This window comes from Algoriphagus sp. AGSA1, assembly GCF_021390545.1.
Taxonomy (GTDB): domain Bacteria; phylum Bacteroidota; class Bacteroidia; order Cytophagales; family Cyclobacteriaceae; genus Algoriphagus.
In genome coordinates, this window is the sequence record NZ_JAJUWR010000037.1 from 1 (window position 1) to 48287 (window position 48287).

38 protein-coding genes, 1 pseudogene and 1 riboswitch are annotated in these 48287 nt (G+C 43.5%); of the genes and pseudogenes, 16 read left to right on the top strand and 23 right to left on the bottom strand.

Annotated elements, in window-relative coordinates:
- Positions 1-864 precede the first annotated feature (864 nt).
- The 6 genes from LZF95_RS22310 to LZF95_RS22335 all read left to right on the top strand — a co-directional run bounded on the left by LZF95_RS22310 (position 865) and on the right by LZF95_RS22335 (position 7250).
- Entirely contained in the window at positions 865-2187 is a 1323-nt protein-coding gene (locus LZF95_RS22310) for a TolC family protein (protein WP_233757509.1), read from the top strand.
- A 24-nt stretch (positions 2188-2211) separates the two neighbouring features.
- On the top strand, positions 2212-3330 hold the full coding sequence (locus tag LZF95_RS22315) for an efflux RND transporter periplasmic adaptor subunit (RefSeq protein ID WP_233757510.1): 1119 nt from the start codon (positions 2212-2214) through the stop codon (positions 3328-3330).
- Positions 3327-4568 (top strand): ABC transporter permease, encoded by a 1242-nt coding sequence (locus tag LZF95_RS22320; protein WP_368670797.1) that lies wholly within the window; start codon positions 3327-3329, stop codon positions 4566-4568. The genes LZF95_RS22315 and LZF95_RS22320 overlap by 4 nt, the downstream gene beginning before the upstream one ends.
- A gap of 25 nt (positions 4569-4593) precedes the next feature.
- Positions 4594-5271 carry an ABC transporter ATP-binding protein gene (locus tag LZF95_RS22325; protein WP_233757511.1) on the top strand — a complete coding sequence of 226 codons (678 nt, stop codon included), beginning with the start codon at positions 4594-4596 and terminating at the stop codon, positions 5269-5271.
- Between the two features lie 137 nt (positions 5272-5408).
- On the top strand, positions 5409-6464 hold the full coding sequence (locus LZF95_RS22330) for a sensor histidine kinase (protein WP_233757512.1): 1056 nt from the start codon (positions 5409-5411) through the stop codon (positions 6462-6464).
- Positions 6465-6473: 9 nt separating this feature from the next.
- The gene (locus LZF95_RS22335; RefSeq protein WP_233757513.1) at positions 6474-7250 is read left to right on the top strand and encodes a LytTR family DNA-binding domain-containing protein; all 777 of its coding nucleotides are present in this window, start codon (positions 6474-6476) and stop codon (positions 7248-7250) included.
- Positions 7251-7351: 101 nt separating this feature from the next.
- Here the strand turns inward: LZF95_RS22335 and LZF95_RS22340 are convergent, their stop codons facing one another.
- The 10 genes from LZF95_RS22340 to LZF95_RS22385 form a co-directional block, all read right to left on the bottom strand.
- Positions 7352-7825 carry a PAS domain-containing protein gene (locus tag LZF95_RS22340; RefSeq protein WP_233757514.1) on the bottom strand — a complete coding sequence of 158 codons (474 nt, stop codon included), beginning with the start codon at positions 7823-7825 and terminating at the stop codon, positions 7352-7354.
- Positions 7826-7915: 90 nt separating this feature from the next.
- The gene (locus LZF95_RS22345) at positions 7916-8884 is read right to left on the bottom strand and encodes a transporter (protein WP_233757515.1); all 969 of its coding nucleotides are present in this window, start codon (positions 8882-8884) and stop codon (positions 7916-7918) included.
- On the bottom strand, positions 8881-9975 hold the full coding sequence (locus LZF95_RS22350; RefSeq protein WP_233757516.1) for a cytochrome-c peroxidase: 1095 nt from the start codon (positions 9973-9975) through the stop codon (positions 8881-8883). The genes LZF95_RS22345 and LZF95_RS22350 overlap by 4 nt, the downstream gene beginning before the upstream one ends.
- On the bottom strand, positions 9976-10857 hold the full coding sequence (locus LZF95_RS22355; RefSeq protein ID WP_233757517.1) for an MbnP family protein: 882 nt from the start codon (positions 10855-10857) through the stop codon (positions 9976-9978).
- Between the two features lie 10 nt (positions 10858-10867).
- Positions 10868-11959: a cytochrome-c peroxidase gene (locus LZF95_RS22360; protein WP_233757519.1), complete on the bottom strand. Its 1092-nt coding sequence runs from the start codon at positions 11957-11959 to the stop codon at positions 10868-10870.
- A 31-nt stretch (positions 11960-11990) separates the two neighbouring features.
- Positions 11991-12827 (bottom strand): MbnP family protein, encoded by an 837-nt coding sequence (locus LZF95_RS22365; protein WP_233757521.1) that lies wholly within the window; start codon positions 12825-12827, stop codon positions 11991-11993.
- Positions 12828-13067: 240 nt separating this feature from the next.
- On the bottom strand, positions 13068-13442 hold the full coding sequence (locus LZF95_RS22370) for a hypothetical protein (RefSeq protein ID WP_233757523.1): 375 nt from the start codon (positions 13440-13442) through the stop codon (positions 13068-13070).
- Between the two features lie 318 nt (positions 13443-13760).
- A complete protein-coding gene (locus tag LZF95_RS22375; protein WP_233757525.1) occupies positions 13761-14918 on the bottom strand; it encodes an aminotransferase class V-fold PLP-dependent enzyme in 1158 nt (385 codons plus the stop codon).
- 53 nt (positions 14919-14971) lie between these two features.
- Positions 14972-15688 carry an EcsC family protein gene (locus LZF95_RS22380; RefSeq protein WP_233757527.1) on the bottom strand — a complete coding sequence of 239 codons (717 nt, stop codon included), beginning with the start codon at positions 15686-15688 and terminating at the stop codon, positions 14972-14974.
- Positions 15689-15912: 224 nt separating this feature from the next.
- Positions 15913-18609 (bottom strand): M14 metallopeptidase family protein, encoded by a 2697-nt coding sequence (locus LZF95_RS22385; RefSeq protein WP_233757529.1) that lies wholly within the window; start codon positions 18607-18609, stop codon positions 15913-15915.
- A gap of 357 nt (positions 18610-18966) precedes the next feature.
- Between LZF95_RS22385 and LZF95_RS22390 the strand changes: the two genes are divergently transcribed.
- The 4 genes from LZF95_RS22390 (at position 18967) to LZF95_RS22405 (ending at position 22573) form a co-directional block, all read left to right on the top strand.
- Positions 18967-19893 (top strand): ribose-phosphate pyrophosphokinase, encoded by a 927-nt coding sequence (locus tag LZF95_RS22390; protein ID WP_233757531.1) that lies wholly within the window; start codon positions 18967-18969, stop codon positions 19891-19893.
- Between the two features lie 25 nt (positions 19894-19918).
- Positions 19919-20500, top strand: a complete 582-nt coding sequence (locus tag LZF95_RS22395; protein ID WP_233757532.1) for a 50S ribosomal protein L25/general stress protein Ctc — start codon at positions 19919-19921, stop codon at positions 20498-20500.
- 74 nt (positions 20501-20574) lie between these two features.
- Positions 20575-21135 carry an aminoacyl-tRNA hydrolase gene (gene pth / locus LZF95_RS22400; protein WP_233757533.1) on the top strand — a complete coding sequence of 187 codons (561 nt, stop codon included), beginning with the start codon at positions 20575-20577 and terminating at the stop codon, positions 21133-21135.
- 59 nt (positions 21136-21194) lie between these two features.
- Positions 21195-21297, top strand: a riboswitch (SAM riboswitch).
- Positions 21298-21400: 103 nt separating this feature from the next.
- Positions 21401-22573, top strand: a complete 1173-nt coding sequence (locus tag LZF95_RS22405; RefSeq protein WP_233757535.1) for a PLP-dependent aspartate aminotransferase family protein — start codon at positions 21401-21403, stop codon at positions 22571-22573.
- A gap of 110 nt (positions 22574-22683) precedes the next feature.
- Here the strand turns inward: LZF95_RS22405 and LZF95_RS22410 are convergent, their stop codons facing one another.
- From LZF95_RS22410 to LZF95_RS22425, 4 genes are all read right to left on the bottom strand, one after another.
- A complete protein-coding gene (locus tag LZF95_RS22410) occupies positions 22684-23145 on the bottom strand; it encodes a CBS domain-containing protein (protein ID WP_233757537.1) in 462 nt (153 codons plus the stop codon).
- 119 nt (positions 23146-23264) lie between these two features.
- Entirely contained in the window at positions 23265-24809 is a 1545-nt protein-coding gene (locus LZF95_RS22415) for a VCBS repeat-containing protein (RefSeq protein WP_233757539.1), read from the bottom strand.
- Positions 24809-25546, bottom strand: coding sequence for a copper homeostasis protein CutC (locus LZF95_RS22420; protein ID WP_233757541.1), 738 nt, complete (start codon positions 25544-25546; stop codon positions 24809-24811). Before LZF95_RS22420 ends, LZF95_RS22415 begins: the two co-directional genes overlap by 1 nt.
- Positions 25543-26529: an isoaspartyl peptidase/L-asparaginase family protein gene (locus LZF95_RS22425; RefSeq protein ID WP_233757542.1), complete on the bottom strand. Its 987-nt coding sequence runs from the start codon at positions 26527-26529 to the stop codon at positions 25543-25545. Before LZF95_RS22425 ends, LZF95_RS22420 begins: the two co-directional genes overlap by 4 nt.
- A 165-nt stretch (positions 26530-26694) precedes the next feature.
- On the opposite strand from LZF95_RS22425, the gene LZF95_RS22430 reads away from it, so the two are divergent.
- A complete protein-coding gene (locus LZF95_RS22430; protein WP_233757543.1) occupies positions 26695-27456 on the top strand; it encodes a creatininase family protein in 762 nt (253 codons plus the stop codon).
- Between the two features lie 111 nt (positions 27457-27567).
- On the opposite strand, the gene LZF95_RS22435 is transcribed toward LZF95_RS22430, so the two are convergent.
- The 5 genes from LZF95_RS22435 to LZF95_RS22455 form a co-directional block, all read right to left on the bottom strand.
- Positions 27568-30009 (bottom strand): ABC transporter permease, encoded by a 2442-nt coding sequence (locus LZF95_RS22435; protein ID WP_233757544.1) that lies wholly within the window; start codon positions 30007-30009, stop codon positions 27568-27570.
- Between the two features lie 433 nt (positions 30010-30442).
- A complete protein-coding gene (locus tag LZF95_RS22440; protein WP_233757545.1) occupies positions 30443-33967 on the bottom strand; it encodes a VCBS repeat-containing protein in 3525 nt (1174 codons plus the stop codon).
- Positions 33968-34106: 139 nt separating this feature from the next.
- On the bottom strand, positions 34107-35837 hold the full coding sequence (locus LZF95_RS22445) for a RagB/SusD family nutrient uptake outer membrane protein (RefSeq protein WP_233757546.1): 1731 nt from the start codon (positions 35835-35837) through the stop codon (positions 34107-34109).
- 53 nt (positions 35838-35890) lie between these two features.
- Complete coding sequence (locus LZF95_RS22450; protein ID WP_233757547.1) at positions 35891-39145, bottom strand: TonB-dependent receptor; 3255 nt, start codon at positions 39143-39145, stop codon at positions 35891-35893.
- A gap of 478 nt (positions 39146-39623) precedes the next feature.
- Entirely contained in the window at positions 39624-41348 is a 1725-nt protein-coding gene (locus LZF95_RS22455; protein ID WP_233757548.1) for a tetratricopeptide repeat protein, read from the bottom strand.
- 139 nt (positions 41349-41487) lie between these two features.
- Here LZF95_RS22455 and LZF95_RS22460 point away from each other — a divergent pair, with 139 nt between their 5' ends.
- A complete protein-coding gene (locus LZF95_RS22460) occupies positions 41488-41706 on the top strand; it encodes a PspC family transcriptional regulator (protein ID WP_233757550.1) in 219 nt (72 codons plus the stop codon).
- On the opposite strand, the gene LZF95_RS22465 is transcribed toward LZF95_RS22460, so the two are convergent.
- Genes LZF95_RS22465 through hisS form a run of 3 tightly spaced genes read right to left on the bottom strand, consistent with a single transcriptional unit; the run spans position 41703 to position 44444 of the window.
- Complete coding sequence (locus LZF95_RS22465) at positions 41703-42710, bottom strand: glycosyltransferase family 2 protein (protein WP_262912306.1); 1008 nt, start codon at positions 42708-42710, stop codon at positions 41703-41705. The two genes, LZF95_RS22460 and LZF95_RS22465, sit on opposite strands and share 4 nt — an antisense overlap.
- Positions 42707-43042 (bottom strand): YbaB/EbfC family nucleoid-associated protein, encoded by a 336-nt coding sequence (locus LZF95_RS22470; RefSeq protein WP_233757553.1) that lies wholly within the window; start codon positions 43040-43042, stop codon positions 42707-42709. The genes LZF95_RS22465 and LZF95_RS22470 overlap by 4 nt, the downstream gene beginning before the upstream one ends.
- Positions 43043-43082: 40 nt before the next feature.
- Entirely contained in the window at positions 43083-44444 is a 1362-nt protein-coding gene (hisS, locus tag LZF95_RS22475; RefSeq protein WP_233757555.1) for a histidine--tRNA ligase, read from the bottom strand.
- A gap of 165 nt (positions 44445-44609) precedes the next feature.
- Here hisS and LZF95_RS22480 point away from each other — a divergent pair, with 165 nt between their 5' ends.
- Positions 44610-44753 carry a hypothetical protein gene (locus tag LZF95_RS22480; protein WP_233757556.1) on the top strand — a complete coding sequence of 48 codons (144 nt, stop codon included), beginning with the start codon at positions 44610-44612 and terminating at the stop codon, positions 44751-44753.
- Positions 44754-45001: 248 nt separating this feature from the next.
- On the opposite strand, the gene LZF95_RS22485 is transcribed toward LZF95_RS22480, so the two are convergent.
- Positions 45002-45511, bottom strand: coding sequence for a metallophosphoesterase (locus LZF95_RS22485; protein WP_233757557.1), 510 nt, complete (start codon positions 45509-45511; stop codon positions 45002-45004).
- A gap of 69 nt (positions 45512-45580) precedes the next feature.
- Here LZF95_RS22485 and LZF95_RS22490 point away from each other — a divergent pair, with 69 nt between their 5' ends.
- From LZF95_RS22490 to LZF95_RS22500, 3 genes and pseudogenes are all read left to right on the top strand, one after another.
- On the top strand, positions 45581-45979 hold the full coding sequence (locus tag LZF95_RS22490; protein ID WP_233757558.1) for a rhodanese-like domain-containing protein: 399 nt from the start codon (positions 45581-45583) through the stop codon (positions 45977-45979).
- Positions 45980-46099: 120 nt separating this feature from the next.
- A pseudogene (locus tag LZF95_RS22495) lies at positions 46100-46222 on the top strand (aldehyde dehydrogenase family protein); the annotation flags it as partial.
- Positions 46223-46326: 104 nt separating this feature from the next.
- The gene (locus LZF95_RS22500; RefSeq protein ID WP_233757559.1) at positions 46327-47307 is read left to right on the top strand and encodes a pyruvate dehydrogenase complex E1 component subunit beta; all 981 of its coding nucleotides are present in this window, start codon (positions 46327-46329) and stop codon (positions 47305-47307) included.
- The last annotated feature ends 980 nt before the right edge of the window (positions 47308-48287 follow it).

Genomic DNA, 48287 nt, shown 5'->3' on the forward strand with positions numbered 1-48287 from the left:
TACTGGGCTGATCACAAATCCCTTTACATTACTGATCGTGCCGTTGGCACTCTGAAAACATATCTGCTTCATTAACCCAGAATTGCATTCTGGGCATTTACAGGCCTTGCCTTTGGCAAGGAAAATCGGATCAGCCGGAAAGTTGATTTAAGCGTATGTGCCAAAGGCACAACAGGTAACCGCCCTGAATGCAGCAAAGCGAAATTCAGGGATGGGAAATCCGAATGAATTCGCCAAGAGTGCCAACGGCACGATCAGTAAATCCTAGGTCACTTCTACTGGTGGGGATCCCTATAGCTCTGGTAAAAACTATGGTGGCTTGGTGGCTACGGGGTCCAACACAGGTTAATTACATTATCAAGCATCATGATCCCACCCCAGATATTCAGACTGATCCTTTAAAGGACACACCTAATAGTTGGGGCAGACTATAGAATCATATAAATAGTTAGATGATGATATAGATAGAAAATATAGAAAAAGGTGTCTTGAAAATCTATTCTATTTCACTGATTTAAAAGAATTTAACGATCCTTAATCATGAACTCTTTTACAAAAAAGAAAATGAATTGCTTACTGATCATAGATCTTACAGAAATCAGTGTGAACTTTTACATAGGATTCTCTATGGGAGGTAAGGTAGGATAAACCGCAACCAATCATATCTATAATCTGACTATAGTATTCATTGATTACAAAGTCGGGAATAGAGCGAAGTCTGGGATATGTCAACACAACTTCCCCAATCATACGGCTCCAGATCCAATTCCTGCATTTCCGTACGCTTTTTTAACGCTTCGCAGAGATATATTTTCCACTGATCCATTGGCGTTCCATATTCACCATGTCAATTCTGGGAATGTCATGTCGATTTGGATCCGCCGTTATACGCTAGTCACTCTTTTTACATTAAGTTCTCTCCTCCATACATCAGGGCAGAATCTGTCTTTCAGCTCTTGGACAGAGGCTTTTGAATATGCCAAAGAACACCAGCCGGATTTCCTGATCTGGGAAAAGACAGCTGATCAGCAGACCTATGAAGTACGTAACGCAAAGGGAGGATTAATGCCCCAGCTTAAAGCTTATGGGAATTATGACAATTTTCTTCAGCTTCCTGTTCAATTGGTGCCTTCTGAGGCATTTGGCGGAGAGCCGGGCACCTTTACTGAAATACAGTTTGGTACCCAGTACCAATTGGATGTAGGGTTGCAAGCAAGTCTCCCCTTAGTCGATACCAAAGCATGGAATAGGGTAAAATCAGCCAAACTGGAAAAACAACTCAACAACTCTGAATTACAGGCAACCCGTCAAAATCACAAAGAACAACTGGCCCGTACGTATTATCTGACCTTACTTAGCCAAGAAGCTTTGGAGCTTAGTGAAGACAACTACAAAGCTGCTGATAGTATCCATCAAGCCGCCAAGCACCAATTTGATCAGGGAGTTCTGGAACCTCTTCCTTACCAGCGTCTCAAGGCAGCTGCTTTCCGGGCCAAGTCCCAATACCATCAGCAAGTCTCCTCAACTTCTTCTAACTCAAACAAACTGAAGTATCTAATAGGGTTGGATCAGGGAGATTCTATCCACCTGACGGAGACTGTTACCTATCAGGCCATGCCGGAGGGTATCCCTAGCTACCTTTTGGAAACACAGCCTGACTACCAGGGAGCTACAGTATCATTGAAATTGGCAGAGCGGAACCTAAAAGCTTCCCGACAAAGACATCTCCCTACACTGAATGCTGTTGGAAGGTATTCACAACAGGCCTGGTCTGATGATATGAGAATGTCCAATTACACATGGTTCAGTACGGCGATGATTGGGTTGAGATTGGAATGGAATATTTTCGGAGGTAATCTCACCCGGAATCAAATCAATTCAACCAAACTGCAACGTGAAATTGCGGAAGCCAGGCTGCGTCAAACTGAGCAACACTTGATCCAAGAGCAGCATGATTTATTCACTGATCTCGCCCAAAACCTTAAAATTCTGGAAAGTTACAGGGAAACCTATACTGTGTACCAGGATAATTATCGTCTCGCCCAGATCCAGCTCCGAGAAGGAGTGATCAGTGCAGACGAACTGCTCCAGGTACAACAGGAACTTTGGGACAATCAACGACAGTACCTAAACAGTATGGCGGATTATCTGATCGCAAAAGCCTTGATCGAAATTAAATCAGAGTAAACAATCAAAAAGCACATTTAACCCATGCCCATAATGCAGCATCTGTCCAATAAAATCACCTTTTGGGGATACCTGATTTTCCCTGTTTTGGTGTCATGTGGAAACGGGGAAACATTGAGTCCAGAGATCAAATCCCTGACTGAGGCAGTGTATGCTTCAGGCTATATCCAATCTCGGGGAGAATTTGAACTTACTGCCCAATCAGAAGGGATTCTAAAGAAGCGGTTTGTGGAAGAGGGGGATTATGTGGATGCAGGCCAGGAATTGTTTGAAATCGCCAGCACGGCCCAAGAGGCAAGGTTGGCCAACGCCCAAAACCTATATGAACTGGCCAGCAAGAACTCAGGCGACAATAGCCCCTTGTTGGCAGAAGCCCAGAATGCAGTACAGCTTACATGGGAAAAATATCAAGCGGACTCGATCAACTATGTACGCTACACTAACCTGTGGAATGAAAAGGCAACTTCCCAAGCGAAATATGAGGCGGCCGTCACTGCCTTCAATTCTTCCAAACTGTCTTGGATCCAAAGCAAAAACAACCTGGAAAACCGATGGGATCAATTAAAAATCGAGCGGGATCAAGCCTATCAACAATTATTGTCGGCCAGGGAGGAATCCGGCTTTTATACCGTCAGGGCCGAACAGCCCGGGACTTTTTTTCAGAGTGGAAAAGAGCCCGGAGAACTCGTGCGCAAAGGAGACTTACTGGCTGTGCTGGGAATGGAAGGCGGATTTATAGCTAATCTGAAAGTGGATGAACAGGATATATCCCGACTAAAAACAGGTCAAAAAGTGATGCTAAAGATTGATGCTTATCCCGATAGCATGTATGAAGCCAAACTGGAAAAAATCTACACTAAAGTGGATCCGCGTGACCAGATGCTGAGGGTGGACGCAGCTGTTCAGGATCAGCTGCCCGGCAAATATACCGGATTGGCATTGGAGGCAAATATTGTGACCAGGGAAAAAGATTCCGTACTGGTGATCCAACGGAATTTACTGATGGAGGGAGACAGTATCATGATAGAAAAAGACGGCAAAGAAAAGAAAGTAAAAGTAGAGATAGGGCTAAGGACTCTTAGTGAGGTGGAAGTTTTATCAGGAATCGACCGAAACACGAAACTTATTAAACCATCAGGGTGATTCTCTCCATAGCGAAGACCCATCTGCTGGCGAAACCCAAGCAATCTCTGGTGGCTATGCTCGGGGTCACTTTTGGCATAGGAATGTTCGTGGCCATGGTCAGTCTGATGAGTGGGCTCAATAATTTTACAGAAGAGCTCACAATGACCTCCTCACCGGACATCCATATTTACAAGGATATCACTGAGTCCCGGGTTTCCATTATGGACCAGCTGAATCCCGAAGGGATTAATTTTGTGCATCACCCCAAACCCAAAAATGAATCTCAAAAAATCCGGAATGCCTTCCAGATAGCAGAATTGATTCGTCGGGATCCTGATGTTCTGGGCGCCGCCCCACAGCTATCCAGTCAGGTGTTTTACAACTTCGGTCCCGTGCAGCTCAACGGGAACATTGCAGGGGTGGACATATTGGAAGAGGACAAGTTATTTGACCTTTCTTCCAAAATGAAAGCAGGAGAAATCGCCGGACTGCTCACCACCACCAACGGTCTGATCATGGGAAGTGGACTTGCCAAAACACTCTCGCTTTCGGTTGGTGACAACGTAACCGTCACGACACCAGAGGGAGTTACCATATCGCTCAAAGTGGTTGGAATATTTCAGATGGGACTTGGAGAAATTGATAATTCCCGGAGTTATGCGAATATATCCACGGTCCAGAAAATTCTTGGCAAAGACCAGAGCTACATCACTGACATCAATGTGAAGCTGATAGATCTCTATCAAGCAAAAGCCAAAGCCGTACAGATACAATCTATTTTCGGATACAAAGCTGAAGACTGGGAGACAGCAAATGCGACATTTTTGGCAGGGGCGGTGATACGGAATATTATGACCTATTCTGTATCCATTACCCTGTTGATTGTGGCCGGGTTTGGGATCTACAATATTCTGAATATGACCATTTTCAGTAAGATGAAAGATATTGCTATCCTCAAGGCGACAGGATTTGCCGCAAAGGATGTCACCGGCATCTTTATGACGCAATCGCTGGTTATCGGTTTAATGGGAAGTGTATTGGGGCTAATTCTTGGATTTATTCTGTCCTATTTACTTTCGTTGGCTCCCTTTGACGGTGGGGATGTGATTGCCATTGATGCATTGCCGGTGAGTTTTGATCCGCTGTACTATGTAATAGGGATTGTATTTGGAGTAGCCACTACCGCAGTGGCGGGTTATATGCCCTCCCGCAAAGCCGGCCATGTAGATCCAATTGAAATTATCCGTGGTATCTAGCCATGCAACTGCTAATCGATTTAGAATGAAGGAGATTATATTAGAAACAAAGGGAATCAACAAATATTTCCATGAACCGCAGACCTTTCAGGTGCTCAATGACATCAACTTAAGAGTATTTAAAGGGGAATTCCTCAGTCTGGTAGGCAAATCCGGATGCGGGAAATCTACCTTGATGTATCTGCTGAGTACCATGGACACCGATTATAAAGGGGTGCTGGAAATCAGCGGGGAAAATCTCACAGGAAAGCGTGCCGACTACCTGGCCGGATTTCGGAACCGCAACATCGGATTTGTGTTTCAGTTTCATTTTCTCCTTCCTGAATTTACAGCCCTACAGAACGTGATGATTCCTGCTCTGAAGCTTGGGGAATATCCAGAGACCAAGATCAGGAATCGGGCAATGGAGAAGCTGGAAATGCTCGGTATTGCTGATCAGGCAGGTAAAATGTCCTCCAAGCTTTCGGGTGGGCAACAGCAACGTGTGGCTATCGCACGAGCATTGATCAATGATCCGGCATTGATCATGGGAGATGAGCCCACGGGTAATCTGGACAGCACCAATTCAGATATTGTATTTGATATATTTAGAAAGCTGACACGTGATTTTGGGCAGACAATCATCGCTGTCACCCACGATGATGATTTTGCAGCCAATTCAGACCGCATAATAGAGATGAGGGATGGGAAAATCGTCGGCTAAACATCCTTCTACACAAAAAAAAGAGGATCAGCTTACTCAGATCCGAAGGGAACTATATTTTCTTAAATTTGAAGCCTGTGTAAAGCAATTAGACCAGATGGAAAAAGAGCTGCCCTTATTTTATCCCGAAATTTCCCATGTTTAAGCGTAAGTATTTTTGGCTGGAATACGGGATTATTTTGACCTTCGCCACCGTAGGGAGCATCGTAAGATACTTTGTATGGGACTTTTTGGAATTGAAAGGAGGATTGACACTGGAGGCGGTATTGATTTCATATATTTCTATTGTCATCGCGTGGGAAGTCTTCCGGGGAGTCAACAGCTACCTGAACAAGACATTGCCCTTTGAAAAGGGAATTGCCAGGCGGATTGGAGTACAGCTGACCATCGGAGTACTCTTTATGAGCCTGTTCGGCACTATTATATTGTCATACGCAGCGCAGTTTTTTGACGAGCCAATGGGCAGGATGTTCAATACCACTGCCTATGCCACTTACATTATTTTATCCTTTTTAATCAACAGTGTTTTTTTTGCAAAATTTTTCTTTGACCAGTGGAAGAACGGAATTCTAAAGACGGAACAGCTTGAAAAAGAGAAAACCCAAGTACAGTTTGACAACCTCAAAAATCAGCTCAATCCACACTTCCTGTTCAATTCCATGAGCTCGCTGAACAGTCTGATCTATGATAATCAGGAATTGGCTTCGGATTTTCTTCAAAACCTAAGTAAGGTTTACCGCTATGTGCTTCAGAATGAAGAACGCACATTGGTTCCTATCTCCAGTGAGCTGGATTTTATTCGGCATTTTATCTTTCTGTTGGAAACGCGCTTTCAAAATACCATCCATATCAGGGTAGAAGTAGATCCCCAAGTGTGTGATTTGGGCATAGTTCCGGTTACACTACAGGTACTTCTCGAAAATGCGGTGAAGCATAACCAAATGGACGAGGACCATCCACTCCAAATCAGGATTTACTCCCAACTGGATAAACTGATGGTGGTCAATTCACTTCTTCCAAAGAAGTCTGTTGAAAGCAGCAACAAGAAAGGCTTGAATAACCTCAAATCACTTTATGCCTTTCTTACAGAGACACCTATAGCGATCCGGAGTACGGAGGATCATTTCAGTGTGGAAATTCCTCTGCTCAGAATACAAGATCGTGTCCTACTTGATTACAAAAATGTCAGTTAACCCGTGAAAATGGAATTTTTCTTTAATACAACGCCAAAAATACTGATTATAGAAGATGAATCACTAGTGGCCAATGGGCTGATCAAAAACATCAGAGAACTTATCCCCGAGGCCAGGATTTATCCCATCCTGACCAGCGTAAAAAAGGCACTCCATTGGTTTGATAAAAATGAAGTGCCCGATCTTATTTTTTCAGATGTCCAGCTTTCAGACGGGATAAGCTTTGATATTTTCGAACAGTATGAACCTGCCTGTCCCGTCATATTTACCACTGCGTATGACCAATACGCCCTTAAGGCCTTTGAGGTAAACAGTGTAGATTTTCTTCTCAAACCTATCGGAAAGGATGATCTGAGAAAATCGCTGGAAAAACTAAAAAAAAGATGGGAGTCCTATCGCCTGCCCAACTTAAATGCAAGCCTGAGACAGAGCGTTCAGGGACAATTATATTTAGAGCGTTTTCTTGTGCAGCACAATCAGGGATTTATGCCTGTGATCCAGGATGAAGTCGGCTGTTTTCAGAAAGATGAATTGATTTTTACGTGGAAAAGGGATGGGAAGAGATACCTGACGGATTTTAATTCCATTGATGAACTGGAGTCAAAACTCAATCCTGCGTTGTTTTTTCGCGCCAACCGTCAGTTCATCATTCGGGTTGACAATATAATGCACATCAAATCAACCCATAAAGGAATTAAAGTACAGCTACACGTACCTCAACAGTTTATTCTCGATGTAAGTCGCGAAAAAGCACAGATCTTTAAAAAATGGCTGTTGGGGAGTTAATGCTATATATTATAAGGTATAGTTCACACTAATCTATAAGAGTACTTTTTTTTGCAATCGGTACATTTGTACTCTGCCATCAATCCCCCTCTTGCCAATTATTATATTTCTCTCTCCAGAGCCATAAAATGAGTGATCTCATTTACCCAATTCGACAGCGGAACTACAGTGATCTGACAGCGGTATTCCTCCCTATTCTGCCTATAGTTAATCAGCGTTTCTGTAAACCGCCTTCCCGAACCCAAATTCTCCCTAATTCTTTGTTTTACCTCGGTAGATGTATTTTCCCCTTGAAGAAAGCTGGGGGTTTTACCTATAGCAAATTCAGGCTGGTAGCCGGTCATGGATTGGAAACCCTGGCTTACCCAATGGATATTTTGCTGTATATCCGTCACTACAATGGCATGATAATACACCTCCAGTTCTGATTTAATATCCACCTGCCATCCGTTCTTCCCTGCAAGCTGGGTCAGCTGAGCTAGCTCTATTGCCCTGTTATTTTTCAAAGCGGAGAGCGGATTGCTTAGATCCCAACTTAACAGAGGGACATGTTTCAGCGTGATTTTTTCCTTCATATAAGATTAAATCACCAAAAGCCTCCTTTTGTTTTAGCTAGCTGATTTATTTTCAGTCTTGCATTTCTGTACAGAATAAAACACTGCTCATCATAACTCAAAAACATGCTCCTCCTTATTCTTCTTCCCTTTCAGATTTAAGGAAATGTGCGTCATCAGCCTATTTCCTGCCAATGCGCGGTCATTTGCCAGATGTTGGCTCAAAGGAATCTGATAGTTTGCTCCAATAGAAACACGTCCCATATTCATCTCCACTCCCACTACACTGCTCAGAAGGCTTCCTCCTGACTGATAGACCTTATATTTATTGTATAGTATGTCCTGAGGCTGGGTTTCGTAGAGCAGACCGACATTGGGCGCGATACGGACTTTATCTTTAACATTGAATTTATAATAGCCCAGTATATTTCCTGTGAACTTATTGCCATACCTGTACTCATAGCTATTCTCCGTATTCAGCTTATAGCTAGTATTGAGGTTGATGCCAAGATCCATCAGACGTATGTCATAAGCCGCATTGAACATAAAATCCGTGCTTCCCGAGCCTAACTGGAAGTTGTTGGGAGAATTAGGCATGATTTGTTCACCGTCTTCATAATTCCCAGTAGGCGCCTTCACTCCGCCGCCCACCCAGAGCGAATGTGCAAGAAACTTATCATTTCCGGTAGTGACACGGGATTCGAACAGCTTGTAATTCAGAATAGCCACTACATCTCCCAGACCATGCTTTTCACCTGCTACAGTACCTCGCTCAATCTTCCGTGTATTAAAATTGTAAGGCAAAATTGCCATAATTCTCCAACGGTTGCCGAAATTCCAAGCCCCCCAAACCTCCATACTCTGATACGTTTCATCTGAGGTCAAAGGCGTACGGTTCCCGTTCGGGCCAAGATGGGTTGTCAGCAATTTTGACTGGTAACGCACACCGATAAACTTATCGCTAAAATCAGGCAATATTCCCAGATAATAGCTTCCCACACCACAACCGCAGATATCACAAGCCAATGATGTAAGCGGAGAAGCGAGTAAAAGAAGAATTATTATTAGTTTAATTTTCATTTGTTGAAGGAGCTATTGATAACCGGTTCTGCCAAGAGTGGATCCGTAACAAAATCCCGGTCATTCAGTATGTTGAGAAACTCTATTAAATTGTCTTTTTCCACATCGCTTATAGCGATGCCGATTGACCCGTCCGCATTTCTAAAAACAGGATCAAGTGTCTCTGAATCCACCATTCCCGTACGGTAATGTTCAATTACCCTGTTCAGTGTCAAAAAACGCCCATCGTGCATGTAAGGACCAGTATATTGCCAATTGCGGAGGCTTGGCACTTTAAATTTATAGCGGTCAGCATCGTTGAGCGTCACCTCAAACCTTCCCTGATCATTAATATGATTGGGAGCCAAACCATTGTTGCGATAGCTTTGGTCAGTGAGCAGCGGCTCAGCATGGCAGGAGGCGCAGTTTTTGGCAAACACCCGATAGCCTGCCAATTGCTGTGGAGAAAAAGCTGCTCCAGCTTCATTTCTTCTCACCTTGTCATAGTCTGAGTTATCACTCACGGCCAATAGCATGTATTGGGACAAGGCTTTGAAAAACCTTGCATCAGTAATCTCAGCTGTACCAAAAGCTTTTTTGAACAAGTCAGGATATTCCGGATGCTCCCGAAGTTTTTTTAACACATTAGGTACATTTTCATCCATTTCCACAGGGCTGGTAATCGCATTGACAGCTGCCAGGTCCAGATCAAATACGCCTCCATCCCAGAAGAACTCTTCACCCCATGCCAGGTTCATAATAGGCATGGGATTACGGATCCCCAGCAGATCGTCTATACCATGACTCACATCATGTCCATGATGGGTGAAGGCCGCAGACTGTATATGACAGCTTCCACAGGCTATGGTGTTATTGCGGGATAGTCTAGGTTCGAAGAAGAGTCTTTTCCCCAGTTCAAAACCTTCTTTGGTAACTTCATTTCTGGAAAAATCATAGCTTGCTTCCGGAAATCCCTGCGGCTGCACAAAGCCGGAAAACCGTTCAGGCAGTTCCTCTCCGGGACTGCATGAGAAAATCAAAACCGCCAAAAACACCGCAACCCCACCCCAATCAAGCCTGGGGCTAAACCGGGTATTCTCTTTTGCATCCATTTACAGTTCGTCTTCTCCTCTTGTAAAATTCTCCGTGTGGTCATGGGTGAACATCCCCGGGAAATTGTTGGCGATGTTCACGCTATAGTCACTGAACATCACATTGGGGTGCTCTGGAATACTGAATGCATGCTGTCCGTCGAAAACATTCATTACATCCACGAATAAATGCACATTACTCCTCAAGCCTTCCCTGACCTGCGCAATCCCTCCCTGATTCAGATCCATGGAGATTTCTTTAATATTATTTAGTGTAGGGGCACTGTACCCGCCAAATCCTCCAATATGGTATTTGAACTGCTTGTTGCCGGTAGGGTCTCCCTGCTGATCATCAGTGATCAGATCACAGGTACCTTCAAACTTGAAAAAAATATAGCCACTATTCCATCCCCAGTACATGCCTCCACCTTCATGTCCCTGGCTCGGATCAAAAGACAGCACGCCCGGACGCTCTTCTACAGGCTTGGTATTTCTCAAACTGTCCACGCCCAAGACAAAGGAGATCTTGGTATAATCCCCTTCCGGCACCGTCACCTTGGTAAACCGGGTATTTCTGTCCTGTGCCTGTACCAAAAAATAACTTTCCTCCTGAGGCACGACATATTCTTCTCCCGACTCAGTGTAAAGCTTAATATTACTGATGAAGTATTGTAAAGTCCGGATGGAAAACACCTCTCCTTTGGCATTGGTGTACTGTCGTGGTTCAAGACCAAAAGTCTCCTCTCCCACGATGTTATCAAATTCAATGGAGAATTCACCTGTTTTGGTCAGATCTGGCGAGGAGTCTTCGGTCGAATTACAAGAAACACTGACAAGCAAACATATCCCTGCCATTAATATGCTGGATACAAAGACCTTTATTCTCTGATTTATATAGTTCATGTGTATTTAGTTAATTTGAGTCTGTCCAGTAATCTTTGCCTATGAAATCCTGGTCAGTCAGGGTATGTAGAAAATCTTTAATTGCAGATATGTCTTCTTGGGAAAGGGGAATCCCCGCTTTTTCGCCATTTTGAAAAACCAATCTGCTTGTGTAAGCAGTGTTAGCCACTTGATTGGCATAATGATCCAGAACTTCATCCATCGTCCCAAATCGACCATCATGCATATAGGGAGCCGTGACCATACTGTTCCTGAGAGAAGGGGTTTTAAAGGCTCCCATATCCGCTTCAGCGTGAGATATCCTATACCTACCCAAACGGATCATCTCATGGGAAGTATCAGAGAAATCCTCATCTATCCCATTATTATGAAATTTGTTATCGGTAAAGAGCTCTCCTGAATGGCATGAAGCGCAGTGCTTTTTAACCAATGCAAATCCCTTAAGTTCTGAATCAGTAAACCGCACCCCTGAAGCCTCACCCATCCATCGGTCATACTTACTATCTGCCGACACTAGCGTACGTTGAAATTGTGCAAGTGCCTTTGCAACATTGACAGCCGTAGTACCATCTTCAAAAGCAGCGTCAAACATTTCCGTGTAGCTTGGATTGAGAGAAAGTACATATTCCAGTTCAGCGAGATCCATCCCCATTTCATCAGCGTGTGTGAGAGGGCCTAATGCCTGTGATTCGAGATTTTTAGACCCACCGTCCCAGAACAGCCCATTCCCCATCCACGCCAGATTAAACAAAGCGGGGGAATGCCTCTCCAAAGCTTTACCACTAACCCCTTGAGCCCCTAAAGCCAATCCATCTGAAAAGGCCAGCGCAGGATTATGACAACTAGCACAGGAGACTCTTCCATCAGCGGAAATCGACTTATCGAAAAAAAGAGTTTTGCCCAGTAAAACACCCTGTTCTGTAAGTGGATTATCTTCCATATACACCGGAGAAGGAAATCCATCAGGGACTTCTAACTCCAATTTAGTTGGGGTAGCGTTAACATCAGGCATCGGCTCTTCTTCTATTGCAGCACAACTGCCCATGCCAAGGGCAGCTAAACAGACCATTGAAGAAATACCGATGCCGTAGTTAAAGCCCATAAAAAGAAGCCCGTGTGTGGGTAGTCAATTTTTATTTTGAAGCGAAAGATGCTGAGCTAAAGGAAATCGCATTTACATAATTATCCCTCAACTTCTCCATCTTGCCCACATCAGTTGCTCCTATGACAGCACTATCCCATGCATTTTCAAGAGAAACTACCTGCTGCACGTCCAGATTCAACTCTATCACAGATGAGGTAGCCGAACTGATGCGTATAGGCTGATCAAATTCTATAGATTTTTGGACGTACATTTCGTTGGAACCCGTTTCCAGGAAAAAGTTCTGCGATTGTTCTGAATCAGAAGCAAGGGTCATCCTGCCTGCCGCGGAGGTGAAGATGTAGCTGGTGAACCACATCCAACTATCTTTGGCCATTCCGTTCATAGGAGTCAATTCACCGATCTGCAGGGTAAGGTTATCGTTGTATTTTGGTTCTACACCAATACTGAATTTCACACCTTTATATTCTCCTGCAGGTATCCCCGAAAGTGCAATCTCTTCCCGCTTATTTGCAGAATAGACTTTTCCGTAGGTTCCTTCTTGCACAGGTATTTCACCCGTTTCCTCCATCAGGTAATAGGAATCAGGAACACTAAATTCTTCCCCATTTTCATTCACCAGTATTACATTCCCCACCCAATACCGTAATCTAGAGAATTCGTAATTTAAAGCCTGATCACCGGATGTTGTTTGAAACGGTCTGTTCAGCTCAAAATCATCCTCACCAAAACGGGCATCAATCACCAAACGGGTATCCCCTCCCGCTTCCAGCATTATAGGATCCGCATCATCAGTGCAGGATACCACTAAAACAAATGAGCAGAGGAGAACAAAAGACTTGCTTAGTAGATCTTTATATAAACACATAAATTATATTAATTGATATTTTGAAAATTAGACATAGTTATATCACCACAACACAAAACATGTATTGCATAATAATACAACGCGATAAATAAGATTATCCTTAATAAATAAACTTCCGAATCAGGCTATATTTTTCAAATCCATATATGAAAAAACAGCATCACAAACAGATGCCACACCAAGTTGGCACCAATAACACGCATTAACCGGAAAGAAGAAATAACAGGAAGATCTAAAAAATCAAATCTTGGGTGGCTTGACCACTTCTCTGATCAATAAAACGGTATAAGGCTCAACATAGGGAGCCAAAAAACTGCCTACCAAAGTAAAATCACGCTTAAAACCTTGACTAACTGCTGAAGCTGGAATATAAACCCCAAAGTCCATAGCGAATTTATGGGTAGAATTTGCATCCTGCTTTTCTTTTTGAGCCTTCATCTGCTCCGCAAGGTAGCATTTGCCATCGCAGTTCATCATAGGCTTATCCTTATTGATACAGAAATTCTCTATGATGTAAGCTTTATTCAACTCATAGCTTCCCTGGATTACGGAATACACCATACTGTTCAGCAGGAGTATGGAGCAAAGAGAAATATGTATGAGTATTTTCAGCACAGCACAAAAATACAATCAGATAAAACAATGACAAAGTAATTCAACAAATAAATCTAGCCCGACAACTCTTTTGTAAATATATAATTACATATTGTGATTATCCGAAATGATGCCAGTATAGATATTTTCTTTGCTCAGTTGGCTTGAAGACCGAAGACGGAAGACGGAAGACGGTAGAGGCCTCAATTCTATTGTTGTCCATAAGCTAAAATGCTTTACTGGCAGAAAAGCGGATATACATATTATATATTAAAGTCAACGAAACTGAATGAAGTCAAAAACATTCTCATTTGCCCGCTAATTAATCCAACGTGATTTTTATTTGAAGAGTCTGCTTGATTCCAAACCTTCGATAAGCACATCTATATCCTCAACCTTATTAAACACATTCACAGACACCCGTAATTTCCCTGCCCTATTAGATACTGAAATCTTCCTTTCCTCTAGGTTCTTTTTCAAAAGTTCAGGATCTATATCTTCCGGGAGTTTCAAACCGAATAGATGTGCTGAGCTATATGACTCATCTTCGAGCTCCACGTTCAAGCTTTTCAGGTATTCATAAAGTGGTGCCGTGAGCTTTCGGCAATACCTCTCTATTCTCTCCACAGTCCATTCATTTATCTGCTTCAGACCTTCATTGAGCATAGGCAAGAGAATGAAGTTACTCATCTCGCCCACATTGTACCGCCCGGAATCCTCCGCATATTCATGGTCGTAGTGGGTCAGGTTACCAAAGTCCTGTGAATTGGTTCTGTTCAGCCAAGACTCTTCTAAAGGCTCTCCTCCTTCGAAAGCATGTCCATAGAATGCAAACCCCATCCCATAGGAGCCAAAGAGCCATTTGTAGCTGGCGCAGATCAACGCATCGATTTTAAAACGCTTCACATCCACTTCGGCCGCTCCAGTGGACTGGGTGCCATCTACTATGAAAATTGCCCCTACGGATTTGCATTTTTGCCCTATACTCTCCAGATCAAATTTCAACCCATTCGTCCAGTGAACAGAAGACATCAGCACAACTGCCGTTTCCGAGGTGATACTCTCCAGGATATTTTTATTCCAACTTTCTCCCTGAGTTGTTGTTTCCTTGTCAGGCCCCACAACTTTCAGCTCCGCATGATGTCTATCACACCAGGTTTTTAATGAAAAGTACCCACTAGGGAACTCATCCTCCAACACGATGGCATGCTGCTCAGGCTTACAGGCAATATTCCCCAATGCGGTGGCAAATCCATAAGAAGTGGAAGGAATCAAGGCGACCTGCAAGGGATCACAATTTATAAGCTCTGCAAATCTTCCCTTAACTTCTTTGGGTAAAGTGAAAAAATCTTCAGGTGTAATTTGAGAAGGATTTCTAGCCTGAATAAGTGCTGCTATAGCAGCAGCCTCAGCCGACTTCAACAGTGGGGATCTGGCCCCACAATTGAGATAATGAATATCCGGGTCAAGGTTAAATAGGTGTTTCTGAGAATCCATTATATAGGAGTTTGGTTTACAAAAAAGAGGTAGATATCCAGAGGCAAGCTACCTTATTCTAACACGCGTAATCTGTAAGCGTTCATCGCATACTTGCCGAGATGCTCGGTCAGGCGGTAATTTGCTATTGCCCCAACCCCGGCTCCCACTACCGGGATGAGTTGCGCCAGTTTGGCCAGATCTATGTAATCCCTATAGTCAAGCTGAAAGGTCTTCCAATCAAATTCCTTAAAATCTTTTGGCAAAGTCTCCCGATATTCCTCCCAATTCTCCAACAACCCTATCAGGTCATTCCTCCTTTGCTGGGATGAAAATGCAAGTTGAAATACATACAGCAAAAACAGTCGCTCATGAAAATTCTTAGTATCAAAGCCATAAAGTGCCGCGATATCAAAAAGCAATTTCATCTTGATCGTGAGGAATGCGGGAAAATCCGCAAATCCCATGAGAATGCCTCCTGCCCCGGTAACCGCACCCTCTACTGAGGCGGTGTTTCTATACCATTTGATCCTACTTCGTACCTTGAACTCCCGCTGTTGCAACGTGAGACTTGCGTGGGGCTTAGGCACAATCCAGCTCGACCCGGTAATCACCGCTTTTACCATATTTTCTATAGCCATGGTAATAGCCTTGTGTACTTTTTCCGGTATCCAGCTATTGATTCTGCTCTGCACTCCGTGAGTCAGTCGTCCGCCGAGACTTGGCTTTTTTTTCATCCTAAACTGCCAGAGCGAGAGTTCGGCATGGGCATAATGTAAATAGGAGTCCATACTTTCAATTTAATTCACCTTAGTATCAAACGGATATTAGCACAATAGTTTCAATAATGGATTCAAAGATGAATCATTCGTCAAATCCCGGACGGAAGCTCTAACGTACCTCGGGATTTAATTTTGCTCACTGATATATAACCCCGCATTCCCGGCAGGTAAACAGTTACATAGAAAAAACCGCCCTTCTGAAGGCGGTTTTAACTTAATAAAGATCTAACCATTTACTTATAAAGCCCATTAAACAACATCTTGAATGTCCCATGCGACTGTGCCCTAAAGGTGATCTCTGGCCCAAAAGCATAGAACTTTCCTTTTCCCATCTGAGCTTCGAATGCAGTCACACCGTTCTTCAGATAAGACTGCCCCCATGCCCAGCCACTTCTCAAGGGCGCTTCATCGCCAAACCAGGCAATTGGCCTGATTCCCTTATTCACAGCTGAGGGCGACAGCCGGAATACCGGGCTTCGGTTGAACATGATGTATGCATTTTCGCCCATCCCATAATTGATCGGAACTGAATTATCCACCTGCATCTCCAACACAGAGCCAGGAACATAGTACTTCTCGCCGCTGAGCGATTTGGCTTTTCCCTCTGAATCAATCTCCGTCAAGGCATCTTCTACCGGAAGGTCAAAATGATAAGCGAGTTCAGTAGCCGATCCTACGGTGATGATCCGCCCCCCGTTTTCGACGAATTGTTTCAACTGAGGCACAGACTTATCCGCTGAGAAATCTCCTAGCATATGGTGATACTTTTCATCAATTTCCTCTGGCTTTGGCTGTGCCCTGGAGTATCCTCTGGAGCCCATGCCTGGGATACCGGAGCTTATGAACAGCAATGCATCAAATTTATCATTCAGACCTCCTGCATTAATTTCTTCAGGAAAGACCAGCTGGTATTCAAAGTGGAATTGCTCCATCATCCAGCGAACCCAACCAGAGGGCATAGATCCTCCATAATAATCATACAGGCCAATTCTGGCAGGCTGAATCTGGACAGCTTCTTTTGGCATGGATGCCGGTACAGGATAGACCCCGTATTCCTTTGCTGCTTTTTCCAGCTCCTTTTTACCTCCAGAGACATAAAAGGAACCAGCTGGCAATCCATCCACAGCTGAAGAAGTTCTATAAACTTTCACCTTCGCTTTCAGCAGATCATTTACCGTCATAAAACTGTTATTGTTTCTGGCATCCAACAGATATCCTGAGCCATTTGCCAAGGTTTTGGTCGGAGGAGATTGCAGTTCTCCATAAGGAATACGCTCAAATGGCCCATCAAACCCTTCGTACATCTTATCCACTTCTACTCCCATCTGCATGGCCAACGTCCAGCCTGCCGCATCATAAGGTCTGATAGGAGGCCCTCCTGGATACAAGAAATCATTTGGGTGATCCTGAGGCTCGAACATGTCCATCACATGTGGACGGAAAGCCTGCACTGTTTTCACAATGAAGGAATTCTTAGGATAGGTTTTTCCATTTATGGTAAACGCTTCTACGGCTTTTTCCACCAAGATGCCAGATTTGATCAAGGCATTCATAAATTTCACCGCTGAAGGAAAGTCGGGCTGATCAGCAGAAAGTATATAGCCACGGGGATCTCTATTTGCAGGATCAGTATAAACAGAATCGTAAAACTGCTCAGGAATTCTCGATCGGGAGGCGCTTTCTTCTGCTTTGCTTTTCTGCGACTCCGCAAACTCATCCTGAACCGCCTGTGCAAATCTTGGGTACATAGTCCAGTTGTCCCTGCTACCCTTTTCTATGGACTTTCGCCCCATCAAGTAAATATTCAAAAGCAACTCATCCCCGTGCCGCACGGCATGGTTTAGAATCGCATAATTCAAAGAGACCGAATAGTCGATGGACCGTCTGAAATGCCAATCCTGTGGCGTTACCGGGTACGGTGTACCATTATTCGGTATAAGGCGCTCGGGCACCAACGGCACCTTGGATGGGGTGGGATTACCGATGATCTCTGTGAGAATACCGATGATATTATGATAGTAAGGAGTAGTCCTAAGACCACCGTTCCACCAAGTGGAAAATACCGAACCATCCAGTCTCGTATATCCAGGGCGGTCCTCCTGATGCATTCTGTTGATCATGGCGGCTCCCACTGCATCCAGACTAGTGATGATAAGAGGATCAAAAACATGGTTGAACGGATCCCGGTAAGGTGGGCCAGCCACTACCGCACCTGCGGGGGCAGACTGATGGTGGTTATAGATAATCTGCGGAATCCACTCCACGTATTGCTGGAGGGACATATTTGCGGCCTCGCTCATATTATTCATGTAGAAATCACGGTTATTGTCATGCCCTACATATTTCTGATAAAGGATTGGGATATTCTGATCCCTATCTTCCGGATTCTCCTTCCGCATATACCAATCGGACATGATTTCCATTCCGTCAGGATTTGCATGAACTAAGAGAATTATTACATTTTCAAGGATCCTCAATGTTTCCTCATCATCCCTTGATGCCAACTGGTAAAGGGTTTCCGTCAGCTGCTGCGTGGCGACCACTTCGTTGGCATGTAATCCACCATCGATCCAAACGACCGGCTTTCCCTCTATAGAAAGTTTCTCCGCCTCTTCTCTGGAGATCTCCGCACGGGCCATCAGTTGTGATATTTCCTTGTACCGACCCAGCTTTGCAAAATTGTCAGGCGCAGTCACAATCATCATGGGCTGGGACCTACCGTACTCAGTTTTCCCTATTTCCACCAGCCGCACACGGTCACTGGCATCAGCCACTTTCTTGAAATAAGCTTCTGTCTGGGAGAAATTGGCGAGCATATAGTCTTCGCCTATATCAAAGCCAAAGTGCGATCTTGGAGTAGGCACATGCTGTGCGAATACTCCAACCGTAAAAGTTATCAGCAGTACAATCAGTGTAAATCTTAATCTCATAAGCTTTGGGGTTCATTTTTTAAAAGCCTAAAATAGTATGAAAACAGAGCCCATCCCTGAAAGAATATCTCTTTTCTCTATATTTTACAGGACTGGAGAAATACGTAAATAAGTTATTCCTTACCGATAAAAGGACTTGTCTATTTATTAGGGGATTAGCAGGCAAAATAAAGTACTGGACATGCCTAACATTAAAACAATGGGATCTTTTTCAATTGTATTTGAAAATTGTTTTGATAACGGCAAGAACCCAAAATAATCTACTGAATCAACCAACGGCAGTTAGCCTTCCAATCAAAAATCATTACTTTTGCTCATAAATCCATTCCCCATCTTTCCCGAAAAAAACAACTAACCATGTCCGAGGTTAAAATCTTTTCAGGCACCAACAGCCAATCTCTCGCAGAAAAAATAGCAAAAAACTACGGTAAAAAACTAGGCGATCTCACCCTGTCAAAATTCAGTGACGGTGAGTTATCCCCGAGTTTCAATGAATCTATACGGGGATGCACAGTCTTTTTAGTGCAAAGCACCACCCCTCCGAGTGACAACCTTCTGGAACTTTGCCTGATGATAGATGCCGCCAAGAGAGCCAGTGCTTATAAAGTTTGTGCCGTTATACCTTACTTCGGATATGCCAGACAGGACAGGAAAGACAGACCCAGAGTATCCATTGCCGCAAAGGCTATCGCAAATATGATCACCTCGGCAGGTGCTGACCGCATCATGACCTGTGACCTACACGCCGGACAAATCCAAGGTTTTTTCGACATACCTTTGGATCATTTGAATGGATCAGCTATTTTTGTGCCCTATTTGAATTCGCTGAGACTTCCTGATATGATTTTCGCATCACCGGATGTGGGGGGAGTAGCAAGAGCCAGGGCTTATGCCAAGCATTTTGAAGTAGAAATGGTGGTCTGTGACAAGCACAGAAAAAGAGCCAATGAGATTGCTTCTATGCAAGTGATCGGGGATGTGGAAGGAAAAGACGTGATTCTTGTTGACGACTTGGTTGATACAGCAGGTACGCTTTGCAAAGCTGCCGAGATGGTCATGGAGAAAGGAGCCAGTTCCGTAAGAGCGATCGCTACACATGGTGTACTCTCTGGAAAAGCCTACGAAAACATAGAAAATTCCGCTTTGGAAGAACTGGTGATCACAGACACCATCACCCCGAAACAGCAATCCTCAAAAATCAAGGTATTGACGGTCGCTGACCTGTTTGCAAAGGCTATCCATGCCGTAACAGGAAACACTTCTATCAGTTCTTTGTTTATCTAAGAACCAATTTTAATACAAATACACTATGAAAAATCTAGAGATTATAGGGTTTAAAAGAGCAAATCTCGACAGTGCCAGCCTTTCTGAATTGAGAGAATCAGGTAATGTTCCCTGCGTGGTTTACGGACCTGGTATCAAAGAGCAGATTCACTTCTACTCTCCGATCATCCTTTTCAGAGAGCTGATTTACACTCCTGAAGTTCACATGGTTAAGTTGAACATCGAAGGAACTATCATCAATGCAGTATTGAAAGACGCACAGTTTCATCCAGTAAGTGAAACACTTCTACACGCTGACTTTGTAGCTTACGCAGAAGATAAGCCTATCAAATTTGAGATTCCTGTAAAGGTATCAGGCAGTTCACCTGGACTTGCTAAAGGTGGTAAATTGGAATTGAAAACCAGAGTATTGAAGGTGAAAGGTCTTGCCAAAGACTTTCCGGACGTAATCCCTGTTGATATTTCTGGCCTAGACCTAGGCAAATCTTTCAAAGTAGAAGACTTAAACGTTGAAGGTTTTGAAATCCTTACTAGCCCAAATGTTTCTATCGTGACTATTGGTGTACCAAGAGCACTTAGAGGCAAAAAAGGCGGGGACGAAGAATAGTATCGTTCTCTATTCCATTTAAATCCTGCCCGCTTTGGGCAGGATTTTTTATTTTTATGCCTTTATAGCATAATATGAAATATTTAATCATTGGTCTGGGAAATATTGGCCCAGAATACGAACTGACCAGACATAACATAGGTTTTTTGACCTTGGACAGACTTGCAGACTCCCAAGGATGTATCTGGAAAAGTGACCGACTGGCCTTTAAAACTGAATTTAAATACAAAGGCAGGACTATCCATATGATCAAACCCACCACATACATGAATTTAAGTGGTAAGGCCATGAACTACTGGATGAAGGAGCTTCAGATAAACAAGGAAAACACACTGGTGGTCGTAGATGATGTCGCTATCCCTTTTGGCAAAGTCCGCATGAAACCCAAGGGCAGTGCCGCGGGGCATAATGGGCTGAAAAATATAGAAGAACTTACCGGAGGACAAAACTATCCACGCCTGAGAATGGGGATCGGTGATGACTTCCCAAAAGGCAGACAAGTTGATTTTGTCTTGGGTAACTATACCCAGTCCGAATTTTCCGATTTACCGATTCAAATGGACAAAGCCATCGACATGATCCTGTCATTTTGTACCATAGGAATAGAGCGTACCATGAATCAATTCAACGATTGATACGATAACATTTGGAATTCCCAATATCCCGTTATTTATTTGCATCACTTCAGGCGACTGATTTATAAAGAAGAGGCGAGAGATTAGGCTCAATGACCCTCTGGCAACCATCCCGCAACGGAGAACGGTGCCAAATCCTACCCCATGCGGGAACTATAGATTGGCTTACTTCACAAATAATCCCTTTTAGTTCGTTTACCGCCTCTGGGTTTGATTTTCTCAAATCTGCCTGATTAGTATTGCCTTATACCTAACTGATCAATAAATGAGTAAGCACTTCGAAACGAATTCAGTACGGATCTCCCCATCCAAGTCCAGTCAGCGAGAACACTCCGCACCGATTTATTTAACATCCAGCTTCACGTTTGATTCTGCTGAAGAGGCCAGGGCCACCTTTGCCGACGAGATAGAGGGAAATATCTATTCCCGATATGCCAATCCCAACTCCAGTGACCTGATCGAGAAAGTCTGTGCTGCCGAAGGAACTGAGGACGGATTCGCGACAGCTTCTGGCATGGCGGCCATGTTTGGCAGCATTGCCGCCTTGCTTCAACAGGGAGACCATGTGCTTGCGGCGCGGTCACTTTTCGGATCCACTCATCAGCTTCTGACTCGGGTATTTCCTAAATGGGGAATCAGTTCGACTTACGGGGATATTTCAGACTACCTCAATTGGGACAAACTAGTGCAACCCCACACCAAAATGTTGTTCATAGAAACCCCTTCCAATCCTGGCTTGGAAATCATTGACCTGGAATGGGCAGGAAAATTCGCTGCAGCCCATAATTTGATTCTTGTTGTGGACAACTGCTTTGCCTCTCCGTACTTACAGCAACCTGCCAAGTGGGGCGCACATATCGTCACACACAGTGCTACAAAGTATATCGATGGACAAGGTAGAGTCCTAGGTGGTCTGATCCTGGGAAAAGCTGACTTGATGCAAGAAGTGCAATTTTTCGTTAGACACACGGGACCTGCCATTTCACCATTCAACGCCTGGATACTCGCAAAAAGTATGGAGACTTTAGGCTTAAGAATGGATAGGCATTGCAGCAATGCCTTAAAAGTGGCAGAGTACTTTGAAGGCAACCCAGAATTGCTAGCTGTCAAATATCCTTTCTTAAAATCCCATCCTCAGTATGAAATCGCCAAAAAGCAAATGAGCCAGGGCGGGGGAGTAATCACCCTTGATCTGAAAGGTGGAGTCCAGCGTGCCCAACGCTTTATAGATAAGCTTCAGATGATTTCCATCACTGCTAACCTGGGCGACAGCCGAAGTATTGTCACCCACCCTGCTTCCACTACCCACAGCAAACTTTCTGTGGAGGAAAGGGCTCAGGTAGGTATCTCAGATGGATTAGTAAGGTTGTCTGTGGGGCTAGAACACTATGAGGACATTATTCAGGATGTGGAAAAAGCAATTGGCTTATCAAAGTAAAACGGCTGGCGTTGCTGCCCGTCCCTTTAAAATAGAAGTAGATTGAATATAAAAAATGCCCCCAAAAGGAAATTGTCCTTTTGAGGGCATTCATTTTTTATGACTCACTTCTACCAGGTGGTTTGCCGCAAGGTAGGAAATGCCCGGATTATATCACTCAAACTGATCTGACCTAGAAGTCTTCCATCTTTCATCACTGGAAACCTCCTGATTTTATGCTCTAAAAACTGTGATGCCGCATCAAAAATCGATAAGTCTGGAGAAAGTGTAAGCACATCTACAGTCATGTGTTCACTCACTTTGGCAGGAAACTTCGGGGTGTTGGTATATTTACCTTTGATAATTTCCTTGAGGCAATCAACTTCAGAAATAATCCCTATCAATGCTCCGGACTCATCTATTACCGGTGCACCGGAAATCCTACGCTTACTAAACACCTCCATCACCTGATCAATGGTGTCATCAGGGTTGAAAGTGATCAAATTAGTGCTCATGCACTCTTTGACTAGAATCTGGGGAATCGGGGCTCTTTTGGGTTCTGCCATTCTTACCCCTTGAAAACTTTTTACCATAGGTCAAAAATTAAGGATGAACGAATAAATTACCGATAATAACCCACAATAAAAAATTATAATTCAATAAAAAGAAATAACCGATACTATATTTCTAAATAGTAATCTTAGTCAGAATGTCAGTCCAACTTGTTTTCTAAGAATAAAATGGGTTTCCAAGGTTGATTTGCCCCTTTATACAGATCATCAAAGTCAAATGCCCCTACGATCACATCCATATCCCCATCGCCATCCACATCTCCACTTGTCATGGTCAGCCAGTTTCCATCAATGGATTCCCCTATCACAAAAGGGTCAAACCCTCCTTTTCCGTTTTGACGGAAATAAACCAGGTTTTCCTTCGGCCTTTGTTCATTGTCCGGGAAAAATGACAACACAAAAAAATCCAGATCACCGTCTCCGTCAAAATCAGCTATCTCCAGTCCACTTGCCCCGAACACGGGGTAAAACCAGGATTCTTCAAACTCATTTTTCCCATTATTACTGTACACATGGATACCATGGTAGTTTTTATGAATGGATGACAAATCGGCATTATCCCCGTTCACTACAATAAGATCCTTATGACCGTCATTATTTATGTCCACGAACCTAAAGTCACTGGTACCAAATGCGGGATGAAAACGAAGCAAAGCTTTCTCTTTAAATTTCCCTGCGCCTTCATTTAACCATACATAAACCCCTTCCTGTGCCTGGGTCATCAAACCCATTACATCCAAATCGCCATCTTTATCAAAATCCAAAGCAATAGCCCTTCTCGCCCCAGGCTGGGCGCTTAAAATCACTTCCTCATAACTATCAGCTTCAGATAAATAAATAGACATTTTGCCAAAGTGGTTTCCAAATTGGGATATGACCCGATCCGGCTTTCCATCTCCATTCCAATCTGCCACCGCTAAGTTAACAGGCCTGATTAGATCCGAAAGTATCACTTCACTTTTCCATTCCAGTCCATCCTGCCAAAATTGCGTCACCCTACCCACCGTATCATTTGAAGGATCCATCCTGCCCATAGTCAATAAATCAAAGGAACCATTCTTATCCCAACTGATATCTACCGGGGCTATATCAGCTGGGATAGAATCCAGAATCCGGAACCCATTCTTCGCATCTAATACATAAAGCATTTTCAGCCTGTCTCCTAACCATAGATAGCCTGTCTCTTCCTGGATATTCAGTAGGGTCGTCAGATTTCCCTTTATTGTGTTGAAAACTGGCTGTGAGACTTTGAATCCCGGTATTCCAATCATCGGCTCAGCTTTTTCTGCCTGTGGAAGTGGAGAATCAGGCGAATTCTCAATATAGTAAGCTAGGATTTTTCCCCAATCATCTCTTTTTATCAGCTGCACTTTGGAATAGACTCCCGGCGGAACACCGGAGTCCTCAGGCAAATCCTGTCCAAAATCTTCAGGTAAGATCAAGCCCATCCGCTTCCGCATATCCGGCAAAACTTTTTCTGTCCAGGTAGCCCGATCCAAGAGGTCTGGGGCGGGCTTTAGGTGGCAGGCCCCACAGTAAGCATTTGCCAGCTGTTCACCATTCAGGTTTAAATCAGATGAGGCCAATTGTTCTAATGTTGGCGGGGGTTGTTTTCGCTCAGAAATAGGGCTGCAGGAATATAAAAAGACCACTCCCAATGAGACAAAAAGTAGTATTGACCTCATTACTTCAGCACCTCCAAAAAACTGTCAACCACCCCCTGATCAATTCTAAGATGGTGGGTAAAAGACCTGGAATCATCCGAAAAGGAGACATCAGGATTGATATATTGGTTGGAGGAGGGTATCCAGGTCTTGCATGACGCGTGTACCTCCTTTAAATATCCGGTTTTTTTCAATTCCGTCACATGTTCTGGTTTTGTGCCTCCTCCCGGCATAATACTGATCCTATTTTGGGCTTTCAGCATAAGTCCCTTTAGCGTTTCCAGCCCTTCTGTGACAGAATTTTTTCCACCGGAGGTAAGGATCCTATCAAAACCACAGGAAATGATTTTCTCCAAAGAGTCAAAATAATCAGCAGACACATCAAATGCCCTATGAAAAGTACAGGGCTTACCCGAAGCGGCCCGCAAAAGAGAGTCGCAGGATTCGCTATCCACCATCCCATGCGTATCCAAGACACCGAATACAAAACCATCAGCTCCCAGTTCGCCGAGCAGTTCTATGTCCCGCTTCATCACCATCAATTCCTTCCGTGAATAGGCAAAATCACCCCCTCTAGGGCGGATCATTACAAATACAGGAATATCTATTTCTGTTTTGAGGAATTTCAACATTCCCCCACTTGGGGTTTCTCCGCCTTCAGGAAAATTGGCACATAACTCTAATCTATCTACACCAAATTCGGCAGCATCCAGGGCCGCCTCTACATTGAATACCGGGGATTCTAGGGCTACGCTCATCCTTTGAAATGTGAACGGGAATCAATCATTACATTATTCTTCAAGGTGGCCTGGGCAAAGTTGAAGCCTGGGCGCACAGCGTAAGCTCCTACTTCGCCGTCCTTATTCATGGCAAGAAAACCAGCCTGAATATCTTTGATATCCTTGCTGTTTTTGGCAATCAATCGCCTCACGGCTTCTTCGCATGCCTCCTGAGGAGTTCTGCCTTGGCGCATCAGTTCTACGATCAGGAAACTCCCACAAATACGGATGATTGACTCTCCCAATCCTGTGGCAGTAGCCGCCCCTACTTCATTATCCACAAACAATCCGGCTCCAATAATAGGACTATCCCCTACTCTCCCATGCATCTTATAGGCAAGTCCACTCGTAGTACAGCTTCCTGCCATATTACCCTGTGCATCCATTCCTATCATGCCTATGGTATCGTGATTTTCAATATTGATAATTGGCTTGTACAAACTTGTCTCTTTCCACTTCAAATAGGCCTTTTCAGCTTCAGGACTTAGTTCTTCCTTTTCTACGGGCATCCCTTGTGCTATGGCAAATTGCCTTGCTCCCTCTCCTGCCAGCATTACATGGGGTGTTTCTTCCATCACCATTCGAGCCAGTGTAATCGGGTGCTTTATCTGCCTCACAAAGGCTACAGAGCCACACTTCCCATCTCCGCTCATTATTGACGCATCAAGGGTGGTGATGCCTTCCCGATCCGGGAGACCTTGCAAGCCAACTGAGAGATTACTTAAATCATTCTCTGTATCCCGCACACCAAATTCTACAGCATCTATAATACTCCCTCCTTCTTTCAGTTTTTCTACGGCAGCCGAATTGGCTGGCTGACCATGATTCCATGTGGATAAGATTAGAGGCTTTTCTCCTTTAAAAACGGAGGAGGACTTTGCTTCGGCTAATGAAGCAACCCCAGGGATAAACAAGGCTGAACCCATCAGGGATTGCTTGATAAACTTTCTTCTTTGAGACATTCGAGTTAATTTAGAATCAGGCTTCAAATTATTAAAAATGAACTTAAGTTGGCTAACCTCCCCTCATTTCATTTAAATTCACTTTGAAAACGAGCATTCTTTGCGATGCCATAGCACTTACCAACTATCCTTAATTAACTCAAATCCACTACCAAGCAATCGATCATGAAACCCTACTTACTTGCCGAATCCAACTGGAAAAGACTTAAAGATCACCGTTTTGAATTGGCTGTTTTGCCCTGGGGAGCCACTGAAGCCCACAATTATCACCTGCCCTACGGCACGGATGTGTATGAAGCTGATGCCGTCGCCAGTGAATCAGGAAGAAAAGCCTGGGAAAGAGGAGCCAATGTGACCATTCTTCCAACGCTTCCATTTGGGGTAAACACCGGCCAATCGGATATTTATCTCGACATCAATCTCAATCCCAGTACACAATTGCTGATCCTTCAGGACATCATCACTGTCCTGAACCGACAAGGCACCAAAAAATTTCTGATTGTAAACAGTCATGGTGGAAATGATTTTAAAACTATGCTCAGGGAGCTTGGATTGAAGTTCCCGGAGATGATGCTTTTCACCTGCAACTGGTTTCAAGCATTGGACAAGACAAATTACTTTGAGGAAGCGGGAGATCATGCTGATGAAATGGAGACCTCCATTATTATGCACCTTCATCCTCATCTGGTTTTACCTCTGGATCAAGCGGGAGATGGAGTTGAGAAAAAATCCGTGATCAGAGGTGTGCGTGAAAAATGGGCCTGGGCAGAGCGAAAATGGTCTGAGGTGAGCGAGGATACGGGAATAGGCAATCCAAAAAAATCCTCCCCTGAAAAAGGGAGGAAATATTTTGAAGAAGTGACTGATAAAGTTGCTGAGCTTATGGTAGATATTTGCAAGTCCAAGCCAGAAGAATTATATAAATGATTTTCAGGACTCTAAGCAATAAATTGACCCGGCTTCAGGTGCATACATTGGCCAGCTGAAAAACAACGCTACACTAATAAACGGTCCTTCCCCTCACCTACCTCTGTTTTATTACTCGGAACGGAGTGAATGGGCAGGATTGATGCTTGCGCTCCTCCACACCTGAACTCCCACGGTAAATAGAGTTACTGCCAAAGCTATTGCACCTGCTCCGACAAACATCCACCATTGTAGAGATATCCTATAGGCAAACCCTTCTAACCAACGGTTCATCCCGTACCATGCAAGCGGAGAGGCGATTAATAAGCCAATCGCCACCAACATCATATAATCCAGTGTAAATAAATAAAGGATATTGCCCAACGAAGCTCCCAAAACCTTCCGTACACCTATTTCCTTAATTCTTTGCTCGGTTGTGTGAACTACTAGCCCAAAAACCCCCAGAGCGGCAAGAAAAAGCATCAAGACCGCAAAAAAAGAAAACAACTGTGCTTGCATTTTTTCTTTTTCATATTGGCCATTTACCAATTCATCCAGCCAATTGTATTCCATAGGTTTCTCCGGGTAAAATTGGCTCCAAATGCGAGTCAAGTCCCTAAGTATTCCTGCCTCGCTTCCCTCTCTTACCTTGATTAAAAGGGAAGCATAGCTCATTTCATTACTCCTCAATAGCACGGTGGGTTTGATTGGATCTCTGAGAGATGTACTATGAAAATCTTCGATTATTCCTATAGTTTTAATTCCTAAGTCAGCTCTATATACTCCCAGCTCAGTAACACCCAGCAGCCGTGAAGTGCTGGCGGTCATCAAAGCAGTAGCTTGCACTTCTGTGGTTTTCTCAACTTGTACTTCTTCCAACAGTGCGTTGGGATCAAATTTGTCATTATCCTCTCGTATATCAAATAATCTTCCTTCCGTGAGATGAAATCCTAATACCAACGGAAGATCACTATCCCCGATGATATAATTGACGGCAATAGATTGATCGGGATTTTCAGGATGATTGACCTGTTTGGTCATCGATGCCGCTCCCTGAGTAGGAATCCAGCTACTCAGACTTACATTTTCCACACCTGACATTTGAGTGATCTGCTGTTTTAAAGAACTCTCCTTGCCCCCGGTAGAAAAGAAAGAAATACTTAATACTCTGGATGGATCATAACCCAGCTCTTTTTCCTCTAAAAAACGCATCTGACTCCATACTGTGAGAGTCCCAATGAGAACCAGTAGCGCAAAGAAAAATTGAGTGGTAACCAATGCTCTCCGTATCACGGGAACACTACTGCTCATCTGACTGCCAAATCTGTTTTTCAACGAATTCCCCACAGCAAAACCTGACACCATCCATGCCGGGTACGCTCCTGCAAGCACACCCAGTAAAATAGCTCCCTGGATACAGATGAGTAAAAGCAAGCCATTTCCCAATAGGTTGACTTCCAGTTTGTGCCCCAAGAAGGATTCCATTTGTGCCAAACTAAGTGCATAAAGAACGCTGGCGAATATGGATGCAATCAGAAAAAACAATAAGCTCTCACAGAGAATCTGGATAACCAGTTGCTTTCTTCCGGCTCCGAGTACTTTTCTCACACCGGTTTCTCTGATTCTTCTCACTGCTCTAGCAGCGCTGAGATTGACAAAATTTATACTCGCAATCAGAAGTAAGAGCACTGCTATTCCAGAGAAAATATAAACGTTGCCAAGCTTGCCTTTTATCGGTTGGCTAGCAAAATCAGAATGGAGGTAAATTTCCTGAACAGGCTGAAATTCATAAACTGGAACTCGCTTTTTGGTTTCATCAGATGCTTCTGTGATAAAGTCACGGTACCAGTGATTGACCTTAACTTCAAAAGCGCCCATATCAGCATGTGGCTCCATCAGTATAAGCTGTTCTTCATAAAACCCCCATCCTTCTCTGCTGAGCACACGTGAAGACGGCAAAGTCACCTGCATGCCATCAGCCCTTAGATAGCTGTTCGATGGGATATCGGCTATGACCCCAGTAATCAAAAACGGTCTTGCCTCATCCTGATAAGGAGAAACACTGTAGATTATTTTTCCCACGGGCGATTCACCCTCAAAATAGTCAGCACTAAAACTTTCCGAGACAACAAGATTGCCTATTCCTGCAACATACTGGCGGGGAACACCTTCCAAGACATGGAAATCCAGCATCTCCCACACATTTGTGTCCGCTTGGATTAGATTCATCTGAATGGATCCCTTATCAGTTTCTTTGAGCCGGAATCTGTAACCTGCTTTAGTTACTTTACCCGCTACTTTCACTTCTGGAAAATTTTCTTTCAGCTCATTGCCTAGGTTCATATAGGCAGATTCTATTTTTCCTTCCACTCCAGCGGTAGTATCAACCTGCAGTATGCGGTACAGGTTGTGCTTATGTTTCCAAAAGCTATCGTATGACAGTTCGTCCAAGACTACCGTGCCTATGAGCATACAAGAGGCTATCCCCACGGTAAGCCCCAAAATATTAATCAAAGAATAGGTTCTGTCCTTCAGTAAAGCACGCCAAGCAATTTTAAGGTAATTGTTCCACATTATATAGACACGGGTAAAGTTGAACTTCAAAAAGGGGTATCGCTAACACCAACCTCCTCAGGATGAAAATGAAATCCCATTTTCATGCCACACATTCGTCTTCTAAACAGCCAAGCAAGGAGTTTTTCAGGATATCCTCTCCAATTGGCGGACAAAACCGTCCGTGATCGGGCAAATTCAAAAGGCAACTCTGACATCAAGTAAATAAAAAATAGGTAATACAACTAAGGGTAGGTTCTCCTGCACAACTACAGTAAATCATGGCTGAATTAATCATACATCACTAGTTCAGAAAAGCCAAAAAGCTAATCCCTACTTATTATTGCGTCGATTTACGGGCAGTCTTGAGGTAAATAGTTTTGAATTGACTAAAATCAGCAGTATAGAAAAGCCAAGCCAGTGTTTTAACAGGAAGCGATAGATGTTGAAACAATCAATCCAAAGACCCCATATCAACCTCCTTAATAGTACCCTTGTAATCCTGCAGCTGAATGCCTTTAATTCCTTTGGGTAGCTTGATTTCTCTCCCAGACTGGGATAGAAATCCCGCTCCCAAACTGGTTTCTATACGCTGTTTTTTACCATTTTCCAATTCCAGAATTACCGCCATCACATCCTGACCAACAGTCATAGATCGTCCATTTGGGAAAGATTTAGTCTGAAATGCAAGCAATTTGCCCCGGTTCTGCGAAGCCACTAGCAGTTGATTTCCTTGGGCAGATGCAAGTTTCACTAAGGCTTTCCCATCTCTCGGCACTACAAAGCCACTTTCTTGCGGACTCATCGGAGTGAACCCACCTTCTCCATCTCCCAATAATACTAAGCCCACATGCGCATCCAGTCTTCCAATGAAAATCTCATTTCCATAATCATTCCCTATCAAAACTACATCCAGGAATCCATCTCCATTGACATCTTCAGTAATCAATCCGTTGACCGGAGCGATCTGTGCCATAGTCGGAAGCCGAGACACCTTAAACTTCCCGTCACCCAGATTCTCTATATAGGCAGTTTTGTCATAATTCCCAGTGAGAATAAGCGCATCTTCCTTTTCTTGCTCAGTAAAAAGAGTTTGCTCAGTGCTTAACGCATATAATTTATATCGCTCAAACTTCCTTCTGAACATAGGGCTTTGACCATAGAGATCTCCCCAGAAATGGCTTGGATAGGAGTTATAATTGCCTTCACGATCTCTATAATAAGCGAAAGTAACTGGATCCACACTTCCATTTTTATCAAAGTCCTTGGCATAAATCTTCACAGGTCTTTCCGCTGATGGATGATGCGGGTTATTTTCACCTAGATTACCTACGATAAAATCAGTATCCCCATCCTGGTCAAAATCACCCACTGTGATGGAATTCCACCAGCCCAGGTAGTTCTCCAACCCTGTATCTTCAAGTTTACTGAATTGCCCCCCCGTATTCTTGAAAATAGTGATCTCCATCAGTTCACCCACTACGACCAGATCGACCAATCCGTCATTATCCACGTCAGCCCAGATGGCATCAGTGACCATACCTACCTTGCGTAGACCTGGTGCCAGTTCATCTGTGACATCCTGTAGTTGCCCATTGATATTTTTGAGTAAAAAACTATTTTCTGGGAAAGGGTATTGGGCAATAGGAGTTCTACCGCCTACAAATAAATCAATATATCCATCTCCATCGAAATCAGCACCCCTTACGGTGGAGCCGCTTGCCTTGACAGATGAAAAACTGGTATCCATACTAAAATTACCCTTACCATCATTTAAAAACAGGCGGTCAGAATACTCTTTGGCATCCCCTAAAAACTCGTTGCTTCCGCCTACCAGATACAGATCCAGATCAGAATCATTGTCTATATCAACCAGTAAAATCCCCATTTCCTCAAAGAAATTTCCATCTTCCGGGATCAAACCTTTGGCAGTGAACAAGCCATTGGCATCCTGAAGATATAGCGTTGGAGCAAAACCAGAAGCCGATCCCACTACCAAATCCTCCAGTCCGTCACCATTCACATCTCCTACGGCAAGGCTTGGCCCATATTGACTCAGTTTATGGGGGATTATCCGCTGGATATTGAAATCGATCTTATCCTCTTCCTCATGGGTGTAGTCCAAGCCTTTTGCCTTCGACACCTCCTCAAAAAGGGCATTGGGTGTATCTCTAGACATAATAGCCAGGGAATTTTTACCCGGCAACGCTTCTGAATAGGCAACCTCAATGAGCTGATTAGTCGGCACATTATCCAGAGAGCTCTCCTTTCCATCCGGCCAAATCACCTTAACCGCAGTAACCTCCTTCACATCTCCAACCCCGAAATGCATCACTTCATCAATGGAGGACATGTAACCTCTCACCACCTGTTGCTCTTGATAGAGCTGCTTACCTCCCGGAAGGCTGAGCTGTACTTTTGTCCCCAGCCCTTGTGGATTTAATTTGTTCCCTACCAGCTTTAGCCTTAAGTAATTGTTTTGCTGATTGGTATTGTTTAAGGTATTCTCAAATACAAAAGCAGGATCGTTGATATTGTTGACCACATAGTCCAAGTCCCCATCTCCATCTAAATCAACAAATGCGGCACCGTTGGAGAAAGAAGGCTTGTTTAGTCCCCAGGCACTTCCTTCATCAGCAAAAGTCAGATCACCATTATTTCTGAATGCATAATTCGGTATTTTGACGATGGGTATAGAATCCAGCAACTGACGCTTCGAGGCTATATTGCCTACATCTGCCCTATAATTGGCAAAGTCCTTGTCAGTGATATCGCGGGGAAAGCCATTGGTCACCAGCAAATCCCGGTACCCGTCATTGTCCACATCCCCAAACAAAGGCGCCCAGCTCCAATCGGTCTGATACACCCCTGCCATCATCCCTATTTCGCTGAAGGGCATATCTTCTCCATTGTTCAAGTGCAGCATATTACGTACATACTGATACTCATAGCCCCACTGCTCATTGCTGATATACACTTGGTATGAATTATTGCCAATAGTGGTTTTTTTCCGGTAATTATCCTCTCCGAGCATATCCAAAGTGACTATATCAGGTTTTCCGTCATTGTTGAAATCCGAAATATCAGCTCCCATGGAAAACTGGCTTTGGTGCCTCAGCATATCGCCTGCCTGATTGGAGAATGTACCATCCTGATTATTTATATAAATGATATCATTGCTCACATAATCATTGCTTACGTGGATATCCGGCCAGCCATCGTTATTCAGATCGGAAACCAACACTCCTAGGCCATATCCCTCTATGGTAATGCCTGCTTCCAGCGTCACATTTGTGAAGGTCCCATCTCCGTTATTCCTATAAAAAGCATCGTTGTTAACAGCCGATCCATCTGTAATTTTAAGTCTATAGTTACTGGGCACGCTGCGGCTTTGCTGGTTGTTCAACACATACAAATCCAAGTCCCCATCCAGATCATAATCTATAAAAGCTGCCCACATGGCATTCCCGGGGTCCGCAATCCCATATTCAGCCGCCATTTCCTTGAAGGAGATGTTACCATCAGCATCTTTGCCTTGATTTACAAACAACAGATTATTTCGTTCTCCCGGCCCAAGCTTCATAGCCGAAGCCACATATACATCCATCCAGCCATCTCCGTTGATATCGACAACGGCAGCACCGGTACACCATTGATTTTCAGCACCTACCCCTGCTGTTTCAGTCACATCTTTAAATTTGAATCCACCGAGATTGAGATACAACTTATTGGAGACTTGGTTGCCGGTAAAAAACAGATCGGGTAAGCCATTATTATCAAAATCGGCTACTGCAACACCACCTCCATTGAATATATATTCATCTGTCAGGATATTGAAGGAGTCTGACTCTACAATGTTATTATTAAAGTCTATCCCTGTCTTAGAGGCCGGAATAAGTTCAAATAAAGTTGACTCTTTTTTACAGGAGGAAAATGCAAAAAGGGATAAAATCAGAAGGCTGGAATAGGTAAACTTCATAGTAAATAGGTTGGGTATTTGGGTTATGCTGAAATTAGCACTTTTGGAGCATAAGGGAAATAAAAGCAACTAATTTAACCAAAAGTCATAAAAAAGGGGAGGCAAATGCCCCCCCTTCCATCTTATCTAAATCAAGTAATTAAAATCCAGGATTCTGAATCAACTTATCCGGTCCAACTAAATCAATCTGAAATTGAGGGATAGGTAAAATTTCATGCCTATCTGTATAGCTGGCTCCTCCTAATGCATTTAAAAGAAGCGCTCCATCATAGGACAAATACGCATTCAACTCTTCCGAAGCAGTCCCCCAGCGAACCAGATCATAGAATCTGTGACCTTCCATTCCAAGCTCTAGTTTTCTTTCGAAGCGTACTGCGGCTCTTGCTGCTGCTGGGTCTGTCCAAGGAGAAGTATATAAGCCCACCTGATAATTTGCAGCTGGCCCAGAACCATCAAGCTTCATTACTTCAGAGTTCATGGCTCTGGTCCTGACCCTATTTACGTATTCTCTGGCTTTTTCCAATCCTCCGGTCTCCACTTCTGCCTCTGCTGCCATAAGCAACACATCTGCAAAACGAATAATGTGAACGTTAATACCTGTATATCCTGGAGTCCACGAGCTATTATCCTGATAAGATCCTACTTCTGTTCTGGAATACACATATTTCTTTACAGAATAAGGACCTGAATAAGATTGTTGTCTGATCCAAGATTGTCCCGGATGATCCTGCCAGTCGATGTAAGGAATACCTCTTCGACCTGTAGTGTGATCTACCCTTGGATCAATCGGTCCTTGATCAATCGTGAATGCAGTATTTGTTGAAACACCCATGTCATTCTTTACGCTATTGGCAGCAGAATTATATGAGCCATCCAATAATGGCAAGCCGGATGAATTGGTTCGGAAAGAGTTTACAAATGTAAAGCTAGGCGCAAAGAACCCACAACAAACCCCCGGTGCTGCGGAGTTATAGGGATTATTCAGGTCAAACTCAGGATTGGCATTGTTTACAGAACCTGTGCCTGCAGCTGATTGATATGCCCAGACAGATTCCAGATTATTGTCATACTCGCCTCTATATAGATTTCCATAATTATCAAGTAAACCATATTTCTCACCACCACTGGTTACCCCGTTGCTGATTACATCATCAAAAACTGTTTTCGCCTGAGCAAATTTTTCCTGATAAAGGTAAACTTTCCCTAGATAAGCCTTCGCAGCCCAGGAGTTTACTCTACCTACCTGAGCCTGAGTAGCGGGTAAATTATCAGCAGCAAACTGGAAGTCTGCTTCAATAAATGGCCATATCTCGATGTTATTGACCACATCTTCCAAGCCTGTACCATAATCGACTGTCTCATCTACGTAAGGCACATTTTCAAAATTTCTCTTTAATTGGAAATAATAATGTGCTCTCAGAAAACGAGCCTGAGCCGAAATCCTTTGTACATCTGCATCAGTTACGTCATCCCCTCTATTCTCCATAAGTCTTAAAACGTTATTTGCACGAGCAATACCTTCATAATTCCCATTCCAGTTATCTAAGAGATTTTGATTCGTGGCGTCTGTTTCAAAACGTTGGATTGGGTTGATGGTATTGAAGTCTCCGGGGTCAGTACCTTTATTGGCATCTCCTCCTCTTATACTACCCCAAACCCAGTTTGAAGGCGATGCCATCCTGTTAGCTCTACCATTTACTTGAGAATAAACAGAAATCAGCGCAGCGTCCAAACCTGCAAGGGTACTCAACTGGGCTTCATTTAAGGCACCTGGGGGTGTAATCTCCAGAAAATCATCACTACAACTCACCGCCACCATCACTAAAGTGGTAGCAATCAGAGAGCCGACTTTAATTTTTATATTTTTCATGTGTTTTAATCAATTATAGTTTTTATAACACGGACCTACTCAAAAGAGTGAGTTTAGAAACTTAAGTTAACACCGAAAGTATATCCCCGTGTAACTGGGTAGTTACCCACGTCAATACCAAAGGTTAAATCCGCACTACCTCCCACGGCAGGATCCAATCCTTCGTATCCTGTGATCGTGAACAAGTTGTTTGCAGAGGCAAAAACTCTCAGTCTCTCCAACCTCCATCTTTCCAATAAGGAAGGGGATAACGTATATCCTAAGGTTACATTTTGTAATCTCAAGTATGACCCGTCTTCCACATAGAAGGAATTACCTACACTAGAAGTAGAGAAGTTAGCTGCTTTTTCTACAATTGGAATAGTAGCATTAAGATTCTCAGGTGTCCAGGCATCTTTCAGGCGCTCAGAAGTAGCTGCCCCTTCAAATGTGGAATAGAAATCAGTAAACCACTTGGATTGATTCCATATTTTATTACCAATAGAGGTATAGACATAGGCCGAAAGATCAAATCCTTTATACCCTACTGTAAAATTCATTCCCCCGGTGAACTTAGGAATAGGTGACCCTAGAATTTTTCTATCCTCGGCATTAATCACACCATCACCATTCAAATCTCTATATTTAAATCTACCAATTCCTTTACCTTCTTGTTCAGGATGATTTGCCACATCTTCTGCAGAGCTGAATATTCCCTCTACTTCATATCCAAAGAACGAAGAAAGTGATTCTCCTACCATATTTCGAATTGGCTGAATACCCCTAAAGTCTGGGTTAGCATCAGCGGAAGTAATTACAGTTAATCCAGGAGCTAAAGAAACAATCTCATTCTTCAACAATGATCCATTAACGGAAACATCATAGGTGAAATCAGTGGTGAGATTCCCTCTAAAAGCGACAAGGAGATCCACGCCCTTATTTACCATTTCCCCAATATTTACAAAAGGAGCAACTGCATCATAACCTGCAGTGGAAGGAATTGGGAGTTGAAATAATAAATCCTTAGTATCCTTCTGCCACACGTCAAAAATAACATCCATACGCCCGTTAAGAAACGTACCATCAAATCCAAGGTTTTTAGTGATCGCAGTTTCCCAGCGCGCATCTGGATTACCTATTCTATCCCTTCTGTAGCCAATTATAGCACCAGAGTTGGAACCGGTAATATCATAAGAAGACGCTCCAATATTACCCGCAAAGGTGGAATATTGATTATTGGGATTTAAGGCATTGGAGTTTCCCATTTCACCCCAACCTCCGCGTATTTTTAATTCATCAATCCAAGTGGCTCCAGCCATAAAACCTTCTGAGGATATTCTCCATGCAGCAGAGAAAGCAGGAAAAACACCATAGCGAGAGTTAGCACCAAACCTGGATGATCCATCACGCCTCACCACTGCACTGAATAAATATTTATCATTGAACGTATAGTTCAACCTTCCAAAAATCGAATAAAAATTAACCCCCTTAAATAAATCCGAATTAACAATTCGAGTAGAAACCGGTAAGTTGGTTATGGTAATGAAATCGGGATCCTCAGAAAATGGGTTCTGCCCAGATGCACTTATATTTCTACCTGAACCATCATTCAAAGACTCCAAGCCTGCTAAGAAATCAAAGGCATGTTTATCAAAGGTTTTCTTATACGCTAAAGTATTGGTGAAAGTCCATGCAAAGTTGTATCCTGAACCTTCGCTGAAACCAAAGGCTGAATTATTCTCCAGGTTTTCGTATTGATGTCTTGAATAGTTATAGGAATAGTAATTATCATAACGTCCACCTATAGAAGTTCTAAATGTCAGATTGTCTATGATATCCGCTTCTAAATACACGTTTCCAAAAATATTTGCATTAAAGTTCCTATTGTCCTTTAAAGCATCTCGCTCTGCCACAGGGTTTCTTGGGTTATTGAATCCATTTGCAGCAGTTCCAGCATACCCACCGAATTCATCATAGACTGGTATAATTGTAGGCATACGGAATGCCCCTAGAATAGAGTTTTCATCCCTGGCTACACCTTGTCCACCAACTGCCCCTGATATCCCCAGGGCTCTTCTGTAGGTTGCCTGGAAATTCTCCCCAATTCTGATACGCTTGGTCACATCAAACTCAGAATTCGCTCTAAAACTGATTCTACGTAATGTGTTATTCAATAGAATCCCTGCCTGATCTTGAATACCGAAACCTACAAAAAATCTACTCGTTTCAGAACCCCCATTAATCCCTATGGAATGGCGATTAAGAGGGGCTACCCTGGTGATAGCATCATACCAATCAGTTCCTTCTCCAGTAGCTGCTCTAACTAGCTGATAGATATCTCCTTTACTATAATCCACGTTGTATTTAGCAGCCTCTTCAGCAAGACGGTCTGGCGAGAAAGGACCAGCAACACCACCTTGGGAACCTACTCTAATATAATACGGCAATACAGGAGAATCACCAGTTCCGAATTGAGGGTGGTCAAAATTTGTAGCCCTTCCTTCCGCAGCCGCAGCATTTCTCTCTGCCAGCCAGGTATAATCCGCCTGATCCTGGGGATTCATCATATCAATACCTTTGCCTGGAGTAGTTACTCCATACATACCGTTGTAATCGACTCTTAATTTTTGATTTCCTCTTCTACCTCTCTTGGTAGTATATATAATCACCCCACTTGCCGCCCTGGCTCCATAAATGGAAGCCGCCGCGGCGTCTTTCAATACTGTGGTGGATTCTATATCATCCGGATTAAGAAAGTCTGTGGTTTGTACAGGGACACCATCTACCACATAAAGCGGCTGATTACCTCCAAATGACCCGAAACCTCTAACACGTATAATAGATTGCGTTCCTGGTTGACCGTTAGTAATCACCGTCACACCAGAAACACGGCCCTGAAGGGCCTGCTCTACGTTACCGGTAGGGATTACTGTTAGGTCTTTGGCGTCCACAGTAGCAATAGCTCCTGTAGTCTCTCTCCTACTGTCAATGGAATAACCCGTAACGACCATTTCGGTCAAGGTCTGCTCATCAGGAGCGAGTTTCACGTCTATTACACTTCTGTTTCCAACAGTCTGTTCTGATTTGGCATATCCGATAAAAGAAAACACCAGAATGGCATCGTCGTTGGGAACATTGAGGGAAAACTTCCCGTCAATGTCTGTAGCTGTACCGGTAGTAGTCCCCTTCACAAGGACAGAAACCCCGGGAAGTCCAACATCGTACTCATCCAGCACTGTACCCGTTACGGTTTTTTGCGCAAAGGCAGCCGCTCCGGTGAGGACTAAGAGCACAAAAAGCGCACTTAGATTTTTGTAAATATTTTTCATAAAGATAGATAGATTGGGTAACAAGATTAATTTCAAAACTTGTCGTTTCTTTTTTGTTGATGCAATCGTTTGCGGTCTTGCTCAAACTAATTGCAGGACGTACCGTTTCGATTTGTGAGGAACGACTGCAATTATACCTTGGCGATTTATGCCGGCTAATTAGTTAACCTGTTGGTTTGAGAGCATCGGGTGATGCTATAGGGGTGGGCGTACTGATTCTAAGTAGAATAAGTCATAGGCAAATATTTTGGGTTACATTAATTGTACTAAAGCACCAATGTTAAAGATTCTTAAACACATTTCAAACCCAAAGCCAAAAATAAAATTTGGATTTTATTAGGTCTTACGCACTAATCTAACTCCTCAACATTAATTACAGTATCAATTTAACGCAAATATGCCATTTACCAAAAATAAGAATAATACAATTGCGGGAACGCTTATTTGTGATTTAGAAGAATTGTTAAAGAATTGTTAATCAATTTTCATTATCACTAACAGACGGTCGGAATATTTGAAAAAACTCATCCGAAGACCTGATTTCTTCAAAAATAGGATCTACCAATGCTTTTTGATAAATCAATTCACTGGCATGGATAGCTTTATCAAGTTGCAATAGAGCGACCTCCTTCTGTCCACTTTGTGCAGCCACCATAGCCAAGCCATAAAAGCCATATCCGTAGTTTCGCCCTGCCATCACGGACTCCTCAAAAGATAGGCTCGCATTGGCAAAATCCCCGGAGAGAAAATAGGCCAGTCCTTTGTTGAAAAAGTCTTTGGGCTCTGTATAAGGATAATCAAAACGAAGGGTTGCCAGCTTGTAATCTCCCCTCATAATATCCAAAGCACCTCTCAAACTTTCATTGTACATCAAAAAATCCTTATTTCGGGTCAGCACTGACGCATCAGAGAGTTTCTTATAGGCATCCCAGGTTTTTCCCTGCAACACCAATATCTGCCCCTGATTGTGGAGTATATGCGGGTCAGTATCTATTTTAGCGGCTTGATACAGCAGTTCATTCGCTTCCTTCCATAGTTTGTCTTTGGCATTTTGATCCAGGGTGCGCTGGGCTTGTCGCATCTTTACTACGGCCAGATTATTATAGGGGATAACAGACCGAAACAGTTCCGTCATCTTTGAATAGATCTTAGCCTTATCCTCCAATCTTGGTGCTGCCTCCCCGGCAATTGCCCAGTCAGCTAGATCCAGCCCCGTATTTGTCAAATTCTCACTCAGTGCCTGCTGAAGTAAAGCCGTTTGGGCTTGGTTGAGCCCAGCTAGAGGTTTGGCCACAACTTCAATTTTTGCTGCTCTCAGGTTTGGGAAGAGATCTTTTGCCACCTGAGAAAAACCAGGTATTTTCCTTAGAGCCAGAGATTGGGACTGATAATCAGAGCCATCCAGCAACACCGCATAGTATTGATCCTTTCTATGGGTAGAAGTCCTCTCATACTCTCGAAGAAGCAGGCGGAAATCAAACCAGTCGTTCCATCTGGACGTCAATTCTGACACACTGTCCCTTATTATTATGTTAGAATCTTTCAACAGGCGGCTCACTGCTTCCGCCCTATCCATCCCCAGTTTACTGCTCTTCCCCTCTCCGTTTTCAGGCGATTGGATTCCGGTGATTTTAAAAGAAAGCACGGCTGAATTCTCTGTCAAAAAAGCTTTTAAATCAGCGATAGCCTGGGCATTCGAGTTGTTCAATCTAACCGTAGAAGATCCTGCATCAAAGCGGATCAGAAATTCCTTTGACCGGGAAAGATCAGCATCCATCATGCCCGTAGGAATATAAAGCCCCACCTGTGGGATGGGTTCATCTGGGTTTACCCTTCCCACTTTAGCCAATAAAGGGGTAGCGATGACACCTCTGGCCAGTATCTTTTTCTGATTGGGTTGAGCTTGGGATTTTTTGCCATGGAAAAACCGGGCTTCCAGAAATGCCCCTTCCATCCAGGGTTCGTAGGCTAGTACAAAAGATTTCTTATAGGAATAATCAGCGACATTCTTCTTTAGCTCTATATCCTCAAAAACCATGGAATTTTCGGACGACTTTAGCAAAATAGAGACTCTCGGGTTTCTCGGACTAAGCACAGACTCAATCGGAATGGAACCGGCCACTTCAAAACGGACGGAGTCCCTAAAGAACTCAAGCTTACCCGGTGTCACTGTGGCATCTCTCAAAAAATCTGTTTCGGGCATTATTATTGAACTGCAAAGCAGTGGCAATACTAACAATAAAAGCAAACCCGGTTTTTTCTTAAACAATTGGTATATCATTCTTATTTATTAATTCTTAAGACTTTTGCCTAAATTTACTTCAACTAAATCACCTATAAACATGGAAAAGCTGAAAATTTTCTTCGAAGAGAGAGCATTTGGGGTCTGCTCCCGACTGGGTGAAAAGCTCAATTTCCCGATTGACAGCATACGCCTTTTTTTTATATATGCCTCATTTGTCACCTTGGGCTCACCCGTCATCCTATATGTAAGCATGGCAATGACGATGAAAATCAGGAAGTTTTTTAGAAAAAAGAACAACCCGCTGCTTTTTGATTAAAGTTGATCATAGCTCTTTCTCCCTAAAATCTTCCAATTCCAAAAGATCAAATGGACTTTCCCCTGTCTTTCTACCTGCTGCCTTCCATTTAACTCTGGCTGAAACCTCGCTAACGCACGCTTATTTTTCCCAAAATCCTTATACGCACCCACTATCGCCTTTGAAAACTCCTTTTCTCCCCGCAAGACAAAACTCCAAGCCGCCAAATGTTCTAACAAAGATTTGACCAGAAATATCCAATAAAACCTCCAGGCCGATTCATTCTTGTAAACCATACTGAGGCTATTTCGGATATTTAAATACATTTTTCTAGGGCTGCTTCTATCCAGCGTGGCTCCCCCAAGATGGTAAACCTCCACTAAGCCAGTATATCCTATTTTCCACCCAGACCTTCTCATTCTCCAACAAAGATCAATTTCTTCCATATGGGCAAAAAAACCTGGGTCAAAACCGGACAACTGATGGAAAACTGACGCTTTTACTACCATACATGCCCCTGAAGCCCAATCTACCTCAATACTGTCATTATATACCCCCCTATCCTTCTCCACGGAATCCCATATCCTCCCCCTACAGTAGGGATAGCCATACCCATCCAGAAACCCTCCTCCTGCACCTGCATAGTCAAAGGTATCCCTCTCCTTCCAGGACAATAGCTTTGGCTGAAGGGCGGCATACTCCGGATGAGAATTCATCCAGGCAATTAAATTAGAGTCCCAGCCGGCGGTCACCTCCACATCGGAATTCAAGAGGATATAATACTCGTAATGGCCTTCTAATTTGGCAAGCCCTTCATTATATCCTCCCGCATAGCCGAAATTTCCAGAAAGTCGGATTTGCTGGATCTGCGGATAATTCTTCTCTAAATATTCTATGGATCCATCCGTACTAGCATTGTCCACCACCCAAGTGTCAACCGAACTATGCATACAAACAGAAGGAAGAAATGTCTTCAGCATTTCTTCCCCGTTATAGTTCAGTATGACGATGGCGCAGGGCTTCATCCAAACATTCCTCCTAGATCCATTCCTGGGATATTAGGAATCATGCCTTCTGTAGCTGCTTTCATTTCAGCTTTGATCTTTACCTCTATGGCAGTCATGGCGATATTGGTGGCAGCAACGATGAGGTCGCTGAGCATTTCCTTGTCTTTGGGAGAAAGCAATGAATCATCAAAGTCAATGCTTATCACTTTTCTATCGCCATTCACAGTGACTTTCACCATCCCTGCCCCTGATTCTCCGGTAGCTGTCAAGTGTACCAGTTTTGCTTGCGTTTCCTTGATTTTTGCCTGGGCTTCTTTCACTTTGCCCATCATTCCCATTATATCAAACATATCACTCTATTTAAGACTAATTACCAATTTTGTTTTTAATTTAAGTCAATCGGGCGATTGCCTCCTCTAAACTTACAGATTCCTGCTCCCCGGTTTCCAGGTTTTTCAGGGCAATCACCTTGTTTTCAATTTCCGAATCTCCACAAATACCAACAAAGGGAACGCCTTTTTTGGAGGCAAAATCCAATTGCTTGTTCATTTTTTTCAGATCTGGATAAAGTTCTGCTTTTATCCCCGCATCTCTGAACCTCTTCAATAAACCCAAGGCATATTCATAGGCTTTCTGATCAAAATGTGTCAATAGGATTTTGGTGCCTTGCACACTCTCTACCGGGAAAAGCCCCAGCTCCTCAAGCACATCGTACAATCTATCTACCCCAAAAGAAAAGCCTACTCCCGAAATCCCCGAAAGACCAAATACACCGGTAAGATTATCGTACCGACCACCTCCACTGACGGATCCTATGGACACATTGTTCACTTTCACTTCGAAAATAGCCCCAGTGTAATACGAAAGCCCGCGTGCCAACATAATATCCAGCTCCACAAAGTCGAGATTTTCCCCCATAGTGCTCAGTATATGAAAAACCTCTTCCAGTTCGCGGACTCCCTGAAGCCCAATCTCACTCCCACCCAAAAACTGCTTGAGGAAAGTCAATTTCCCTACCTGATCTGTCTGCAGGGCTACCAAGGGGGCTAATTTCTCCACGGAGTCAGTCGCAAAACCTCTCTCGCACAACTCATTCTTGACCCTTTCCCATCCGATCTTATCCAGCTTATCGATAGCTACGCACAGAGGGCCTTCTTTACCAGCCTCACCGATAGCCTCAGAGATCCCTGTGAGAATTTTTCTATTGTTCAACTTGATGCTGTAATCACCCAGCTTCAATTTCTGAAAAACCGAGCGGATCATAAGAATTATCTCAGCTTCGCAAAGCAAGCTGTCTGTACCGACCACATCGGCGTCACACTGGTAAAACTCCCTATATCTCCCTTTCTGAGGGCGGTCTGCACGCCAAACAGGCTGGATCTGATAGCGTTTAAAAGGAAATGTCAGCTCATTCCTGTTCATCACCACAAAACGGGCAAAGGGAACGGTGAGATCATAACGGAGACCTTTTTCGGAAAGCTTGGTCAACGTAGCCTTATATCCATCCCTTAAGTCCTGATCACCTACATTTTTCAGATAATCACCAGAATTCAGGATCTTAAACAACAACTGATCCCCCTCATCACCATATTTTCCGGTAAGCGTACTCAGGTTCTCCATTGCAGGGGTCTCGATCTGATTGTAGCCAAAAAGTTGAAAAGTACTCTTAATCGTCTCAAGGATATAGTTTCTTCTGGCCATTTGGACTGTCCCAAAATCCCGGGTTCCCTTTGGCAGACTTGGCTTTTGCATAGCTTGTATTTTGGTGATTAGCTGCCAAATTTATTCAAAAAAAAGGAAACCCTCCCTGATATGGTGAAAGTCAAAGAATTAAATCCAATTTAATTTAGGCTAAAAAGAAATCTTTATTTACTTTTGCGACTCGTTTCTGAACAATACTATTAAAAATATACGACCATGGCAGTTACTACACTGAAGAGAAAACTTAAAAGAAAAAGACAATCTCAGACCACACGTGTGATTAAGATCAAGCAATTGACTGCTCAGCCTGTAATCAAAAACGTGGACGTTGAAGAACTTAAGAAGTCTTTCGCAAAATAATCTTTATTTCTGCAAAATATAGAAAGCGGTCATTTGATCGCTTTTTTTGTTTTTTTTAACCGCGGTGACCACAGAGAGTGGCACGGAGGACTCGGATTCAAAGCCATATTTATCTATTGATTTTTAGCTACTTAAAACCACCCCAACAGTAATTATAGTGGTTTGAGACACAAACCACGGCGGTTGAATTGCAAACTGAAAACTGAGACTGATAACTGGCAACTGTAACTTACCACCACTTTCAATTTTCACACAACCTTACCCCGTTTCCCCAATTCCACTACCCGGAGATTTTTCACCTGACCAGCCTCCAGGTCAAACAATAACATGGTACGCATCACATGAAATCCATGCTGCCCAATAGCCCCTGGATTCATATAAAGGCAGTTTACGGTCTTGTCAAACTCAACCTTGCAGATATGGGAATGCCCGCAGACAAAAAGGTGTGCGGCCGATCCCTTGATTCTGGCTTTGATGCCGGTTGCGTACCGGGGAGGTTTGCCCCCGATATGCGTCATCAGCACCTTCACCCCTTCAAGAGTAAATTCTTGCCATTCGGGATATGCATGCTGCATTTCCTTATCATCAATATTCCCAAAAACAGCCCGTATAGTCTTACCGCCGGGCAAAGCCTGCATCACTGTCCCACTCCCTATATCCCCTGCATGCCAGATTTCATCCACATCGGCCAAATAGGTGAGCGTTTTGTGGTCAATGTAACTGTGAGAATCAGATATGAGAGCGATTTTTTTAGGCATTTGGACTTAATCTTGCTAAATTTTCATTCCAATATGAAACAGCATTCTTTCTAATCAAACTACTTTCCTATGAAACTTCAGCGATTCCTAGTCTTTGTACTCGCATTGTTTTTGACTAACACAGCGTTCATTCAGGCTCAAAACCCTGTAAACAAATCCATTTCAGTGGCTGAGTTTGAAGAAATCGCCAAAAACAAAGGAGCAACAGTGATTATAGACGTGAGGACACCTGAAGAAATAGAAAAAGGATACCTGCCGAGAGCAAGAAACATTGATGTTTCAAATGAAAATTTTGAAAATGAAATTTCCAAATTACCCAAAAACAAAACTTACCTACTTTATTGTAAAGCCGGAGTCAGATCCGAAAAAGCCATGGAGATGATGAAGGAAGCGGGATTTAAGTATGTCTTCTCTTTATCCGGCGGAATAGATGCCTGGAAAGAAGCCGGTAAACCCGTAGAAAAATGAAAACACTTAAATCAATCGATCATATACTGCAGAACTATTAGAAGAAGAATTCAATACACCCCCTCAAGAAAAACAGAACAAAAAGTAAATATGGCTTAGGCACTAGCAGTCAAAGTCGAAAGCAGGGTGATCTTCATCAATTCAATTGTGGCTTCCAACCCTCACCTGCCTTTTGGGGGAGTGAAAAAAACCGGTTATGGAAAAGAGTTGGGCAGATATGGGATTTTAGAGTTTGGAAACTGAAAAACCGTATATCCAGGCTAATCAATTAGGCATAAAGAGCCCTTTATTTTTGGTTTTGGCCAATTCCTTTCTATTTTTACGAGCCAAAATTTTGTCATAAACTAATGAGAGAAATACAGTTTCGAGAAGCCCTAAGAGAGGCAATGTCTGAAGAAATGAGACGTGATAAAGACGTTTTTCTTATGGGCGAGGAAGTTGCTGAATACAATGGAGCATATAAGGTATCCCAAGGGATGCTGGATGAATTCGGCCCAGAGCGTATCTACGATACACCTATCGCTGAGCTTGGATTTTCAGGATTGGCTGTAGGGGCTGCCATGAACGGACTTAAGCCTATCGTAGAGTTCATGACCTTCAACTTTTCTTTGGTTGCAATTGATCAGATCATCAACTCAGCAGCTAAAATGCTTGCCATGTCAGGAGGAGCATACAGTGTCCCTGTAGTGTTCAGAGGCCCTACCGGCAACGCAGGACAACTGGGAGCTACTCACTCATCAAACTTCGAGAATTGGTTTGCCAATACCCCCGGACTAAAAGTGATCGTCCCATCCAACCCTTATGACGCCAAAGGTCTCATGAAAGCCGCTATCCGTGATCCGGATCCTGTGATCTTCATGGAATCCGAAGTGATGTACTCTGACAAGGGTGAAGTACCTGAGGGTGAATACCTGCTTCCCATAGGTGTAGCTGACATCAAAAGGAAAGGAAAAGATGTCACAGTTATTTCTTTTGGAAAGATGATGAAAGTGGCCTTACAAGCTGCTGAAGAAATGGCGAAAGAAGGAATAGAAGCGGAAGTGATCGACCTTAGGACAGTTAGACCAATAGATTATGCAACTTGTCTGGAATCCGTGAAGAAGACCAACCGTGTCGTGATCGTAGAAGAAGCCAATCCTATAGCGGCGATTTCATCCGAACTGACTTATCACTTCCAGAGATATGCATTTGATTACCTAGACGCCCCGGTGATCCGTGTGAACTCCATGGACATTCCGCTGAGTTATTCTCCGGCTTACATTGAGGCTACCTTGCCAAATGTGAAGAGAACCGTGGACGCAATCAAGGAAGTCTGCTATAAGAAGTAGTAAATTCTGTATAACATATCAAAGCCCGGCTCAGATTTGAAGTCGGGCTTTTTTAGTAACAAGTTTATAAGAATAAAGAGCCAAGAACCAAGAGTCAAGAATCACAGTCCACAAATTCCGTTCGTGCGACACAAATGGTGGCACTGCGGTCACTAGAATCCCTTGAATCGAGTCATCAGGCCTTCCTAACTAACAGGTAAGCAGGCTTGTTTCTTCAATAATAGAGTACCCAGACTTCTATTTTCTTAGCACAAACTAGCAGTCTGAAGACTGCAATATCATAGGCACAAGCCTGCCTGCTGCAGGCAGGTCAAAAAGACTTTGCGCCAATTAGGTAGAAAGTCTAGCACCAGGTCACTTCGACTGAAGCTTGCGGAAGGAGAAATCTCAGAGGCAATTGATTAAGAGAATAAAGTCAGAAAGATGGAGAAACAGGAGTCGCAGTGTCCAGTCGCAGTGGGCAGATTGTATTATCCATGGCGAAAGCCTGCCGTAGGTATGCCTGGTCGTTAGCCTAGGGTGAAGAGCTGAGGGACGAAGGGCGTAACCCTAGGTCAAAAAAGACCAAAAGGCCATTGCCCTCGGACATGAGGCATAGTGACAAGACAAAGGCTTGTCCCGAGGAGGTGTACAGCGTTTGTGAATTGTCGGATTAGAAATCCTACGATAACAGCGCAACAATTATCGGGAGTCGAGCAACAAATAGATGTTCAATTGTAAAGTTTACCTATCAAAAAAAGGCAGTCTGAAGACTGCATTGGTTAGGTCCCAAGTCTGAGGACTGAACCAAATAAGCACTTGCGCTCTCTGCGTGAACTTCTGTGTCCGCCGTGGTTAAATCAAGCAAAAAAAGGAGGCTGTCTCATATTGATGTTTGATAATTGAAGACAGCCTTTTTTATTCAATAGAGGCCGATTTCCTGATTTCGGCCTCTATTTTTTTGAATACCGTTTAATTTTATAGGAATCGGGATTCTCCCA

Coding starts and splice junctions, on each gene's coding strand:
- LZF95_RS22310 (WP_233757509.1), top strand. CDS start 865: ATGTCGATTTGGATCCGCCGTTATACGCTAGTCACTCTTTTTACATTA.
- LZF95_RS22315 (WP_233757510.1), top strand. CDS start 2,212: ATGCCCATAATGCAGCATCTGTCCAATAAAATCACCTTTTGGGGATAC.
- LZF95_RS22325 (WP_233757511.1), top strand. CDS start 4,594: ATGAAGGAGATTATATTAGAAACAAAGGGAATCAACAAATATTTCCAT.
- LZF95_RS22330 (WP_233757512.1), top strand. CDS start 5,409: ATGTTTAAGCGTAAGTATTTTTGGCTGGAATACGGGATTATTTTGACC.
- LZF95_RS22335 (WP_233757513.1), top strand. CDS start 6,474: ATGGAATTTTTCTTTAATACAACGCCAAAAATACTGATTATAGAAGAT.
- LZF95_RS22340 (WP_233757514.1), bottom strand. CDS start 7,825: ATGAAGGAAAAAATCACGCTGAAACATGTCCCTCTGTTAAGTTGGGAT.
- LZF95_RS22345 (WP_233757515.1), bottom strand. CDS start 8,884: ATGAAAATTAAACTAATAATAATTCTTCTTTTACTCGCTTCTCCGCTT.
- LZF95_RS22350 (WP_233757516.1), bottom strand. CDS start 9,975: ATGGATGCAAAAGAGAATACCCGGTTTAGCCCCAGGCTTGATTGGGGT.
- LZF95_RS22355 (WP_233757517.1), bottom strand. CDS start 10,857: ATGAACTATATAAATCAGAGAATAAAGGTCTTTGTATCCAGCATATTA.
- LZF95_RS22360 (WP_233757519.1), bottom strand. CDS start 11,959: ATGGGCTTTAACTACGGCATCGGTATTTCTTCAATGGTCTGTTTAGCT.
- LZF95_RS22365 (WP_233757521.1), bottom strand. CDS start 12,827: ATGTGTTTATATAAAGATCTACTAAGCAAGTCTTTTGTTCTCCTCTGC.
- LZF95_RS22375 (WP_233757525.1), bottom strand. CDS start 14,918: ATGGATTCTCAGAAACACCTATTTAACCTTGACCCGGATATTCATTAT.
- LZF95_RS22380 (WP_233757527.1), bottom strand. CDS start 15,688: ATGGACTCCTATTTACATTATGCCCATGCCGAACTCTCGCTCTGGCAG.
- LZF95_RS22385 (WP_233757529.1), bottom strand. CDS start 18,609: ATGAGATTAAGATTTACACTGATTGTACTGCTGATAACTTTTACGGTT.
- LZF95_RS22390 (WP_233757531.1), top strand. CDS start 18,967: ATGTCCGAGGTTAAAATCTTTTCAGGCACCAACAGCCAATCTCTCGCA.
- LZF95_RS22395 (WP_233757532.1), top strand. CDS start 19,919: ATGAAAAATCTAGAGATTATAGGGTTTAAAAGAGCAAATCTCGACAGT.
- pth (WP_233757533.1), top strand. CDS start 20,575: ATGAAATATTTAATCATTGGTCTGGGAAATATTGGCCCAGAATACGAA.
- LZF95_RS22405 (WP_233757535.1), top strand. CDS start 21,401: ATGAGTAAGCACTTCGAAACGAATTCAGTACGGATCTCCCCATCCAAG.
- LZF95_RS22410 (WP_233757537.1), bottom strand. CDS start 23,145: ATGGTAAAAAGTTTTCAAGGGGTAAGAATGGCAGAACCCAAAAGAGCC.
- LZF95_RS22415 (WP_233757539.1), bottom strand. CDS start 24,809: ATGAGGTCAATACTACTTTTTGTCTCATTGGGAGTGGTCTTTTTATAT.
- LZF95_RS22420 (WP_233757541.1), bottom strand. CDS start 25,546: ATGAGCGTAGCCCTAGAATCCCCGGTATTCAATGTAGAGGCGGCCCTG.
- LZF95_RS22425 (WP_233757542.1), bottom strand. CDS start 26,529: ATGTCTCAAAGAAGAAAGTTTATCAAGCAATCCCTGATGGGTTCAGCC.
- LZF95_RS22430 (WP_233757543.1), top strand. CDS start 26,695: ATGAAACCCTACTTACTTGCCGAATCCAACTGGAAAAGACTTAAAGAT.
- LZF95_RS22435 (WP_233757544.1), bottom strand. CDS start 30,009: ATGTGGAACAATTACCTTAAAATTGCTTGGCGTGCTTTACTGAAGGAC.
- LZF95_RS22440 (WP_233757545.1), bottom strand. CDS start 33,967: ATGAAGTTTACCTATTCCAGCCTTCTGATTTTATCCCTTTTTGCATTT.
- LZF95_RS22445 (WP_233757546.1), bottom strand. CDS start 35,837: ATGAAAAATATAAAAATTAAAGTCGGCTCTCTGATTGCTACCACTTTA.
- LZF95_RS22450 (WP_233757547.1), bottom strand. CDS start 39,145: ATGAAAAATATTTACAAAAATCTAAGTGCGCTTTTTGTGCTCTTAGTC.
- LZF95_RS22455 (WP_233757548.1), bottom strand. CDS start 41,348: ATGCCCGAAACAGATTTTTTGAGAGATGCCACAGTGACACCGGGTAAG.
- LZF95_RS22460 (WP_233757550.1), top strand. CDS start 41,488: ATGGAAAAGCTGAAAATTTTCTTCGAAGAGAGAGCATTTGGGGTCTGC.
- LZF95_RS22465 (WP_262912306.1), bottom strand. CDS start 42,710: ATGAAGCCCTGCGCCATCGTCATACTGAACTATAACGGGGAAGAAATG.
- LZF95_RS22470 (WP_233757553.1), bottom strand. CDS start 43,042: ATGTTTGATATAATGGGAATGATGGGCAAAGTGAAAGAAGCCCAGGCA.
- hisS (WP_233757555.1), bottom strand. CDS start 44,444: ATGCAAAAGCCAAGTCTGCCAAAGGGAACCCGGGATTTTGGGACAGTC.
- LZF95_RS22480 (WP_233757556.1), top strand. CDS start 44,610: ATGGCAGTTACTACACTGAAGAGAAAACTTAAAAGAAAAAGACAATCT.
- LZF95_RS22485 (WP_233757557.1), bottom strand. CDS start 45,511: ATGCCTAAAAAAATCGCTCTCATATCTGATTCTCACAGTTACATTGAC.
- LZF95_RS22490 (WP_233757558.1), top strand. CDS start 45,581: ATGAAACTTCAGCGATTCCTAGTCTTTGTACTCGCATTGTTTTTGACT.
- LZF95_RS22500 (WP_233757559.1), top strand. CDS start 46,327: ATGAGAGAAATACAGTTTCGAGAAGCCCTAAGAGAGGCAATGTCTGAA.